The sequence below is a fragment of the Candidatus Paceibacterota bacterium genome, from assembly GCA_035530615.1.
In the GTDB taxonomy this organism is placed as follows: Bacteria; Actinomycetota; Actinomycetes; order Nanopelagicales; family Nanopelagicaceae; genus QYPT01.
In genome coordinates, this window is the sequence record DATKUL010000003.1 from 1 (window position 1) to 57,671 (window position 57,671).

The following is a 57,671-nucleotide window of genomic DNA, read 5'->3' on the forward strand; positions in this document are numbered from 1 at the left end:
CCGTTAATTAATAGGGGTTAATTCGGCGCCGTTAATTAATAGGGGTTAATTCGGCGCCGTTAATTAATAGGGGTTAATTCGGCGCCGTTAATTAATAGGGGTTAATTCGGCGCCGTTAATTAATAGGGGTTAATTCCTGAAAAAGGCGTAACTGATCGAAACTTTCAAATCTCTGGCGATTGCAGAGGTGTGCTCGACTGAAGCGACGACATGCAAAAACCCCTACCCATGATCTCGGGTAGGGGCACGAATTACATTGCCTGGCTGTCAAAGCGAAGATTACACCCAACCTGGGTTAGGAAAACATCCCACACGCCACTCTGTGATATCGCACGCTATCGTGCGATAGGAATAGTCACCTCCCTCACGAGGTTGGGCAACCCCCCGTCTAGGTAACACGGGGGGCCGTAAATACCGGACAGCGTGTTCCGGCCCAAGAAGGGTCTAAATGTCCGATTTTCATCGGGGATTGGTGGCGAAATGGTGCCCACTTTTGGCCTGAACCGGTGCGCCCGGAGGGACTCGAACCCCCAACCTTCTGATCCGAAGTCAGAAGCTCTATCCGTTGAGCTACGGACGCTTGTTTGCCAAGGATACCTTGATTAACAGGACTCGTTCGCCGTTTAAAAAGAAGGCGTCACGCAGGATTTCTCCCACGTAACGCCCTCTTTCTATAAATCTCTGCTGTCGTTCTCTTTACTTTGACGATCCCAATCCGTTGGGTGAACCTGCGGCCCATACATACTTGATGTGGTCGGGGTCCATCGCTTTATCGGAGATGACTTCATAGTTGCCCCATAGGGAGTAACCGCCATCAACCCAGTAGGAACTGTTTTCGCCGGCGGAACCCACCCAAATTATTTTGATGTGTTCGCTCCAGCCGCTTCCGTCTTTAACGTTGCCATTCCATTCATTGGTATCCCAAGCACCCGCACAGAAGGCAGGATCGTTGTAACCATTCGCATTGCAGGCATCCCACGCAGCATTCCACTTCATTACTAAGTGGTCATTTGCATAAGTTGGGTCGCCCCATACCTTTCCATTAAGAACCTTGTCCACGCCGTCAGCCGGGCCAGAGAAAATTCTGGCGCTGTAGTTATATCCATATTGATTGAAACCGCCAGCTGCTGATGCCTGTGGCAATACGCTACCGAGTAGAGCAGCGCCCGCGAGTGAAGCTATTGCCAGAGACTTAAATCCAATTTTGTTGCCTCTTACTTGCTTGAAACTGTCGTCACGATTCGACATTCGATCCTCCTTAGGGGGTATCTGTACCCTAGCGGCAGAGCCTGCAATTCGGTAGATATCTCCAATTAAAAGAATCAATTAAAAGAATCTAGGGCTATCCCGTCATGTCCTACTCGGAAGTTAGACTTCCTGACTATGTCGGTGAATTTGATTGAAGTACGTGGACTTACAAAAAAGTACGGTGATTTCGTCGCTGTTGACGGAATTGACTTCAGCGTACGGAAAAGTGAGTCTTTTGGGCTACTTGGTCCCAATGGAGCTGGTAAGTCGACGACCATGCGGATCATCGCCGCTACATCACAACGCACCTCAGGTGATGTTCTAGTTCTTGGCAAAGATCCCGAAAAGGAAGGACCGCAGATACGCGCTCACCTTGGAGTGGTGCCACAGCAAGATAATCTGGATATTCAATTGACTGTGACTGAAAACCTCTACATCTACGGTCGCTACTTTGGTCTTTCAAAGAAGTTCGTCAAATCAAAAATCAATGACCTTCTCGAATTCGCCCAACTTGAAGAGAAACGCGACACCAAGGTTGAAGCGCTCAGCGGCGGTATGAAGCGCCGACTTACGATTGCTCGTTCACTTGTCAGCGAGCCGGACATACTTATTTTAGATGAGCCCACAACTGGTCTCGATCCGCAAGCGCGGCACATTCTCTGGGATCGACTTTTCCGACTTAAAGAGGATGGAATAACTCTCCTCATCACGACCCACTACATGGACGAAGCCGAACAACTCTGCGACCGATTGATTGTGATGGATAAGGGCAAGATTATGGCGGAAGGCAGTCCCGCTGCATTGATCAAGAAGTACTCGACAAAAGAAGTACTTGAAGTTCGTTTCGGCTCCAACAGAAATGCCGAAATGGCAGCGGCAATGGAGCAACTCTGCGAGCGCATTGAAGTCTTACCTGATCGCATTCTTCTCTACACGGAGGATGCCGAAGAAGTGCTCGAAAATATTGTCGGGGCGGGACATCACCCAAATACATCGCTGGTGCGAAGGAGTTCCCTGGAGGATGTTTTCTTGCGTCTAACCGGCAGAAGTTTGATCGAATGATGAGCACACTAAAAGGAGAGCGCTCTATCCCACGATTTGGGGCGCTTTACGTCCTCGAAGCTCGAATGAAGTCAATGCTCAAGTTCTTCTGGGTTATCGCCTCAATAGCAATCCTCAACCCAGTTCTTTATCTCGTCTCCATTGGGCTCGGAGTTGGCACTCTTATCACCAACAACATTGGTCCCAACGGTATTGACGGCGTCTCTTACTTGACCTTCATCGCACCTGCTCTCCTAGCGACGAGTGCAATCCAAGGAGCAATGGATGAGGTAATTTTCCCTACCCTGGATGGATTTAAGTGGGCGAGGATTTTTTACGGCATCAATTCCACTCCCCAAACCGGATCTACCATCGCTACTGGTGTCTTTCTGACTGCGATGGTGCGCACGATTGGAAGCGTGCTGGCTTACTCTGGAATCTTGTATCTTTTTGGCGCCATGGATTCGCCCCACTCATATTTGGCAGTACCGATAGCTATTTTGGCAGGAGCAAGTTTCGGTGCTGTGATGCTGGCGCTCGCCTCGCACGTCACTAGCGAAGATATGTTCTTCACAATTGTTGGGCGCTTTGTCATTGGGCCAATGTTCCTCTTCTCTGGAACCTTCTATCCGCTCAATACTCTGCCCATCGGGCTCCAGTTCTTCGGTTGGATATCACCGCTCTGGCACGCAACTGAGCTAGGCAGATACGCGACCTACGCTCATCACATAAGTGCAACGATGGTGAGCGTCCATATTCTCTTCTTGCTCACAATGTTGGTACTTGGCCTGATTTTCGCTTTTAAGCAGTACACCCGACGGTTGGCGAAATAATGTTGTTGAGCGCCGCGATCGCTATCGCAGAACGGCGAGCTGGCAAACTTGGAGATCGGTATTACGCCGGACGGTCGCGCGCAGTCGTTGAACGAAGTTATATAGCCTTCAAGTCCTCCACATGGTTTGTCATTCTCTCTGGGTTTGTCGAGCCCGTTCTCTACCTCCTCTCGTTTGGGTACGGTGTTGGACAGTTCGTCGGCACTATCGATTCAGGCACCGGAAAAATGGTCTCTTACGCCGCGTTTATCGCTCCAGGATTACTAGCCACGAGCGCAATGAATGGAGCCGTCTACGATTCGACGTGGAACGTATTTTTCAAACTGCATGAGAGTCGTCTCTACCACGGCATGCTTGCAACTTCACTTGGTCCACTCGATGTTGCCCTCGGTGAAATGGCTTGGGCGCTTCTCCGTGGACTCGTCTATGCCATGGGATTCATGATTGTAGTTGCGCCCCTTGGTCTCATTCCAAGTTGGTGGGGAATTCTTGCGATTCCCGCAGCAGTCTTAATCGCCTTTGGCTTCGCAGCATTTGGTATGGCTGTTACTTCTTACTTCAAGACATTTCAACAGATGGGCCTGATCAATATTGCACTGCTCCCAATCTTTCTTTTCTCTGGAGCTTTTTACCCGCTCACGGTCTTTCCGGGATGGACCCAAGCCTTAATCAAAGCACTACCCCTCTGGCATGCAATCGAACTCATCCGAGGGCTCACTCTTGGGGCACTAAATATGGGGCTTCTCACGCACATTATCTACTTTCTCGTGATGATTGCTGGCGGTCTGTTCTTTACGACAAGGCGCCTCAACGCCCTCTTTATGCGCTAGCCAACAGAGTGAATTAAGTGTTGTTACGTTTGAAGCCAACAGCTCTCGGACCGACAGTGCCTGCAACGGGTCTTTCATACTTAGTTTGAATGCCGGGCAAAACGGGGTTAGCATCGTAAAAAAAAGACCCAATTTGACTCACCGCCGAGAAATAGCGAAGCGCCCACTGATAGCAGGAACCCGCCGCAATCACGTCAGAGCCATTGAGCGGGAAATTCTTTTCGCAAATTTTCTGGAGATCCAATAAGAATTCTCCATCGACCATATTCCTTGAATACCGAAGGTAGTCAATCACTTTGCCAGTCCGAGGGTTCTTGATCGTGAAACCGCTATATCCAGCATCATGCGCATTACATGCCGGACGAAAATCTACGGTCTTGTTGCCAAGAGTCCGCTTATCTAGAAGCGTCTTCTCCCACTCGTCAATCTTCTTGTAACCTGTCTGGCCTCCGCAGCCATTGGAGACAAGGAATATTGGAACCTCTATAGCAATCCAACTTGAGTGAGAACAGGGAGCCTTCGGCGACGTATTGCCCCTCGCATCCTTAAAGTATGCACACACCAGGAAGGGACCGAAGTTCTTCTTCCCCTTCACAACAGGTGGATCAAAGACCGCTAACTTGGGATAGCCATCTGCTTTCAATGAACTCACCTGACTATCTATAAGCACGCCGTCTGAGTATAAATTTAGGGTCGCTTGCACCTGTTGCGTTTTACCTTTATAAGACTCAAGCGCGTAATACTTCACTGCGACTAACTGCCCCAATGGAACATATGCCTTCTTGGCACCATTTACATAGACCCCAGGCAGAATTTCAATCTCCATAGTGGGTACCGTGGGTGAAGCGGCCGGTGCAGCTGTTAAGAAACCAAAGAAGAGGAGAAAACTAGTTGACAGAACTGCAAATCGAAGAAGCCACGAAATCTTCCGCCGTTTCATAATGAACTCTTTTCAAGGTGCGTACGTCGAACCCAACACCAATCACTTGAATTCTATGGCCGCACCATTCTTGAGTGAATAGTCCACGTCACTATTCCACTCTCCAGTCCTTATGGAAGTGGTACCACCCTATTTAAAGAACGATGAATATTGGCGATCCCTGAAGTTATTCCTCCTCAGCTGATGGATCAATCAGCCTTTGAGGACACAGCTCCCCAGGGGTTGTGAGGCCCTCAAAATGCCACCATTCATTTTCGTAGGCACGACAGAGCCCATATATATACCCATTGACTTCCAACCACTTGGTGGAAACTGGATCGTTTGGGTAATTAATATCCAGCGCTAACCCCCACGGATGGTGCGAGATATTGGCGGGTAGAACCCATTTTGAGGCTTCGGCCTCAGATCCATATCTCTTCACTGCATTTCTAAATAGTCTCTCCTGGAGTGCGTAACTTCTATACCCGGAGGTGATGTGCAAGGGGAATCCTGCCTTCTTCCCAACTGCTTGGGCTGCCAAGAAGCGGATCATCAATTGTGGATTGACATCTGAAGGTGGTTGCGTCGGACGAACGATCGGTGCTGCACCAAGGCTCTGCTCGCCATCTAAACAACCGGAATCAACGTCCGAACTCCGCAGAACTTTTGTGCTCTCATTGAAACAGAGAAGGTGAATAATTGTCGGTGTCGGTGTCGGTGTCGGAGAAGCCACGCTTACTACTGAGTTGTCATAGGAAAGATTTTGTATATAGAAGAAAGCGCCGCCACCAATAAGAACCCACAAAAGTATAAATACAGCGACTCTGATCTTCACATGAGCAATTCTACTTCCCTAACCAGGTTGCGCTCTAAGAAGGTTGTGTGGCGGTCAAGTTGAGGGGTTCATTGATTTCAACTTTCACATCTGCTTTACTCCTCAGATGCCACACCGACACTCCCTGCGCGTGGCGTTAGCGAGCATTATCATCGTCGGATTGATAAATGGCGTAGTACCTGAGGCCCAAGCAAAGACTCTCGTTGGCACGGCTTGTAGCAAATTGGGTGCAAAGACGGGTGATGGACCTAGCCGCACTGTGATTTGTGTAAAAAAGGGAAAGAAGAAAGTTTGGAAGGCTTTAATTCTCAAAAGAACAGATAAGCCTTCGAATGCACAACCCAGCTCAACAAAACCCTCGACCGAACCTTCAACGCAACCTTCTGAACAGCCGTCAAATAGTTCAGGATCGACTTGCCAGAAACTCCCCGAATTCACAGAGAACTTCATTGATCCTGCTTACGTCCGAGTTGTCACACCAATCGGTGAGCAAACCGGCTCAGGCGGGGTGATCGCGGTCCGCTCTTACATACATCCATCAAATACTTTCCTTGGAAAAGAATTACCAATTTACGCACCAGTGGACATGACCCTATCTATGGCGAGTTTCTACAAGCCACCCGGAGCTGCTGCGAATTACCAACCGGAATACTCGCTCTATTTCGAAGTCGGATGTGGCATCACCGTGAAGTTCTTCCACATCAAAGGCATCGTGGGCAAGGTTGCTACCGCTGTTCCATCGGAGCCCTCACCAAGTAGCGCCGGACAGGCGGTTGGTAAGACCCCCGTTAAAGCGGGTGAGCAAATCGGTTGGTACAAACTTGGAGAGGATAGCGTTGCCTTCGACTTCTGGGTCGACAACGAAACACACACCAACAATTTCATCGTCCCGTCCCATTTTGCGGAGAGCAATGCTCTTCATAGCGTCTGCCCTTATGGGTTTTACACCCCTGACAGGAAAGCTCTCTGGCTTGCAAAGTTAGGTGCACCTGGAAGTGACCCAATCTCAGGAACCGCATGTGGAGTTGTAACAGAAGGAGTTGAAGGTACTGCGGATGGCATGTGGTTCATTTCGCCGAACACTAAAACGGATCACCTCACGTATGACGGCGCCTACCAATCTCAAATAATGTTTTCCGTTGATCCGAGTGGGATCCTCCGCATCGGCGGCTTGAATACATCCGGAACATTGAGTCAGATGATGGTCTCACCACAATCCTCAACTTGGCTCAAACCATCCGATGTCAAAGTTGGTTCGAGTCATTGTTGGTCGACCGATCTACAGTCGGTCGCTGTTAAAGTAATGGACAACAAAACAATGTCGGTAGTTGTTGGTACTGAGTCATGCTCGACTCTTCCCGATCCATCAACTGGGAAGACTTATTACCGCTAACAAAGCGTCAGTTATATGTGTGCTTGGACACGTTGACCAGCAAAATATGCGATCTGCCTTGAATACATGGGGGCAAACTTCTACTCTTTCAAGGTGCCCCTCATTAGTCGTAAGAACTTCCTCGCCGTGGCCGCCGTATCATTCCTCCAGACTCGATTCTCGATCGCCAATGCGGCCTCTGGTCCAAGTCTCAAACCTACCCGCCTCGGTCAGACAATCATTTGGCGTGGCAAGAAATACACTGCCGTTAAATCTGGCAAGAGAATTGTTTGGAGCAAAGGGGCACCACTCACTTCTAAAAAGACCGAAGCACCGTTGCCGATTATTGCAAACATCGACCTGGCTGCATCAAGTGAAGTCTCGGATGGCATGACGCAAGTTTTTTATCCGAAGCATCGGAATGCCAGGGGGAAAGGATTTTTTGTTTCTCGAGAGAACGGCGTTTTAAACGCCTTCGGCACAATATGCACGCATGAAATGTGTCAGGTTCAAAACGGACTTCCACGATTGTTTTGTGCTTGTCATCATTCATTTTTCAATCGGATTACAGGATTCCCAGAAGAGGGACCCGCAAAGCGTCCTCTGCTAAATTATCCAGTCAAGGAAACATCCGGTCGCATTATCGTGACGGTGAATTTTTAATCAGGGTGGACACCGAGAATTCCGATGCCCACCCTTAACAGAAGTACTACTTCTTGTAGCCGCCCTTACCCATGGGCTTCACTAGGAGGAGCGTTACCAATCCGAATACAACGCCAGCAACAGCGGCGGCAGGCAACGATGCACCCACAAGTGGGAAAGGTTCCTTGATCGCGTAACTGACCGGATTGAGTAGATACAGGTAGGTTGCAACTCCCGCCGCCATCGCGAGGATCGCAGCAGGGTTGATCCCAAACCAATAGCTATATGGTGCATCGGGACCTGATGTGTAGAGACCACGAATACTGATCTTCTGGCGACGCAAGAAGAAGTAATCCACGATTTGAATTCCACACAAAGGTGCAAAGAACACGCCAATGTAAGCAACGAAGGTACCAAAGTTATCAAAGACCCAGTTCGGGAAAAATAGGCCAATAACTACTACTGGGACGATCGATACAAGCAACGCAGTATTCCACGACAACTTTGCTAGGCCTGGTACGGCCTTAATGCCAACGGTGGACGCATAAATTCCTGCAGTTGCCGTTCCTAAATTGGCGGTGATAACAAAGAGCAATGCAATCGCACCGTAAAGTGGACCGCCAACATCAGCCAGCCAGCCGGCGGGATCGGAAGTCTCGAGCACCAAAATTGCGGCAAGACCGACAAAACTCAAAACAGGCACAGGTAATCCCATACCAAGAATTGATGGAGCAGCAGCAATTGATGGAGTACGAGCTTCTCGAGTCATTGATCCGATGTATGGCCACCAAGACAACAAACTGACAAGACCAATCTCAATTCCGTATTGGAAATCAAGTTGTTTGTCACTTGCATACGCCGGAAGTGCGGTACTCAGAGCACTGCCTTCTTTCACAATTAACATGATGATCATCCACGCGCCGACTGCGACGATAGCGACAAACAGCCACATCGCTACCTTCTCAAGTCCATTTGCTCCGCGCTTGAGTGTGAAGAAGACAAAGAGACACGCTAGGACGGTGGTAACTGAGACAACCAGGTTCTGTTGGCCTTTATCGCCGATACCAAGCAAGATCATCAGAGCAGATACCGAACGCCCAAAGAAAATTATGAGCAGCGAATTCCAACCAATGATGGACAGGTATTGCAGAGGCACGGTTATTGCCCAGCCATTGTGACCAAATTGAGGCACGGCAGCTTTGATGCTGTCAACGCCAAAACGTGAAGAGGTTGGCACAACTGCAAGAGTTACTAGAAGCATGCCGATCATTGCGCCAGCAGTCATCGCCCAAAAACCAGGCCAAAGAGGCAAGTAGTAACCGACATATTCGCCAATGATGTAACACCATGTTGCTGATGCAGCAACCATTAAGACGATAAAAAGAGCCCGACTATTCCATCGTCGCTCGCTTGGCTTAAGTGGCCATGAGTCTTTGCCCAGGCTTGAATCTGCGGTTCTTAGGTCATCGCTCATGATGGCCACCCAAAGTTCCAGCCAATAAGAAGGGCAATCGCTGGAAACAAGATTCCCGAGCCGAGGACAACCATCCAGGCTGTTCTCGAAAACCCACCGGGATCATTAGCAGGATCTTCATATATCTTGATTCTTTCTTCCAACTCCGTCGGAAGTTGCAGGTCTACCATCTATTCCTCCCCATTCGTTGTTTTGGTCATCCTTCTTTGTTGGCGTTGTAACCTTCGGCATCTTTATAGGGGAACCACCAGAAATCCTGGATCTCTGCCTTGGGATCGATCATCACAAGTTTCGTTTGACGGAAACTCTCCAACCCTTCCTTGCCGAGTTGACGACCGGAACCAGACAACTTACGGCCGCCAAAAGGTCCGGCGTCATTGTCAAGTAGAGGCGCATTAACCCAGACCATTCCACTTTCTATCTCATTGACAGCTTGCATCGTCTCATCCAGGCGCGACGTATAAATATTTGCACCTAACCCGAATGATGAATCATTTGCTAACGCGATGGCTTCATCGAGACTCTTGACTTTGCAAATGGGTGCTACTGGTCCAAACGATTCACCATGAAGGATGTCCATATCAGGTGTCAAGTTAGTTAAGACGGTCGCCTCTTGGAAAAAGCCGGCCTCCATACCTGCGACTCGACCCCCACCACATTCGACAACAGCACCTTGTTCGATCGCTCGGGCAATAATTTTCTCGTAACGATCACGCTCGCGCTGATTAACCATCGGACCCATATCAACATTGTCTAGACCGTTGCCAATACGAACCTTCTTCGCCTCACGGACTAGTAGCGAAACAAACTCATCATGAATGTCCTCATGAACATAGAAGCGCTCAGCAGAAGTGCACACTTGCCCAGCATTGAGGAATGCAGCAAAAGAAGCAGCTTTCGCAGCAACTTCCAATGGGGCGGAAGGCATCACGATAAATGGGTCATTGCCAGACGTTTCAATCATGTGTGGTTTAAAGGTTTCGGCACAAGCGCGAACCACAGCTTGACCAGTTGGAACACTGCCAGTGAAGGCGATCATATTGGTCTTACTACTGGACACTAATTGCTGACCGACTGGACCGCCTCCTGTCACGCACTGAACAAGACCAGCTGGTAAAGACTTAAACGATTCCATGAACTTCAATGTGCACAGACTTGTATGTTCTGATGGCTTAACCACAACTGCGTTTCCTGCAATTAATGCAGCAGCGGCTTCCCAGACCATAAGCACATACGGATAGTTGAATGGCAAGATGATGCCAACGACACCGAGTGGCTCCTTGAGGGTAAAGTGCATCTGACCAGCAACTGCGGGTCCAATGACATCTCCCATGTCGTGTCGACCAACTTCTGCATAGTAATCCAGAGCGGTGACTGACCAATCAACTTCGTCGGCACTTTCCTTATAAGTCTTTCCCATCTCACGAGTGAGCATCTCTGCAAGTTGATGACGTGAGGCCCTGATATTACGCGCTACTTCGTGCAACGCCTCCGCACGGTGGAGTGCCGATTCTTTCCACCAAATCTTCTGAGCACGTCGTGCAGCATCAAGCACGTGATCTACTTCCTCTGGCAGACATTCAGCAACCGAGCCGAGGAGCACTCCTGTGGCTGGATCTTTTACTTCATAGGCTTTCTTACCTGCACTTGATTTGTGGACGCCGGACATGAAGTACGTGCCGCTGAGTCGTTCAAATTCCTTAATAGTTGACATATATTAACCCATTCTTTTTCATGAAAATAAAGGTATACCTTTGGGTTCTATGGCAACAGATTGCCACGCATGTAAACAAATGTAATAGCCTGTCGGTACGAGTGCAGGCACCATAAATGCCAAACAGCAATGTGCCCAAATACTAAGATAATTGGAGTATCCATTGGTCAATAAATGTAGAAATGAAAAGGTATAACCATGAGCGATTCGCGACTTCCAACAAAAGCTAGAGTTGTTATCGTCGGTGGAGGGGTTATCGGCACTGCCACGGCGTACCAACTGGCAAAACGCGGCTGGAATGACGTCGTCCTACTTGAGCGGAACACTCTGACTTCTGGTACAACATGGCATGCAGCTGGACTCATAACTCAAGCGCGACCAACTCATGGCACCAGAGCCATCGTGCAACGCGGACTCGGAATTTTCAAATCGCTTGAAGCAGATACTGGTTTCGCTACTGGCTACGTTGAAACAGGAACAATCCATCTAGCTATGAGCAGTGATCGCATGGACGAGCTCAAGCACATGGAGCTTTCTTCCATTTCAAGTGGTATCGAAGTGCGGCTACTCAACCCAGATCAAACGCTTGAGACTCACCCGCTCTTGAATCCGGAAGGGATCGTCGGAAGCCTCTTCTACCCGCGCGACGGGCGGGGAAGTGCCACAGATACGACAATGTCGTTGGCACGTGGGGCAACCCAACGCGGGGCGGCAATTGTTGAGAATGTATTGGCCACTGGAGTTAGAGCCGCCAACGGCCGGGTGACGGGAGTCGAAACAACTGAGGGGTACATCGAGGCCGAATATGTCGTCAATGCCACTGGCATGTGGGGTCGTGAATTCGGCGAACTAGCTGGGGTGCAAGTGCCGCTGCAAGCACTTGCCCACTATTACATCGTGACTGAGGGAATTCCGGAATTGCCACGGAACCTCCCAACAATCAAGAGCGCCGATGACTTCGCATACGTTAAAGACGAAGCTGGGGCTCTTCTAGTTGGCTTCTTTGAACCTGACAGTTATGCATGGGCATCATCGGGTATCCCAGTAACTAACGGCTTTATTCGACTACCGGAGGATTGGGATCACCTTGGTCCTTACTACGAGCGAATGATTTCACGTCTTCCAATCCTGGAAAATGCTGGAATCAAATTGCACTTTTCGGGTCCCGAGAGTTTCACTCCCGATGGCTTCTATCATTTGGGTCCCGCCCCGAGGTTGACCAACTATTTTGTGGCGGCCGGCTTCAACTCCACCGGTTTTCTCTCTGGACCGGGAGCAGGAGCTACCCTCGCGGATTGGATTATCGACGGCCGATCGCCGCTTGACCTTCCAGAACTCGAACCATCACGGGTTCAACGCCATGAAACGAATCGGCGGTTCCTAGAAAAACGCGTGCTAGAAACTTTAGATACAGCCTACGGTGTGCATTGGCCATTTGAGCAACGAGAAAGCGCTCGCCCACTGCGGCAGAGTCCACTTTATGCTGAAACCGCTAAGGCCGGCGCGGTATTCGGCGAATTGCGAGGTTGGGAACGCGCGAACTGGTATTCCCAAAGTGCCGAAGATCGTGAATACGTCTACTCATTTGGCCGACCGAATTGGTTTGAGGCATCTCGCCTTGAACATAACGCCGTGCGTTCAACGGTGGGGATGTTTGACACATCCTCATTCGGAAAATTATTGGTCCAAGGTCGAGATGCAGTAAAGGTGCTGCAAAAAGTATCAATTCGGAATGTAGATGTGCCCGTTGGCAAAGTTGTCTACACCCAATGGCTCAATAAACACGCCGGAATTGAAGCAGATGTCACGGTGACACGTCTTGCCGAAGATGAGTTTCTGGTTCTCTCAGGACCTGCCACGGTGCTTCGCGATCTGGCATATCTCAAGCGAAACATCACTTCGACGGATTTTTGCACAGTAGCCGACATCACTGGCTCCCTGGCGATGTTGGCTCTTATGGGACCAAATTCTCGCACCCTGCTCCAAACACTCACCGATTGCGATCTATCCAACGATGCTTTTGCCTTTGGAAGTTCACGTGAGATAGACCTTGGTATGGGGTACGTACGAGCAACTCGGCTCACCTACGTTGGCGAACTGGGTTGGGAGTTATTGATTCCAACAGATATAGCTCGGCATATCTATTCCACGATAACCAACGCTGGGTCCGAGCATGGTCTGGTACACGCTGGCTACTACGCGATGGGTTCACTCAGATTAGAGAAGGCATACCGCAGTTGGGGGCATGACATTTCAAGTGCGGACGATCCAATCAGTGCAGGACTTGCCTTCGGGGTGGCGTGGGAGAAGGAAGGTGGGTTCATTGGATTAGACGAACTAACCAAGATTCGTAAAAATGGAACCGATCGTAGATTGATGCAATTTTTGCTTAATGATCCTGAGCCACTCCTTTTTCACGACGAACCGATCTATCGAAACAGCATCCTGGTCGGACGCGTCGAATCCGCTCAGTATGGACACACTCTCGGCGGATCTGTGGCGCTCAGTTGGATTACCGCACCGGGTATAGAAAGTGACGATTGGTTCAACGAGGGTGCATACGAAATCCAAGTTCCTGGCAGACGAGTACCAGCCACAGCTTCGCTTCGTCCCCTCTATGATCCGAAATCAGAGCGGATCAAGGCTTAGACGCGAATAAGATGACTTGCTATAAACGAAATTCCTTACTTCCTCTACCGACCAACCCTGAACTTGAAGCACCTGACGCGCATAGTAGAGAACGGGATGGTTGGGCGAGTAACTACGGCCAGGAAGAAGTACTGCCGTTCGACCGTTGCCGCCTTGATAGAAAGTCACGCAAAGAGTGTATCGAAGCGTGGTATCGAGACTGGATTCATTGCGTGAATCTAATTAAAGAGAGCGAAGCCACTTAACCTGATTCAGCCAATGATGCCCTTGGCCACCCTCATGAGCATTAAACCGAAAGACTTCAATTTTGGCATCGCCAGCATATGTGTTTTTTGCGGCAAATACCGTTGAGGGCGGACAAGTAGTATCCATCAGCGCCACCGAGAAATAGGCAGGCGCACTCGAACGACGAACAAAATTGAGCACATCAAAGTAATCCAAAGTATCGAAGGTCTCTGCGTACTTATCCCTATGAATAGATAGGTACTTGGCAATTTCCAGATACGGCCCCTGAACAGTGATATCTGCAGCTCTACGGAAATACGAAAGAAAAGGTACCTCGGGCATCACAGCAAATAAATCTCCAACCAACCCGGAAACAGCGAGCGCCAAACCGCCACCTTGGCTGCCACCAGTCACCACAATCTTGTCTGGCTCCACAATATCGAGCGATCTCACGGTGTCGATGGCAAGTACCGCATCGGTAAAAAGGCGTCGATAGTAATAACTCTCTTTTGCTTCAATTCCTTTGGTCATAAACCCTGGATGGTGAGCATGACTTCCGTGGTTGTCATCTGTCTCTCCACCACTGCCCCACCCACTTCCTTGTCCTCGAGAGTCCATGACGAAGTAGGCGAATCCAGCTGCCGGCCACTGGAGGTGTTCGTGTGGAAAACCTCGACCACCTCCGTAACCCAAGTACTCAACCACTGCGAACGTGGGTTTTGTGTTAACAGGAAGGATGTACCAAGCTTTGATCTGCTCTCCTTGATAACCGGAGAAGGTCACATCAAAAACTTCGAAGGCGGTAATCCCGTAATCAACCTTCACTAATTTAGGTGGTTGCCACTTTGCGCGACTGGCCTCGAGCGTTTTCTCCCAAAATTCGTCAAAATCTTGAGGTAAGTGAATTTCAGGAAGAAATCCTTCGAGTTCGGCTAACGGTAAATCAGAAATTGGCATACACGACTGTAAACCGAAGGCATAGTTAGGGCAAATCATGTGCGATCGACTAGAACTCGAACTGATCAATAATCCCGACTATCCCTACACCCCAGCAACCGCGCACGCTCCGCCGACGTATGAAGGCACTATAGATCTCTGGAAGCCTGATAATCGGATTATTGGAGCATTTAAAGAAGACCAACTAGTGGGAGTTGTAGCCGCATCCAAGGGAGCGAAAGAAGTAAATATTGATTTTGGAAGCGTGCGAATAGATCATCGGGGAAAAGGAGTGGGTTCTGCAATCGCTTCCCTAGCGATTATTACTTTCGCAAACCTAGGTGAGCGATTCTTCTCAACTGGGGGCGCAGCGGTGAACGAAGCAAGCCAAGGAACGGTCAAAGCACTTGGGTTTACAGTGGACGAGCGTTGGTTGAGTTACTCGAGGCCAGATTGAGAACGGTGACCTTTAGAATTGAAATAATTCAGATCTAAGCATTTTTCGAAAGGAAAGAATCTCATGCCGGCAGAAGTCGAGAGAATTGACCGTCAATTGGCTTACAAAAATCGTTGGATGACGGTTTGGGAGGATCAGGTCCTTTTCCAAAATGGCTCTGAAGGAATCTACGGTGTCGTAGATAAGCCGGACTTTTCCCTTATTGTTCCTTGGGACGGTTTAGGTTTCTATCTTGTAGAGCAATTTCGTTATCCAGTTGGTGGAAGATACTGGGAATTTCCCCAAGGTTCCCTTGAGAGTTCACCTGACATCGATGTGCTCGAAGTGGCCGAGGTTGAACTCAAAGAAGAAACAGGTCTCAGCGCTGAATCCTTCGAGGTTCTTGGAAGGCTTTTTGAAGCCTACGGATTCTCAAATCAAGGATTTACAGTTTTCCTTGCCACAGACTTAGTGCAGAATGAATCGAACCTAGAAGGATCTGAAATCGGAATGGTCTGCCGTCGCTTCGAGTTAGAAGAGGTTTGGGATCTCATTGAACGCGGATTAATGAGGGATGCACCGTCAATTGCAGCGCTTGCGTTGGTGTCTCGTCACCTAGCACCAAAAACCAGCCATGTCCCTACTCGCCCAAGTCTAAGTATTCACGATAATTAACTATGGGCGATCTTCGAATCCGCGCGGCTCGTGTGAGCGATGCAGAAGGTATTGCGAAAGTTCACGTTTACACCTGGCAAAATGCTTACCTGGGGTTAATTCCCGATTCCTTTCTTCAAGGGTTAAGCGTGGAGCAGAGAACTGCTACTTGGATCAAGAATATTGAGAATCCGCTGCCTAAGAGCCAGACATTGGTCGCTGAAGTAAGTGGAGAAATCGTTGGTTTCATTGGTGTAGGCGCGGACCGAGAAGAGGATCTTCCAAATCAAGGCGAGGTTTACGCGCTCTATGTGTTGTCCAACATTCAAGGACGCGGTATAGGAACCGCGTTAATGCGAGAAGGCCTAACAGCTCTCAAGACTGAGGGTCTCACATGCGCTGTTCTCTGGGTACTTGAAGGAAATCTTCGAACTCGAACTTGGTACGAATCCCATGGATGGAAATCTACAGGGAGAAGCAAAATCGATCAGCGCGGAAGTTTTACGATGGAGGAAATTCAATATCGAATTGAATTCAAGCCCGATCATTAGTCACTACGTGCGCCCGAAGGGATAAACCTGGGAAAGGGACAATTTTTGAATTTCTTCATCACTGTAGGCGCCAAAAATGAAATCTAGATCAGTCAGCGGCTAATATATCCAGACTATTTCTTGTACTTATAAGTGGTTGATCGTTGTGCAGTCGGGACTTTGTATCCATTGCACTCAAATGGATAAGCAAGCACCCCTGGTTCAAACTTTGCTGTTGGGGAGAAGCACTTCCAATAGAAAAAAACATCCCCCTGGACCCAATGAAAATTAGGGTCCCCGTTTTTCACAACTGGACTAAATGAAACATCTCTAACTTTTATTTGGATAGGTGCCTGAGAATGGATACCCACACTTCCCGTGTATCCAATTAGTTGACCCCTGTTTAGCTTTCGTCCCAGCAGACCTTCGCAAGCTTTTGAGCCTTCAGTAGGTGGGGCCATACCGTCGCTATCTGCATAAAACAATCGTCCAGCGGCTCTTGGTGTACCTGGGTAGAGCGGCGCATTGCTGCATAGTTTGTTCTTGTTCATGCCTCGAAGAAGTGGGGTGTTCTTAAGGTGGTAAATGCAAATTATTAGCCTAGGCCAGTCGCTACTGGTTGACTCAAAACAAAGCCTCAAATCATCAAATGGAGAGTACTCGACATTAACTTCACCAGTCTTTGGATCCGGACCTGGGTTTATCTTTGTGTCGGCACTTTGATTTTCGAAGCCGATGAGTTTCATGTTGATTGGAGCAAGAAGTGGCGAACCGACGGGAATTTCGACATTCACCCCAAGCTTTCCCGAATAGATGGGGATATCTGGTGTAAGACCAAACTTTGGTCCAAGCGTTACGAATGCTGGGTCCATGCCACCAAAAAAGACATCGCTATGATCGTTGATCCCTGCCATATCTTTAGGTGGAGACGTTAGAACTGAAACGATCTTCTTGGCCGAGGAGGGAGTTGGGTTCGGCGACGGAGCCGAAATCGCTTCTTTCCAAAACAACTTGCCGTTTACCAGAGTGCAGATTTGCAATTTATAATACTGGTTTGTCAGTGCCCCTATTTTGGTGCAAAAAATGGAAGGCATTTGTGTAGGCATGTCTTTTGCGAGCGCAGGAGTAATCGCCAATTCAGAAATCAGTAGAGTCACAACCGTAAAAACTAAGGATCTCAGTTTCACATCTAGACTCTATCTATGTGATTACAGAATTACTACTAGTGCGCCCGAAGGGATTCGAACCCCTAACCTTCTGATCCGTAGTCAGATGCTCTATCCGTTGAGCTACGGGCGCTGGTGCTTGGTAAAGCGAGTGAAGCCTACCCGTTTTTTATAGCCCGCCCAAACGGAGCAATTCCTGCTTATCTACAGCCTTTACTCGTGGCTTTCCGAGGGGTTCGCCCTTCGCAATTTCGGCATCGTTGATTAATTCCCATCGGGATTGGGTCACAATCTCGTGGTTGATAAGTAGTTCGAGAACATCACCCTTGTTCTTTGGGGTAGATGGAAGCGCTTCAACAAGTAGCTTCATAACTTCGCTGGCATCGCTCTTATTCGTTCCGATTACACCGGATGGTCCGCGCTTCGCCCAACCGACAACATACATATTCGACCCATTGATGCGACCTTCATCGTTTACGACCTTGCCGTTAGCAAATGGAATGCCCTCAATCGAAGGAGCTTCATATCCAATAGCAGAAATTACCAGACCGCATTTTATAGTTTTGGTTTCGCCGGTTGGTACTACTTTGCCATCCACGATCTTGTTAATACCAAGAACTATTTCTTCAACCTTCTCTCCGCCGTGAATTTCAAGCGGAGCAAGGAAGAATTGAAATTCAAATGTACGTTCGCGGGATTTCGGCTCACTGTTTGCAATCAATTCCATCGCTGTCAGATTGCTCTTCACATCTTTCCCTGGATTTTCGCCAACTCTCGCGAGTGCGGCTGCAATCTCTACTTTGTCCATAATCACGTTGGTGTGCTCGAGTTTTGGAAGTTCCCGAAGTTCAGGAGCGGTGAATGCCGCGTGCTCGGGGCCGCGGCGAGCGCAGAGGATCACCTTGCGGATAGCGCTCTTGCGAAGAACGTCGATTGCGTGGTCCGCGGTATCGGTCGTATCCAACTCCGCTGGTTCGAGGGCGAGCATTCGCGCGACATCCATTGCAACGTTGCCTGCGCCGATAACGACTGCGGTATCGCAATCAACTGGAAATATGAGATCTTTAAAATCTGGATGGCCGTTATACCAAGGCACGAAGTCGGCCGCAGAGAGTGAGCCAAAGAGTCCTTCGCCAGGAATGCCAAGTTTGCGACCGAGTGAAGACCCAGTTGCAATTACAACTGCGTCGTACCTATCTACTAGTTCTTGCGTTGTGATATCGGTACCGAGTTCGACATTGCCAAAAAGCCGGAAATTGCCAGCGTTGGCGACCTTTTCGAAGACCTTGGAAACGGTCTTGATCTTTGGATGATCAGGTGCGACGCCACTTCGAACCAGGCCCCAAGGAGTTGGGAGGCGCTCAATCATGTCGATCGCGAAATCACGATCTTCGGTGGCTAGATTTTGTAGAGCTTGTGCTGCAAAGTACCCCGCAGGTCCTGCACCAACTATCGCTACCCGAAACGTTGTCATATAGCGCACGCCTTTCCCGTATTGCTACCAGAGTAAGCCTCTACCTTCAGGCCATTCGCGAATTCTATCGACTAGGAAAGTCCGTGATGATAGAGGTCTCGCTATGTTCTTCGTCTCTTGTGGCGAAAAGGAGACTTACCCTCTTCATGTCTCCCGCACCTTGCGTCCAGGGAGAGTCCGGGACAATTTCCAATTTCCTTTACGCTCGATTCCATGAATATTCTCTTTCAATCTTCGAAACCTGGACTTGATATTCCTCGTAAAAGTGCTCTCGTCCCAGTCTCTGTGCCTCTAGGTGCTCGTTTAATTGCTTCCAACGAGCAATCGCTTCCGCACTCTCAAAGTAAGAAATAGTCACACCTTTTCGGGACTCTGCATCACGGAAACCAATATGTCTTACATATCCGTCAATATCTTTAACCAACGCTTCCATTTTTTCTGACCACTCGGAATACAGGTCCTGTTCCTCAAGAGTGCGAATGGATGTAAATATGACTGCGTACATGATTATTGTCCTTAACCCAGTTGGCTTGTAATTACGACTCGTATGAAATATTACCCATGAGCGAGATTAACAAAACGAAAAGGTCTCTTGCTTGGTGTTTATTACTTGAGCAAGAACTAGGAAGGTTATATCTTCCTGAGCAGCAATGAATTACAGCCCCACGCTCAAACTGGCGGAGACGAGAGGATTTGAACCTCCGAGACCCTTTAACAGGTCTACCTCATTAGCAGTGAGGCGCACTCGACCGGGCTATGCGACGTCTCCGAGTACGAGGGGAGTTTACAGGTAAAAGGCGGTTGGATTTACTTCTATTGGAGGTTCTTCTCCAACGTTGCAAGTTGGTCGGAGAGTTCCGACGGCAGTTTCTCGCCGATCGTGCCAAACCACTCTCTTATGAGAGGTAATTCGTGACGCCATTCGTCCTGATCGATATTGAGTGCGGCATCAAGTTTCTCAGTAGTGAGCTCTAAGCCATCAATATCGAGACCTTCGGTAGTTGGTACCAGACCAATTGCCGTCGACCTAGAGGAAATCTTGCCCTCAACCTGCTCAATAGCCCACTTAATGATGCGAGAGTTCTCGCCATAACCAGGCCAGAGGAAACTACCGTCTTTGTCACGTCGGAACCAGTTGACGTAAAAAATCTTCGGCAATTTGGTGTTGTCGTGAATCTTTCCAAGATTGATCCAGTGCTTCAAGTAATCACCAACGTGATAACCAATAAATGGAAGCATCGCGAATGGATCGCGGCGTACAACTCCCACAGCACCAGTCGCGGCCGCAGTTGTTTCGGATGAAAGAGTCGCACCCATAAAGACTCCATGATTCCAATCGCGCGATTGCGTCACGAGAGGAATAGTGGTCTTACGTCGACCGCCCATTAAAATTACAGAAATTGGAACACCTTCGGGACTTTGCCACTCTGGCGCGATAATCGGACATTGATCGGCGGGAGTACAGAAACGCGCGTTTGGATGGGAAGACAATTCACCGTTGCCGGGTGTCCAGTCGCGGTGTTTCCAATCAATTAAATGTGCCGGTGGGGTCTCCGTCATTCCTTCCCACCAAATGTCGCCATCATCAGTGAGCGCGACGTTAGTGAAAATTGAATTTCCCTTATCAATCATTTTCATCGCATTGGAGTTGGTATTCCACCCAGTGCCTGGCGCCACGCCAAAAAATCCTGATTCTGGATTGGAGGCGTAGAGATGTCCATCATCTCCGAAGCGCATCCAAGCGATGTCATCGCCAATTGTTTCCACTTTCCATCCTCGAACTGTCGGTTCGAGCATTGCAAGGTTTGTCTTGCCGCAGGCTGACGGGAATGCAGCAGCAAGGTAGTGAACGTTCCGCTCCGGAGTTGTCACCTTGAGAATAAGCATGTGCTCTGCAAGCCATCCTTCTTCGCGACCGATGACAGAGGCAATACGAAGTGAGTAGCACTTCTTTCCAAGCAGAGCGTTTCCGCCATAACCAGATCCGTACGACCAGATCGCCAAATCATCTGGGAACTGAACAATGTACTTAGTTTCATTGCAGGGCCACGGCACATCGCTCTGACCTGGATTGAGCGGAGCACCGACAGAGTGGAGCGCTTCAACGAATATTCCGGTTGACCCGATCCGCTCCAGTGCGGCTGTTCCCATGCGGGTCATAATGCGCATTGATGCAACAACGTAGGCACTGTCGGTGATTTGAACGCCAAATTTTGAATGCGGTGAATTTAGGGGACCCATACAGAAAGGAATGACGTACATCGTGCGACCGCGCATTGAGCCGCGAAAGAGGTCGGTTAGAGTCTTCTTCATCTCAGTGGGCGCAACCCAGTTATTTGTTGGACCGGCATCGCTCTCGTTTTCCGAGCAGATGAACGTCCGATCCTCAACTCGGGCAACGTCACTTGGGTCGGAGAACGCCAAGAATGAATTCGGTTTCGCCTTCAACCGAACCATCGTGCCTTTGTCAACGAGCTCTTGAGTGATTTGGTTCCACTCATCCTCTGAACCCGTGCACCAATGAATTGAATCTGGCTGGGTGAGTTGAGCAACCTCGTCCACCCATGCGTTCAGCTTGGTATTGGTCGTTGACATTATTGTCATTAAAACCTCCGAAGTAGATTTATTTCCAACTGTAGTTAGGGCATTCGGTCCGTACCTAAGCCAGCGACATTACCTGAATTTTTGAGTACTGATTGGTAGAGCCTAGGCTGTATTTCAAGCGCGTATTACGTATGTCACACCAAAAGTTGTACCCTTAGCGAATGAATGAAAAGGCAACGACGCCCGCAGTAAACGAACGTAACTATGACGAACCCGTGCAAGATGCTTATGCGGAGTTCATGAAAACAGGTTGGGCCGAGTCCCACCTCAATGGCCTGGCAGCGGCGCCCGCCGTCCCTTGGTGTGTTCCGCGTCGAGAAGCGCTCTCAAAAACTTTCCCTGGGATCCGCCTAGTTATTCCGGCAGGTAATTTTAAAGTTCGCAGCAACGACAGTGATTACAACTACCGCCCGTACTCTGCATTCGCCTATTACACAGGTGTGCATGGGATTGAGGCGATAGCTGATTCGGTTCTTGTTATGGAGCCAACAGATTCTGGACATTTACCTCTTCTATTTATCCATCCTCGATCTACGCGCGATACGGATGCTTTCTTCCGTGATGCAAGGTATGGCGAACTTTGGGTGGGTCGACGGTTCACTCTCGATGAGGCGCAAGTTCGATATGAAATCGAAACTCGTCACCTCGACACTCTTGCAGCGCTACTTGAGGAGAAGAATGAAACCCTCCTTATCCGTGGGGAAGATTCCTCACTCGACTCGAAAATTGCCGCTCATGATCGCGACAAGGAATTCCTCACCTTCGTATCAGAGGCCCGAATCATTAAAGACAAGTATGAAATTGATGAACTACAAGAAGCGTGCGATTCGACGGCCCGCGGCTTCTCCGACTTGGTTCGCGCTATCCCAGCTGCAGTAAAAACTCGCAAAGGCGAGCGGGTGATTGAGGCCGCTTTCTTCGGACGAGCACGCATCGAAGGCAACGACACTGGTTACAACACGATCGCGGCTGCTGGTGCACATGCCTGTGTACTCCATTGGATCCGCAACGACGGGGATCTACGCCCAGGCGAACTCATTCTGGTTGATGCCGGTGTTGAACGAGAGTCGTACTACACCGCCGATGTGACCCGCACTCTTCCTATTAGTGGAAAATTCTCGCCAGCCCAACGTTCCCTTTACATGTTGGTCTATGAAGCACAGAAAGCAGGATTTGCCGCCGTTAAACCTGGTGCAGACTGGACATCCATAAATCTTGCAGCTCAGAAAGTATTGGCTCAAGGCTTGGTCGACATGGGAATCCTTACCATTAGCGCCGAAGAATCCTTAAGACCTGAAATGGGACTGCACCGCAGGTGGACATTGCACGGGGTTAGCCACATGTTGGGCTTGGATGTCCACGACTGCTCGCAAGCTCGGAAAGATCATTATTCAGAAGGCACACTCGAGGTGGGCATGGTTTTGACAGTAGAGCCCGGGCTCTACATCCAACCTGATGATGAACTCTTTGCGCCAGAATTCCGCGGCATCGGTATCCGTATTGAAGACGATGTTGTTGTCACAGAGGACGGTTGCAGAATCCTTAGCAATGGACTTCCGCGCCATCCGGATGAGATTGAGAAGTGGATGGGTACTTTATTAAGCTAGCTGTATTCCAATCCAAGCAGCGCCGATTCCGAACGTTAGAGATACAAACAGATTAAGCGCTGCACTTTTATATTGCTTCAGTTCAAAGGCTAGATAGAGATCCAGAATGAAAGTGGACCATGTGGTAAATGCGCCCGTAAAACCCAATCCAATAAATGCATGAAAATTTTCGCTAGAACCGATACTTAAACCAAGAATCAAAGACCCCAGGACATTTATAAGAGTAATGCCATACGGATACTTGAGAAATCTACGTAAGTAAAGATCGAGCGCGTAGCGGGCGGGGGCTCCAATTCCGGCACCAATAATTACGTATAAAGCTTTCATGCTCGCTCGGGTACTACTTTGCGAGAAAGAGGAATAACGACTGCAATCACCAACAAGCTAAGTAGAAGAGTTTGAATTATGTAACCAACTCCTCCGCTCGAAGGTTCGACGCTTTGATATGCAAATGCCGAGAAGGTCGTTAGCCCACCACAGAAACCGGGAAGAAGTAGATGTCGCAATGCGTCAGTCCCGTGTCGCTCCATAAGAACGAGAAAGAAAGCGGCCAGTGCTACACCGATGAGGTTGGCAACAAGAGTTCCCACACGAGTCTGATCAAATTCGACAGAAAGTGTCCAACGAACGAGTGAACCAGCGATACCACCCAATCCCACCCAAACGAAAGCGGACCAGCGGGTAGAAATTAAAATGACGTTCTCTTGGAATATAGGCCGCGAAGAAGAGCGCTGACAATGCTGATCATTAAGCTTGCGAAGAGCGCTGACCAGAAATCCTTGATATCTAGCGCAGTGCTCCAACGCGCCGTCAGTGCGAGCATCGCGGTATTGATGATGAAGATGAAGAGACCAAAGGTAAGGATCGTGATCGGAAAGGTCAGCACCTTCACGATAGAGCCGAAAACGGCGTTAATGAGGCCGAAGAGAAGCGCCACCCACAAATAGGTGCCGGCACCTCCATTAACGGTGATTCCAGGGACAACGGCGGTTGCCGCCCAAATTGCTAAAGCAAGTGCGGCCCAACGAAGTATCAAACGCATGTATTAAACAATACCCTCACGTTTGCGAATTTTGGAGCCTAACCACCGAATTGGATCGTACTTTACGTCCACTACACGCTCTTTCATCGGAATAATTGCGTTGTCGGTGATTCGGATGTGCTCTGGGCAGACTTCAGTACAGCACTTGGTGATGTTGCACATCCCAAGTCCATGTTCTTCCTGAGCATTCTGCTTTCGATTGCGCAAGATATCAAGTGGATGCATGTCGAGCTCAGCCAGGCGGATGAAGAAACGAGGACCAGCAAAGGATTTCTTGTTCTCCTCGTGATCTCGGATGACGTGACAGGTGTCTTGGCAGAGAAAACATTCAATGCATTTGCGGAATTCCTGGCTTCGCTCCACGTCCACCTGCTGCATCCGATATTCACCAGGCTTGAGATCTGCCGGGCCTTCAAAGGCCGGAACTTCCATCGCCTTCTTGAAGTTGAAGGAAACATCAGTAACAAGGTCGCGAATGACAGGGAAAGCACGAAGAGGTGTAACTGTGATGGTCTCGTCCTCTTCAAACATGTTCATGCGGGTCATGCATGCAAGACGTGGCTTGCCATTTATCTCCATAGAGCAAGATCCACATTTTCCAGCCTTGCAGTTCCAGCGGACTGCCAAGTCAGACATCTGCGTCGCCTGAACACGGTGGATAACATCGAGTATTACTTCGCCCTCATTGGCTTCCACTTCAACATCTTGAAGTCCGCCGTCTTTAGAGTCTCCGCGCCAGATTCGCAGTTTGACCATCTTCTTAATCGCGCTCACTTGGCACCACCTTTCAAGGAAATCATTTCCTCTTCCGTAAAATATTTCTCTAACTCGTGCGGGTCAAAGAGGTCAAGAAGACGTTGGGGCATGCTTGGCAATTTTTCCTTAGTGACACTGATTTTGGAGCCATCCCACGTACAAATCGAGTTGACTTGGCGCCACTTCGGATTCATCGTTGGAAAATCTTCGCGGGTATGTCCCCCTCGTGATTCCTCTCGCTGGAGAGCTGCACGTGCAATGCATTCAGAAACCATCAGCATCGTCTCAAGGTCTAATGTGAGATGGAAACCAGGATTGAAGGCGCGGCCACCCTCAGGTTTTACTGTGGCGGCGCGAGTTCGGAAATCCGCTAATTTAACTAGGGCATCTTCCAATTCCTTTTTAGTTCGGATGATTCCCACCAGATCATTGGTTACTTGCTGAAGCTCGGCATGAATCGTGTATGGATTTTCAGCTCCAGTGCGTGTGAATGGAGCGTTAAGTTTCTCGCTTGCACGCTTCACTGTCGCGTCAGAAACTGCATTGACCCTATTCTCCTTAACATAGGCAGATGCACCCAATCCTGCAAGACGGCCGAAAACCAAAATATCCGAGAGTGAATTGCCACCAAGACGATTGGATCCATGCATACCGCCAGCAGTCTCACCAGCAGCAAAAAGTCCAGGCACACCTATTGCTGCGGCCGTATCGGGATCCACATCAATACCACCCATCATGTAATGGCAGGTGGGTCCGACTTCCATCGCTGTCTCCGTAATATCGACATCGGCTAACTCTTTAAATTGATGCCACATACTCGGTAATTTCTTCTTAATAACATCAGCTGGCATACGTTTGGACACGTCAAGAAAAACGCCACCGTGGGGTGAGCCACGACCCGCTTTGACCTCAGAGTTGATCGCCCTGGCTACTTCGTCGCGCGGAAGGAGTTCAGGAGGGCGGCGATTATTGGCTTGATCGTTGTACCAACGATCAGCTTCTGCTTCGTTATCTGCATACATCTCTTTAAATACGCTTGGAATGTAATTGAACATGAAGCGTTTGCCTTCAGAGTTGGTAAGAACGCCACCATCACCGCGGACGGATTCTGTAACAAGCAAACCGCGTACAGACAGAGGCCAGACCATTCCTGTTGGATGGAACTGAACAAACTCCATGTCCTTCAACCGTCCGCCGACCTTAAGGGCTAGCACATGACCGTCCCCAGTGCCTTCCCAGGAATTGCTTGTGACTTTAAAGGACTTTCCGATTCCACCTGTTGCCAGAACTACAGCGGTAGCTTCGAATAGAACTTCGCTACCGGTTTCACGCCAATAGCCGTAAACTCCGGCAACTTTATCGTTCTCTTTCAGTATTTCAGTAACAGTTAATTCAGCAAATACTTTTATGAAACTTTCAGCATCGCCGTGGTCACGGGCATCTCTTTGCTGAAGTGCGACGATTCTCTGTTGCAATGTGCGAATAAGTTCTAGACCGGTGCGATCACCCACATGCGCAAGGCGTGGATACTCGTGGCCACCGAAGTTTCGTTGGCTGATTTTTCCTTCCGCAGTGCGGTCAAAGAGAGCGCCCCACGTTTCGAGTTCCCATACCCGATCTGGTGACTCTTTGGCGTGCAATTCGGCCATTCTCCAGTGGTTCATGAACTTTCCACCGCGCATGGTGTCGCGAAAATGAACCATCCAGTTATCGTCAGAGTTGACGTTTCCCATGGAAGCAGAGACGCCGCCCTCTGCCATAACAGTGTGAGCCTTCCCGAAGAGTGACTTACAAATAATGGCTACACGAAGTCCGGCTTCACGCGCTTCTACTGCGGCACGAAGTCCGGCGCCACCTGCGCCAATAACAACGACGTCGTATTTGTGCTTCTCAATAGTGCTCATCGATGGCTCCTCGAACTTGAATTAAATACTGCTAGATACATGATTGTGAATTAAAAGAAGTAGAAGTTGGTGATGGATCCAGATGCGACAAAGCGAACATAAAGATCGGCAAAGGCAACTCCGAACAATGAAACCCAGGCGAAATTCGCATGGCGATGGTTCAAGATTGAAACCCAGGTCCACAATTTGTAACGAACCGGATGCTTGGAGAAATGCTTCAATCGTCCACCGATTGTGTGGCGACATGTGTGACAAGAAGCCGAGTACAACCAGAGCAGTGTCGCGTTGGCAAGAAGCACAAGGGTGCCAACGCTCATGTGGCCCCATTGACCTTCACTATTTCTAAATGCTAAGAATGCATCAATCGTGAGAATCATGTTAAAGACAAGACCAGCTAGAAAAAACCACCGATGGCCATTCTGCAACACAAGTGGGGCTTTGGTCTCGCCGGTATATGTCGAGTGTGGTTCAGCAACAGCGCATGCAGGTGGTGACTGCCAGAAAGATCGGTAGTAAGCCTTGCGGTAGTAGTAGCAGGTCATCCTGAAGCCCAGCGGGAAAATCAAAATAAATAGCGCAGGCGATATGGCCATTCCAAAAAGAACAGCAGTCCCAAATGGATGCCCTAGCAGTGATCCATTTTCAGGACAGGCTGATGTAAGGCAAGGTGAATAAAAAGGAGAGATCAGCGGCTCAGCGAAATAGAACTTCGCCTCAAAAGCTCGAAATGTCGCATAGATAATGAAGGAGACAAGTACGGCTACCGTGATCGCCGGCTGTAGCCACCACCGATCGGTGCGCAAGGTTCGAGCCGAAATTTTGGCACGGGTAGCTGAAAAAACTCCAGACATACAACATCTCCTTTTGCCCGGCTTTAAACGCGGGCGCTAGGGAGAAGTTTCCTGCGAAAACGCAGATGTGGCTAGGCGTACTCGCACGTATTTGCCTATGAAATCAACCACACTGGCTATTTCTTGAAAAAATGGCGGAGGGCGAGGGATTTGAACCCTCGAAGGTTTCCCTTGCCGGTTTTCAAGACCGGTGCACTCGGCCGCTATGCGAGCCCTCCGCGGCGTAATCTACCTGAAATGAGGGCTAACCAGGAAGTTGGAGCAATTCCTCCAAGATAACCGCAACTCCATCGTCAGTATGTGGAGGAGCTATATTTTTTGCATGGTTTTTGGCATCTGGATGACCATCGGCCATCGCATATGAACGGCCAGCCCATCTCAACATTGAAAAATCATTGGGATTATCTCCAAATGCGACGCAGTCTTTTGCTTCAATCCCCAATCGGTCTGCCATCTTTGCCAATGTCTCTCCTTTTGAAACACCAATAGCTGATATTTCCAGAAGTGAGTCATGTGAATTGGAGTGCGTGACAGTGGCTATTCCATCTAATTCCTGAAGTGCGATGTGCAGCATCTCATCCGAGCTTAAATCTTGCCCGGAACAGCGAGCCAATAATTTGAGAGCGGGTTGCAACATAACCTCCTCAATGAGATCAACGCCTTCATTATCCAATCCAACATCCCAACGAGGGATGTACGCCTTCTCTCGGTGATAAAGGGTACTTGTCTCTACCGAAAAAGAAATAGTTGGAATCTTCGCGCGAAGCTTCTGAACGCAATCCATCTGCGCATCTACCGAAAGAAGCCATTCTTCCAGAACTTGATCTTCCATCAAGTCATAGAGCATTGCGCCATTGCCGCAAATTGCCGATCCAATTCCGAATGCATCTTTGATCTCGGGCATCCAACGCGGCGGCCTTCCCGTCACAAAAAATATTTCGATACCCATTTCGTGCGCCTGTCGAAATACATTGATCGTGCGTTGAGATATCTCTCCGTAGTGTGCAACTATTGTTCCATCAAGATCTGTCGCAATTAGTTTTGGGCGAGAAGTCACACCAACTCGAATCTCGTCATACCTAAAAACGGCTGGAGGGCTTTGGGAACATTGACGGTTCCATCGGCGTTTTGGTGGTTCTCTAAAATCGCCACAATCGTTCGTGGAACCGCCACGAGAGTGCCATTGAGAGTGGCGACGGGAGAAGTGTTCTGGCCGTCCTTCATCCGAATGTTCAATCTTCGCGCTTGGAATTCCGTGCAATTGGAAGTGCTCGTCACTTCTCGGTATGTGCCCTGGGTAGGTATCCAGGCTTCGCAATCAAACTTGCGAGTTGCACTTGATCCGAGATCGCCAGAGGCTACGTCGATAACCCGATATGGGATCTCCATTGCATTAAGGAAATCCTTCTCCCATTGAAGCAGTCGCTGGTGTTCGGCAACTGCATTTTCTGGCTTACAGAAAGAGAACATCTCCACTTTGTCGAACTGGTGGACACGGATGATTCCACGAGTGTCTTTGCCATATGTTCCAGCCTCACGCCGAAAACAGGTTGAATAACCCGCGTAGCGAAGCGGCAACTTCTCTGCATCCAAAATCTCATCCATATGAAAGGCAGCAAGTGGAACTTCGCTGGTGCCTACCAAGTACACATCATCCTCTTCTAGATGATAAACATTTTCCGCTGCTTGGCCAAGAAATCCTGTTCCTTGCATGGCGGGAGGATTGACGAGAACGGGTGGGATTACCGGAATGAAGCCAGCTTTAACCGCACTTGAGATCGCGTAGTTAACCAGCGCGAATTCAAGAAGCGCGCCCACTCCAGTTAAGTAATAGGAGCGGGATCCAGCAACTTTTGCTCCCCGCTCTGTATCAATGGCGCCAAGAAGTTTCCCCAACTCAACGTGATCTCGCGGTTCGAATCCGTCTTTCGAGAAGTCGCGAGGAGTGCCGACGTGTTCGAGTACGATGAAATCTTCCTCACCACCAATGGGCGCCGCCGGATCTAATAGATTGGAGAGAAGCAGCGCTAGATCTTCTGACTTCTTCTCTGCTTCCGCCCGACATGTATCTGCAGCTTTCACTCGTGCTGAAAGTGCTTTACCCTCCTCCAGAAGAGCAGCCCTCTCATCGCCCTTTGCCGCTCCAACAGATTTTGAGAAGACATTCTGTTGCGCGCGAAGTGCTTCGAATTCGACAATCGCATCACGTCGAAGCGCATCCGCGGCAAGCACTTGATCCACAATTGAGGGATCTTCGCCCCGGCCCTTCTGTGACGCACGCACTACATCAGGATTCTCGCGAAGGAACTTGATATCGATCATGTTGCTTGCCCCTCCCGTGGGTACGAACCTAAGAAGCGGATGTCTTCGCATATTTCACGAAGTCCGGCCAATGCCTTGTTTACCGCTGGGTCATTTATGTGACCCTCGGCATCAATAATGAAATGGTAGTGACCTAGTTCGAGCCCCGTTGGCCTGCTCTGAATGAAAGTCAGGTTCACATTCTGCTTGGCGAACTCAGTCAGCACTTCTAAGAGTGCGCCAGCATGATCCAGACCGATAAAGATCGCCAGCGAGGTCCGGTCATGGCCAGTCGGAGCAGGGAGATGCCCAGGTTTTGTGACAAGCACGAAGCGCGTGACCGCCCCATCGTTATCGCCAATATTATCGGAAATTATTTCGAGACCGTAGTGAGCCGCGGCCGCAGGGGCAGCGATGGCCGCATCAAACTCCCCGCGGGCGATTGACTCTGCCGCGCCCGCCGTCGAGGCAGTTGCAATCATTTCTGCGTGTGGGTAATTGCGTGCAATAAAAGATCGACACTGCGATTCGGCGTGCGGGTGTGTCGCAATCCGATTGATCACAGTTGTACCTGGCTTGACCATGAGTGCAAAGGCGACAGGGAGCGTCACCTCTCCAGCGATTATCAGCGGCTCTCCCGTTGCAAGTTCGTCCAGAGTCCGTGCAACCACTCCTTCAACGGAGTTTTCTATTGGCACCAAGGCATACTCGGCCTCACCATTGCGGACCGCGTTAAGTGTTGCAGTGACATTCGCATAGGGAACCAGTTCATCGGTCGAAGTGGTGATCTTCTTAAGCGCTGCCTCCGTGAAGGTGCCAACTGGCCCGAGGTAGGCATAAGTGCTCATTGCTTAAGGATAGCCGAGCACCATGCGAGCCTGCGCCGGCTTATTTGTGATCACAACATCGATATCACTGAAAGCACAGAATTCAACGTCTTTTGGATCATCAACTGTCCAAACAAAGAGGCGTTTGCCTCTCCTTTTAGCTCCGGTGATTATTTGCGGCCTCGCCTTTATCGTTTCAATGCTGGGGCCGAGAGTTTTAGCAGAGGAGAGATTCTCAAGTAATAGTCCTTTGATGCCATCAACCAACATCACGGTATTTGTCCCAATATGCTTCGAGGCGTATTGCACCGCAGTCCACGAAAAGGACATGATAGAAACTTCAATTCCCGAATCATCTATCTTGGATTTATATGTATCCAATTCTTTCTTAATAACTTTTTCAATCTCATGCCCTGTTGGTACTGGGTGTTTAGTCTCAATGGCAATGTCTTTCTTATGAGCGATTGCGAGTTCAAGGTATTCCGTGAGGAGCATTACCTGCGGATAACGATCACGGATTTGCATATAGCTCAGGGCAGCAATATCTCCTTTGCTTCCAGCGGTGCGATCCATCGTGGAGTCGTGCCAGAGAATCGGGACTAGATCCTTGGTTAAGCGGACATCGCACTCAAAACCATCGGCTCCTTGCTCGATCGCAGCTTGATAGGCCGCTAAAGTGTGCTCCGGAAAATCACTAGAAGCCCCCCGGTGAGCATAAACCTTCGGCCTGTTGCTGGAAGCGCTCGCCATCATCTACTTTGCCATCTCTCTCACAGTGGACACTATTGTAAGGTGAAGTATGAAAACTAAGATTTTACTGGTTGGAATCGATGGTTTGATCCTCAACAAAGCCCTCGATTCAGGTAAGGCGCCCACACTTTCTTCCCTTAGAGAGACCGGTCATTTCACCGAACTCACGATGAGTGTGCCGACTCTCTCCGGCCCGGGTTGGTCAACTCTTTTAACAGGATCGACACACGCCGAGCATGCGGTCCGCGACAACTGGTTTTCTGGGCACAATCTTCTTTCCCGACCCGATCTGCTCAGTCGTGCGTTCTATCAAGACCAATCGACTACTACTTTCGCAGCTGCGGGTTGGCCACCACTTGTAGATCCATCGGGTGTGGGACCTGTCATCCATGAAAGACGGGAGCAAGCCCGCGCGGGTCAGCACCGAGTGATTTCGCGCGACGGAGAAACCTACGGTTACCAGAAAGTCGATTCCGAAATAGCGAACATTGCCGTCCTTGCGATGGAAAAGTTCGGCCCTGATGTGAGTTTCATCTACTTCTGCGACGCAGACGAGGCCGGGCACGCTTATGGGGTTCTTGGCAACGAGTACCTCGATGCGATCGCGCGAGTCGATGAACACCTCACTCGACTTCACCAGGCACTCAATACACGAGCAGAGAACCTGAATGAAGAATGGCTACTTGTTCTCACAACAGATCATGGGCATGTAGATCAGGGCGGTCATGGAGGAGACAGCCCTCAAGAATTGGCATCATTTGTTATTGGAGTGGGAATCGGGCGAGAGAATCCACAATGGCCAACAGACTTTGCTCCTCACGAACTTATTTCCCTGCTCCTTGACGCCCGCGCTTAACCAGCGAACCATGTCCCCAGACCCATGTATTTAGAGGTACTGCGATCGGAGGGCAATTTACGTGCTCGCATTATTTAAGCCAAGTGGCGCACCAGGGCTCGAATTAACCGAACGACCCGAACCTGAAGCGGGAGATCACGAAGTAAAGATCCGCGTTCTTCGCACTGGAATTTGTGGCACGGATTTACATATTGAGTCATGGGATCCATGGGCAGCGGCCAATATAAAAGCGCCAATGATTCCCGGTCATGAATTTTATGGCGAGGTTGTAGCTGTAGGGTCACAGGTTCGAGATGTAAAAGTTGGCGCGCGTGTATCGGGTGAAGGCCACATCGTCTGCGGAACCTGTCGTAACTGCCGGGCAGGACGACGTCACATGTGCATTCGTACTTCCGGCGTCGGGGTCAATCGCGATGGTGCCTTTGCTCAATTTATTGTCATCCCAGAATCAAATGTCTGGGTACATGGAGAAGGTGTGGATCCAGATCTTGGCGCGATATTTGATCCCTTCGGAAACGCAACCCACACCGCCCTCAGTTTTCCCCTCGTGGGCGAGGATGTTCTCATCACTGGTGCCGGTCCAATTGGCCTAATGGCGGCGGCGATTGCCAGACATATTGGCGCGCGCTTCATTGTCGTGACCGATGTTTCAGCCCCAAGACTGGCGTTGGCGCAACGGATGGGTGCAGATCTCACTATAAATGTTGCACAGACGCGAATAAAGGATGCCCAAAAAATCCTCGGGATGCATGAGGGATTCGACGTTGGATTTGAAATGTCAGGGCATTCAAGCGCGCTTCCCGAGATGATCAACAACCTCAATCACGGCGGTCGGGTTGCGATGCTGGGGCTGCCCACTGAGTCAATTGATGTCGATTGGGCAAAGATCGTGACGCACATGATCACAATCAAAGGCATTTATGGACGAGAGATGTATGAAAGTTGGGTTGCGATGAGTGCAATGCTGCAATCGAGCACGTGGCTTCGCGAAGCGCTCTCTTCTGTGATTACCGATCGCTTCCCAGCCAAAGAATGGCAAAAGGGATTTGATGCCGCACGTGCTGGGACTGGCGGAAAAGTCGTGTTGAACTGGGAGGATCTCCATGTATGAAAAAATGAAGTCACAACTGGAGAACACGCTTCGTGAGATTAAGGATGCAGGCCTCCTTAAAGGAGAGCGGCCATTTTCTTCATCACAATCATCGCACATTGAAGTCAATGGAAAAGATGTATTGAATTTCTGCGCTAATAATTATCTTGGACTAGCTAATCATCCAGAGATTATTGCAGCCGCTAAGAATGCGTTGGACGAGTGGGGATTTGGACTTGCCAGCGTGCGATTTATTTGTGGAACGCAAGACTTGCACCTCAAACTCGAAGCGAAGGTCTCCCAATTTTTGGGAATGGAGGACACTATTTTGTTCTCCTCTTGCTTTGATGCAAATGGTGGAGTCTTCGAAGCACTATTTGGAAGTGAAGATGCGATCATCTCCGACGAACTCAATCACGCATCGATTATCGACGGCATCCGGCTCTCTAAGGCAGCGCGCTACCGTTACGCCAACCGGAATATGGGCGATCTTGAAGCCCAACTCATTGCAGCCAAAGATGCTCGGCAGCGTTTAATTGTCACAGACGGCGTTTTCTCCATGGATGGGTACTTGGCTCCTCTTCAAGAAATTTGCGATCTGGCAGATAGATACGGTTCACTCGTGATGGTTGATGATTCACATGCGGTTGGCTTTATGGGAGAGCATGGGCGTGGCACCCCCGAATTCGCAGGGGTCGAGGGTCGCATTGATTTTGTTACCGGAACTTTTGGCAAAGCGCTCGGCGGGGCGGCCGGTGGTTACGTTAGTGGTCGCGCTGAAATCATCGCCCTACTTAGACAAAGGGCAAGACCGTACTTATTCTCTAATTCGCTGCCCCCTGTAGTCGTCGCGGGTACTCTGGCAGCAATTGAGCTCGCCGCCAATAGTGCAGATTTAAGAGCGCGTGTCTTTGAAAACGCAGCGTTATTCCGCGCAAGAATGCAGAAGGAGGGTTTCGACCTACTGCCTGGTGAACACCCGATCATTCCCGTTATGTTCGGTGACGCCTCCCTTGCTACCCGGATAGCTAACCGAATGTTGGAAGAGGGCGTCTATGTCACTGCCTTTAGCTACCCAGTTGTTCCAAATGGAAAAGCCAGAATTAGAGTCCAACTCTCTGCCATACATACAGAACAGGACATCGAATCCTGCGTCCGTGCTTTTGTTACGGCGCGCGCAAATACATAGTCACCTATAAGGTACAAAGAATACGAGATCCGTCCGGGGAGTTGAAATGAAGAAAGTAACACTTGGCAAAGAGAAACTTGAGGTCTCCCGAATCGGTCTGGGATGCATGGGCATGTCTGCCTTCTACACAGGTAGCGGGCAGGACGATGAGGGAGCAATCAAGACTATTCATCGTGCCTTAGAACTTGGGATTACTTTTTTTGACACTGCCGAAATTTATGGCCCCTACACAAACGAAGAACTTCTTGGGCGCGCACTCGCAAAGCGACGTCAAGATGTAGTGATTGCCACCAAGTTCGGCACTCTGCTACACCGTAGTGACCACAGCCGTGGACTTGATGGCAGTCCGGAAAATGTTCGCCTCTCGATTGAAGGGTCTTTGAAACGGCTAAAGACCGACTACATCGACCTTTACTACCAACACCGGATGGATCCGAAGGTCCCGATAGAAGAAACTATTGGCGCGCTAAGCGAATTGGTGCAAGCAGGAATGATTCGACATATTGGCCTCTCGGAGGCGGCGCCTGAAACCATTCATCGCGCCAATTCCGTCCACCCGATAACCGCACTTCAAACAGAGTATTCGCTCTGGTCGCGAGAACCTGAAGCGGAAATCCTTCCATTGATACGCGAACTCGGCATCGGATTCGTTGCCTACTCTCCCTTGGGAAGAGGCTTCCTAACCGGAACAATCCGTTCACTTGATCACTTTGATGCAGTAGATACTCGCAGGACTAGCCCGCGGTTTAAGGCTGAGAACCTGGAGGCCAACATCCGTATCGTGGAGGAAGTTGAAGTGGTAGCCGCCCAACTTGGAGTTAAACCAGGTCAAGTTGCCTTAGCGTGGCTACTCACGCGCGGAGATGATGTCGTCCCTATCCCAGGAACAAAGCGGATCAACTATCTTGCGGAAAATATTGCAGCCGAGTCTATTGAACTGACGCAGAACCAACTCGATACCCTCGATGCCCTGACTACTCCCATTGGGGATCGGTACGCAGATATGTCCACGGTGAATAGATAGGAATTCTTCATACCAGGCTACGCCGAGTTTAAAAGGTAATAACCATCAGTGCGCGAGAGGGGATTTGAACCCCCACACCCTTGCGAGTACACGGACCTGAACCGTGCGCGTCTGCCGTTCCGCCACTCACGCCTTCTATGACCGAGATTATCACCATTAGGCTTAACTCCTAGGTTGCAAATGGGATGTATCGAGCAAGCGGAGAGGAGCACCGTGAGCGAGAAAATTGCCGCTGGTTTTGTAACTGCCGAGCGCTCTGTTGTGGGTCTGGTTCGATCCGGCAATGAAGATTCAGCATTAATTCATCCTTACCTCCTCGCTGTCGCCGATGGAATGGGAGGCCATGCAGGTGGGGAAGTGGCTTCTTCTCTGGCAGTAAAAACACTTGCCAAGTTGGCTCCTATCTTGGAGAAAGGAGGAATCGATAACGATTCAATCGAAGATCTGCTTTTAAGCACTTTGGAAGAGATCGATTCAGAGATCGGACGAGTCGCTGATCGCAACGATGATCTAACGGGCATGGGTACGACATTGAGTGCGCTCATGATGTACGGGAGAAAATCAGATAGGAAGGTAGCCCTACTCCATGTTGGTGATTCGCGATGTTATCGACTCCGCGGAAATACTCTGATACAGATAAGTCACGATCACACAGTTCTGCAAGAACTTCTTGATCAAGGGTCGATCTCTTCAGAAGAGGCCCATGAGCACCCGCAAAAATCCTTTTTGACACAAGCCTTAATGGGTGATGGGCCTCTCTCTCCCGTTCTCATGATTTACCAAACTAATCCTAAGGATCGCTTCTTACTCTGCAGTGACGGCTTATCTGGCGTTCTAAGTGAGAAGGAAATCAAGAGTGGTTTAAAGATCCGTAATCGCGAGGATGCGCTCACTTTCTTGATGGATGCTGCTTATTCGGCTGGTGCACCCGATAATGTCACCGTGATACTTGCAGATATCGATCGCGAAAATGGTGAGCCCTCCTCAGCTCCGCTTCCAACTACATTTCCCGTGACATTCCTGGGTGCGGCCCTTGATAAAGAGGCAGAACGATGAGCGCGCTTCTAGGAGGCAGGTACAAACTTGGAGAGATGATCGGCTCCGGTGGAATGGCCGATGTCTACATCGCTAATGACCAGAGACTCTCTCGGAAAGTTGCCATCAAAATTCTACGCAGCGACCTAGCACGCGACCCTTCCTTTGTTGCACGGTTTCGTAAGGAAGCACTCGCGGCAGCCGGATTGAACCATCCTGGAATTGTTGCAGTGTACGACTCAGGGGAAGAACCCGCTCCCTACATTGTTATGGAACTAGTTTCCGGCCACACGCTTCGGGAATTGATCCATCAAGGCGAGCGACTGCCTGTTGATCGGGCACTCGAAATCGGTGAAGGTATTTTGGCTGCTCTTGAATACTCGCACAACTGCGGAATTGTTCACCGCGACATAAAGCCAGCCAACGTGATGATCACCGATCAAGGCGTCGTCAAAGTAATGGATTTTGGTATTGCACGCGCCCTCGATGACATCGGAGCCACGCTCACTAGTACATGGAATGTTGTTGGTACAGCTCAATACCTTTCACCAGAACAGGCGATGGGTGAGGTGTCCGACTACCGAAGTGATATCTACTCGGTGGGTTGTTTACTTTACGAAGTGCTGGTAGGCAGGCCTCCTTATACGGGGGACACTCCAGTTTCGATCGCCTTTCAGCACGTTTCCGGGGAATTGATAAAGCCAAGCACTCTCAATGCGGAATTGCCTGCTGGTTTGAATATCTTGCTAACTGTTGCACTGGCAAAAAACCCCGCCGACCGATATCAGAGCGCATCACAGATGTTGGATGACATCAAGAACCTACGCGCCGGTCGAGTCATCACTACCAAGATTCCTCGCAAGAAAATGAGTAGGCGCAAATTAATATCTGCTGGCATTGGCGTGCTTCTCGTCGGGCTGCTGGTCAATTTTGGAGTCGGTGCCCTCAATAAATCGCAGGGCGAGAAAATGATTTCTCTACCTAATGTGGTTGGCCTGACTCCAGAGGCTGCGCAAGCTCAACTCCTAGGTTTCGTCATCACCATACAACATGCTCATAGTCCGACTATTCCTGTGGGTAGAGTGATTGACCAGGTACCTCTTGCGACAACTAAAGTTAAAGAGGGTACCGCAGTTGTATTAACAATCTCTGACGGAGTCGGCGACGCCACCGTACCCACTGATCTCATAGGGATGTCACTGTCGGATGCTCGTGCAAGTTTGGCGGCTGCTGGTCTTGTTATTTCGCAAACCCAAGCAGTTCCATCGGATAAACCACAGGGAACTGTCTTGAAAGTCTCTCCTGATGGTGGATCCATACTTCCTTCGGGTAGTGGAGTCACTTTGCAGATCGCAAGTGGCGATGTTGAAGTGCCGTTTTTAATTGGATTACAAGAAATTCCCGCTCGAACTGTTCTGGCGCAAGCTGGTTTCCTCGTGCGAACACTGGATGGAACCGATCTGTCGCAGCCAGCCGGCGTCGTTCTCGCACAGGCACCTGAAGCCGGAACTACTCAAACGATTGGATCTACAGTCACCATCACGATTAATCGCACTGAACTTGCCAGCCCAACCCCGATCGACACAACTATTCCTACTAATTAAGAATTTCTAGTTCTTAACAACTACTGGAGAAAGTCCTACTGATTTCTTCCTCGCGTTTTCATCTCCGCATTCGGTGAGCCAGTTAGCCATCATATGATGACCGAATTCAGTAAGTACTGACTCTGGGTGAAACTGAACGCCCTCGATCGGCAAAGTCTTATGACGTACCGACATGACAACACCTGACTCCGTCTCACTAGTGACTTGAAGTTCTTCCGGCAAGGTCGCTCGCTCGACAGCAAGTGAGTGATAGCGAGTAGCTGTAAAAGGAGATGGGACATCGGTAAGCACGCCCACGCCGGTGTGGCTCACACGTGAAGTTTTACCGTGAAGTAATTCAGGGGCCTGTGAAACGGTCGCGCCAAAGGCGGTACAAATAGCCTGATGTCCTAGGCACACTCCAAAAAGTGGGATCTTGTGTTCGGCACAATAACTCACCATCGCCATACTGACGCCGGCGCGCTCTGGTGTTCCTGGGCCGGGTGAAATAAGAACTCCGTCGTATGAGCTAGCCATATTTACATCGATCTCGTCATTGCGAACAACTGTGCACTCGGCTCCGAGTTGTGCGAGATATTGAACGAGATTGAATACAAAGGAGTCGTAGTTATCGATGACGAGAATCTTCCGGGCGGACATGGGAGCAATTCTCTCGCATCTTGACCACCTCGCGCTTGGGAGGCCAGATATTAAGAATCTATCTCCCCGTGTTACCCTCTGATATGCCAAAATCGAAACTCCGTAAGAAAGATAAGAAGACCATCCCTGCAGAGTTGCTCCATCCGGTAGCCCTGCCCACAGAGAGCCCCCGTTGGCTCGCCCCGGTGATGGTTGCAGCTTTTCTCGCGGGCCTTATCTGGATTGTGATCTTCTATGTCACCTCCACGAACTATCCCATCCCAGGGATCGGCGCATGGAACATGGTGGTGGGCTTTGGCTTTATTGGGGTGGGCTTCACCCTGGCTACCAAGTGGCGTTAAAGAGGTAAATTACACGCTTGTAATTCTCCACATAGGGGATAACTCCTGTGGATAACTCAGTTCTTGACGCGAAGAATCACATTGGTGGCGATCAGCCCACCGATCAGCCCACCTAGGTGAGCGTGCCAGTCAATTCCGGGCAGAAGAAAAGCCATCGCAAAGTTAATTCCAATGATGACCAGAATGCTTTTTACATCAGCCCCGATCCTCTTTGCCACTAAAGCAAAGGCGCCGAAGAGCCCAAAGAGTGCCCCTGAAACGCCTACCGAGAGCTGATAGGCGGGGTTGAGATAGAGCGAAGTCAGTGAGCCGGCAACCAGTGAAATGAAAAAAATGGCGAGGAATCGAGTCCTACCAAATAATTGCTCAAGTGGGTTGCCGAGAACTAGGAGTGCGTACATATTGAAGCCGAGATGCATGAAGCCCCCATGAATAAGGGCAACCGTGATTACTCGGTACCACTCGCCAGCAGCTACACCATGCCCGTCGATTGGTCCTTTGAATAGCCCTAAATCAATCTCAAGAGTAGGTACAAATAACTGAAGCAGGTAGAACCCACAGATTATGGTTATGAGCCCGGTGGTGGCGTTTCGCTTCACGCTACCTTCACCCAACCATTAAGAGATGGTGACGGAGTTAATCGTTATAGGTGTAGCTGGACGATCTTGTCCGTCAGTCTTTGCTTGCGCAATTTTGTCCACAACGGCCTGGCTCGCGGCATCTTTTACTTCACCGAAGATAGTGTGTTTACGGTTCAGCCACGTTGTTGGTGCCACTGTAATGAAGAACTGTGAACCGTTGGTTCCAGGACCGGAGTTGGCCATTGCCAAAATGTACGGGCGATCAAAAACTAATTCGCCGTGGAATTCATCCGCGAATTTGTAGCCTGGGCCGCCAGTACCGCGACCTAGTGGATCTCCACCTTGAATCATGAACCCCTTGATGACGCGGTGAAATACCGTGTTGTCGTAAAGGTTGGCGGTCGTCTTTTCGCCATTACGCGGATCGGTCCACTCGCGGGCACCGGTTGCAAGTTCAATGAAGTTCGCCACCGTCTTAGGGGCGTGATTGGGGAATAGTTCGATGACGATGTCACCCAATGAGGTGTGCAGGGTTGCTGAAGTATTTGTCATGTGGAGACTAGGGGAATCGAACCCCTAACCCCCGCCTTGCAAAGGCGGTGCTCTACCAATTGAGCTAAGTCCCCGTGGTCAACGGGAGTGGGCCTTGGAGGACTTGAACCTCCGACCTCTTCCTTATCAGGGAAGCGCTCTAACCAGGCTGAGCTAAAGGCCCCAAAACCTGCGTAAGGCTACAGGTAATTAGAGGTAGACCCCAAACCGCGTTTTTACTCTGATTCCACCTCCGCGCTCTTGGTGACAGAGAGTACCTGAACCCCATCATCCAAATTGACCAATCTCACGCCCATTGAATCCCGGCCAGTTTGGCGAACTTCTGAGGCGGGGGTCCGCATGACGGTTCCTGCGGATGTAATAGCCAGTACCTCGTCCTCTTCTCGAAGGACCAGGGCGCTAACCAGAACCCCGCGCGAATCCTCATCAATCTTGGCCGCCTTGATTCCAATGCCGCCTCGTCCTTGCACCCGGTACTCGTCCAGCGGTGTCTTCTTTCCGTAACCGCCATCGGTTGCGGTGAAGACGAGAAGGTTTGAATCCTGGGTATTGATTCTTGCCATAGTGAGAAGTTCGTCGCCCTCGCGGAATTTCATTCCGATCACACCGCTAGTTGATCGACCCATCGGGCGAAGAGCGTCGTCATCTGCCAGGAAGCGCAATGCCATGCCTTTTTTGGAGACCAGAAGTAATTCATCTTTCCCATTGACGAGGGCAGCGCTGACAACTTCATCGCCTGTTCGCAGGGAGATCGCAATCAATCCACCTGCACGAGGTGAATCATATTCACTCAATGCGGTTTTTTTGATGAGACCATTTTTAGTTGCGAGAACGAGATATGGCTGAACTCCGTAATCTTTAATGGAAAGAACTTGTGCGATCTGCTCATCCGGCTTGAAAGCCATGAGGTTGGCGACATGCTGTCCGCGCGCATCACGACCAGCGTCTGGCAATTCATGAACTTTTGATCGATAAATACGGCCCTGGTTGGTGAAAAATAGGAGCCAGTCATGCGTCGAGGCAACAAAAAAATGATCGACCACATCATCTTGCTTTAAAGAAGCGCCTCTGACTCCCTTACCGCCACGTTTCTGCGAACGATAGAGCTCGGCACGTGTTCTTTTTGCATACCCAGTGTGAGTAATAGTGACGACGGCATCTTGATCTGGGATCAAATCTTCAGCCGAAAAATCACCTTCGCTAGCAACGATTTGAGTGCGCCGTTCATCTCCGTATTTTGTGACCAAATCTGAAAGCTCTGTTTTGATAATTTCACGTTGCTTCTCATCGCTAGCCAGAATTGCTGTGAGCTCAACTATGTCAGCCATAAGACCGTCGTATTCGTCATTGATCTTCTGACGTTCGAGGGCCGCAATCCGGCGAAGTTGCATATCCAAAATGGCATTGGCTTGAATCTCATCAACTTCTAACAATCTCATCAATCCGGTTCGTGCTTCTTCTGGCGTTGAGCTAGCGCGGATCAGCGCGATAACGGCGTCGAGTGCGTCGAGGGCTTTGAGATACCCGCGAAGGATGTGGGCTCGTCGCTCTTTCTCAGCCAAGCGGTATTTTGTCCGTCGGACAATTACTTCGACTTGGTGCTCGATGTAATAACGAACGAATTCATCCAGACGTAAAGTGCGAGGAACCCCATCGACAAGCGCCAACATGTTTGCACCAAAGGTGTCCTGCAATTGGGTCTGCTTGTAAAGGTTATTGAGTACAACTTTTGGAATTGCGTCATTTCGGAGCACGACAACGAGCCGTTGTCCTAATCGCTCGTTTCCTTCATCGCGAACATCTGCGATGCCTTTAATTTTCCCATCTTTAACCAGTTCGGCGATCTTGAGCGCTAAGTTGTCTGGGTTTACTTGGTACGGCAACTCAGTGACCACTAAACATGTGCGTTTGTTAATCTCTTCTACATTGACCACCGCCCGCATGGTGATTGAGCCGCGACCTGTACGGTAGGCAGTTTCTATTCCAGTACGACCGACAATTAGCGCGCGCGTTGGAAAGTCTGGACCTTTTACAATCTTTAATAGTTGTGTGAGGAGTTCGTCGGATTTCGCCTCCGGATGCGCAAGAGCCCAAGCAACACCTTCGGCGATTTCTCGCAGGTTGTGGGGTGGGATATTTGTAGCCATTCCAACTGCGATTCCGGCACTGCCATTAACCAGCAGGTTTGGAAAACGACTGGGTAGGACATCTGGTTCTTGTGATCTGCCATCGTAGTTTGGGGAAAAATTGACCGTGTCTTCATCGATATCCCGCATCATCTCCATGGCGATGGGAGAAAGACGAGCTTCTGTATAACGCATTGCCGCGGCTGGATCATTTCCAGGAGAGCCAAAGTTGCCATTGCCATCAACGAGTGGATAACGAAGTGACCAGGGTTGAGCGAGTCGGACAACAGTGTCATAGATAGCACCGTCACCATGCGGGTGGTAATTACCCATGACATCTCCGACGATACGAGATGACTTGTAGTAACCCTTGTCAGGACGGTATCCGCCGTCATACATAGCATAAAGAACTCGGCGGTGAACTGGCTTTAGACCGTCGCGAACATCGGGAAGAGCTCTACCAACAATGACACTCATCGCATAATCGAGATAAGAGCGTGCCATCTCCACTTGGAGGTCGACAACTTCTATCCGGTCAAAATCTTTGCTGAGCTCGTCCATTGTTTTCCTTTGACTTGAATCTCTGTTAGATATCTAGGAAGCGAACGTCTTTGGCGTTTCGCTGGATAAAGTTGCGGCGCTGTTCGACGTCTTCTCCCATAAGCACAGAGAATAGGTCGTCGGCAGCGGCGGCATCCTCAAGACCGACTTTAATCAAAACGCGGTGATGTGGATCCATGGTTGTATCCCAGAGTTCTTTTGCTGGCATCTCACCCAGACCTTTAAAGCGTTGGATTCCGTCTTCCTTAGGGAGACGTTTTCCGGTGTCTACTCCAAGTTTGATAAATCCATCGCGCTCGCGATCTGAGAAGGCGTACTGCACTGGTTCTTTACCGCCCCATTTCAATTTATACAGAGGTGGCTGAGCAAGGTAGACAAATCCTTGTTCGATAAGGGGGCGCATAAATCTAAAGAGTAAAGTAAGTAAGAGTGTGCGAATGTGCTGTCCATCAACGTCAGCATCGGCCATCAAAATAATCTTGTGGTAGCGCAATTTAGCGATATCGAAATCATCATGAACACCCGTACCTAATGCAGTAATGAGTGACTGGACTTCATTATTTTGCAAAACCCGATCGATGCGCGACTTCTCAACGTTAAGAATTTTCCCTCGGATGGGGAGAACTGCCTGATATCTAGAATCGCGCCCACCTTTAGTCGATCCACCAGCTGAATCACCCTCGACAATATAAAGTTCGCACTTTTCAGGCTCTGTCCACTGACAATCTGCCAATTTTCCCGGCATACCACGACCCTCGAGCAAGCCTTTTCGATTACGTGAAAGGTCGCGGGCCTTTCTTGCTGCAACGCGTGCTGCCGCTGCATCAATACTTTTTCGTAGGATGTCTTTTCCTTCACTTGGGTTCTGTTCGAACCATGCCGTGAGTTCTTCGTTGATCGCCTTCTGCGTGAAAGATTTTACGTTTGTATTTCCGAGTTTAGTTTTTGTCTGGCCTTCAAATTGAGGATCTGTAAGTTTGATGGAAACAATTGCGGTCAATCCCTCGCGGACATCTTCGCCAGTGAGGCGATCTTCTCGTTTGCGGATGAAGCCCCATTCTTCGCCAAATTTATTCACTATTGAAGTGAGAGCAGTTCTAAAGCCTTCTTCGTGTGTTCCACCCTCTTGTGTATTGATGGTGTTGGCGAAGGTGTAGACAGATTCAGAGAAACCGGCATTCCACTGCATTGAGATTTCCAGTGACATCTTGCTGGTTTTGTCTTCAGCAGTAAAAGCAATGATGGATTTGTGAATCTGGCCACGGGTCGAATTTAAATGCCGTACGAAATCCGTGATTCCATTTTCGTAGTGATAGCGAACAAAGAGTGGGTCGCCTTTTTCGTCGACATGGCCAGGCCGCTCATCGGCAAGGGTTATGGTTAAACCGCTATTTAAAAAGGCCATCTCGCGGAGGCGAGCGGAGAGAATTTCGAAGGAGAAGTCTGTGGTCTCAAAAATATCCTCTGACGGCCAGAAGCGAACCGTGGTACCAGTCTTGGAGGTTTCTTCGCCTTTTGAAACAGGAGCGGTTGGGACACCTAGTTTGTAATCTTGACTCCATATAAAACCGTCGCGATATACCCGGACGGAAAGATCGGTACTGAGTGCGTTAACGACAGAGATTCCAACTCCGTGCAATCCACCAGAAACAGAATACCCACCATCGCCGAATTTCCCGCCAGCGTGGAGCACAGTCATAACAACTTCGAGGGCAGGTTTCTTTTCGACCGGGTGGATGTCGACCGGAATACCTCGTCCGTTATCAACGACCTGCAGACTTCCATCGCTCATAAGGGTGACGTTGACGTCGGTGCAGAAGCCGGCCAAGGCCTCATCTACTGAGTTATCTACGACCTCATAAACCAGGTGGTGCAGACCACGCTCGCCGGTGGAGCCGATATACATGCCGGGGCGCTTGCGGACGGCCTCGAGCCCCTCGAGAACTGTGATGGAACTAGCGTTGTAACTGCCTGTCTTAGCCGGCACGAGACTCCCTTGTTGACTCTGTTAGCCTAAACTTGCCTTGCGCTAACCCAGCCTCAATTGAGGAAAAGGGCTCCAGCGACCTTCTAGGGAGATTATCCCTGGAAGTACCTGCTCATCCTAGCCTGAAAATGGAATCTGTGTAGCGCAAACAAGCCGTAGAGGCGGTATTGGGGACGAGAAATCACCAGGTGTGAAGGGTTCCTCTTAGAAGTTGCTTTTTCGGGCTTTTAACCGTAGGTGTCCCTGGGTCCACGAGCACCGCGGATTGTCCGAATTCCTTTTTTCCAGGAAGGCCCGTGGGGGCCAATCACGGTTATGGATTCCACAAGAGCGCCGGGGGCGCTGCGCTGAATTCTCTCTAAGAGGTCGGGTCCAATAAGGCGAAGTTGAGTAGCCCAGGCTGTCGAAGCGGATTGGATTGTTAAAACCCCATCTAAAAGAGAGATTGGATTGGCGTGGAGTGAAATCTCATTTCCGACAATCTCTTCCCATGTGGAGAAGAGAGTGCCCTCCGCAATCCCTGTATCCCAATTCCGTTCTTTAATGAGGTTACTTAAAAGGTCTTTTAATAATTGTGGGTCGGTTGTTGTGCCTGTGCTCTCTCGTATTTCTTTTTTACGTATTTTTTTATTTGTTTGGCCGGTTTTAAAAGACTTGAAAAGATCTAAGGCAAGATCGCGTTTTGCCATTAAGTCCTCACATCCATCACTTGACCAAGTTGGACATAGAGCCGTTCTGTCTCAAGTCCCACAGGAAGATCACTTTCAACGGCGGTGGTGATAATCGTCTGCTCTGCAACTTGTGTTGCCTGCATAAGTTGCGCCCTTCGGAAGGTGTCTAATTCAGAGAACACGTCGTCGAGAATAAGTATCGGCTCCGCTCCCTCGTTTCGCAAGAGGTTGAATGCACCAAGGCGTAACGAGATCGCTATCGACCAAGACTCTCCATGGCTGGCGTATCCTTTGGCGGGAAATTCTCCAAGTTGTAAGTGTAGGTCATCTCTATGCGGACCGATTAATGTAACCCCCCGCTCCACTTCTTGGTACTGGACCTCTTCTAACCGTAAGGCGAGAATCTCTCTGTTCTGCTTGAGATTATTAGAGAGTTCATTGGTTGATGACTTGTATGAGATAACTAAAGGGCGAACTTCATTAAGGTTTGCATAATTTTCCGAAGTTAGTGGGTTAAGTAATTCACAGAGATTTATCCGTTCGGTCGTTAAGACAGAGCCAACCGAAATAAGTTGCTCATCCCATGGGATAAGTGCACTTCTTGGAGCTCGCGTTTTTAGTAATGCATTACGTTGTTTAACAATTCTTTCGTAATCGCTGATAACACCCGCTAGACGCGGAGACCTTGTTATAAGAAGGCGATCAAGAAAATCTCTACGGTTAGATGGATCGCCACGGATTAAATCTAGGTCTTCTGGTGAAAAGTAAACACTTTGACAGGCACCTAGAATTTCTCTCTGGCTACGTACCGGGTTCTGGTTGAGCCGGGCACGATTTGCTTTCTGCACATTTATTTCAAGATCTACTTGGAGTTTCCGTTCTTCTCGCTCGATTTCTGCTCGGATGATTGCTTGATTAGAGCCCAGGCGAATAAGTGGTTGATTGTGCGAGACACGGGGGGAGGTAAGAAAAGACAGGTAAATAATAGCCTCGGCAATATTGGTTTTACCGGATCCATTATCCCCAATAAATGTCGTTGCCCCAGGATTAAGATTTAAGTCTAGTTGCGAGTAAGACCTAAAATCTTTGAGAGATAGATGATTTATACGCATTCATTTATGAGGCGTAGCGCATCGGCATAAGTAGATAGCGGTAGTTTTCAATCGGCTCGCTATCTTTGCCAGCCTTACCTGTGAGGATTGCCGGCTTATTAGAGCCCGTGAAAGAAATCTGCACAAATGGTGTACCTACAGCTTGTAGTCCATCGGCTAAGAAAACTGGGTTGAAAGCAATACTAATAGGTTCGCCCGTGAGTGAAATTTCGAGTGCTTCTGTCGCTTGCGCTTCTTCACCAGCTCCAGCTTCTAACTCCAAGGTTGACCCTGCAAAAGAAAGGCGGAGTGGAACCGTCTTGTCAGTCACGAGGGCAACCCTTCGGACAGAATCTAAAAATTGTGCGACCTCTACCACTGCCGTTGTTGTGATGTTCTGCGGCAGTAGGTGGCGATATGGAGGGAAGATTCCATCCAACATCCTAGAAGTCATGGATTTGCCGTCACTTACAAAACCAGCCAACCTGTCGTGTGAAGTCGGAGAGGTGAGAGATATAAAAACATTTTTTGCACCAGTGAGAGACTTCGTCGCATCGGCCAATGTTCGTGCACGTAGTAGTGCCACTAATTCTAAGTTTGGTTGGGTGGCTTGCCATTGGACTTCACGCACTGCCAGGCGATACCGGTCAGTGGCAGCCAATGTCATAGTGTCTTGAGTTATTTCGACATGGATTCCTGTGAGTGTAGGAAGTGAGTCGTCACGCCCCGCAGCGATCGCCACTTGAGCAACTGCTGTTGCGAAAAGATCGCCGGCGATAATTCCGGTTGTTTCAGGAATTTCTGGAAGGTTTGGGTAATCGTTTAAAGAAAGTGTAGGTAGTGTGAATTTTGCTGTTCCGGATGTAACAAGCACCCGTGATCCTTCCAATTGAACCGTGACTGGTTTGTTGGGAAGAGAGCGGGAAATTTCCGCTAGTAGTTTGCCTGGAACGAGAACTTTTCCGCTTTGGTTTACGTCCGCGTTGAAATTTGCCTTACTAGATGTTTCAAGGTCTGAGCCTGAGAGAAAGACTTGACCGTTGTCAGCTTCTATAACAATGCCTAAAAGGGCGGTCATAATCGGCCGAGTGGAAAGACTCCGAGACACCCAGTTCACGCCGTCTGCTAAAGCATGTTGCTCGACGGTAAATTTCACGCCGCACCTCTCGTCTCACTTAGTAGCTCGCCAACCTCAATCCGAGGAGCGTGTCCTTTAAAGTCTTTCATAAAGTTCTCCACCTTCAACCTTTAAATAGATATAGATAGTCGTAGTAACCAGAGCCTTTTCTTGTGGATAAAAGGAAAAACCCTGGTAAAGCCAGGATTTCTAACTTTAAACCTGTTGAAAACCCCTTCCATCCTCTGGACAAATAAGTGCCTTATTCCATACAACTGCGGTTAAATGAGTGGTTTTGGGAAGTTAGGAGTAAATAACCCACAAAAAGAGAGGGTTTATCCACGGTTATCCACAACTTTTACACAACCTGGGGGTAAATACCTCTAAACAGGACATCTCCACCAAATCACCCACTTAAAGAAGCCTTTAAAAGCCATTTTAACCATTTTTAGTCTGTTGTTTAATCCGGTTGGTGAGTTCAGTGACCTGGTTATAAATCGACCGCCGCTCCGCCATAAGTTGGCGAATTTTCCGGTCAGCATGCATCACGGTTGTGTGGTCACGACCGCCGAAAAGTTGCCCTATTTTAGGAAGAGAGAGTTCGGTCAGCTCGCGGCAGAGGTACATCGCAATTTGGCGGGCGTTGACCAAGACTCGGGAACGGGAGGTTCCACAAAGGTCGTCTAATGTCAGGCTGAAGTAGGCGGCTGTCTGAGCCATGATGGTTGCACTTGTGATTTCAAGCGATGATTCGTTAGGGATTAAATCCTTCAACACAATTTCAGCAAGTGATAAATCAACACTCTGCCTATTTAAACTAGCGAAGGCAGTTACTCGGATCAGCGCACCTTCCAGCTCGCGGATATTTGTAGAGATTTTACTCGCTATATATTCCAGAACGTCATCTGGAGCATTCAACTTATCTTGCGCAGCCTTCTTGCGAAGAATAGCAATACGCGTTTCTAGCTCTGGGGGTTGAATATCAGTAATTAAACCCCATTCAAAACGACTACGTAACCGATCTTCTAAGGTTGTTAGTTGTTTCGGTGGCCTATCACTTGAAATAACTATTTGTTTATTTGCGTTATATAACGTGTTAAATGTATGAAAAAACTCTTCTTGGGTACGTTCTTTATTCTCTAGAAATTGAATATCATCCACAAGAAGCACATCTAGATCCCGATAACGCCTCTGAAAAGCAGAGGCTTTATCGTCACGGATGGAGTTAATGAAATCATTGGTAAACTCTTCACTAGAGACATAGCGAACTCGGACGCTGCCATACAGTTCTTTTGCATAAGCACCAATTGCGTGGAGCAGGTGCGTTTTTCCTAGCCCAGACTCCCCGTAAATAAAAAGTGGGTTGTAGGCCTTTGCGGGGGCTTCTGCCACTGCCACTGCGGCCGCGTGTGCAAAACGGTTAGAAGCGCCTATAACGAAAGTTTCAAAAACATACCGGGGGTTCAATTGAGAGACTTCATTACTCGATTGCGGGGCTCGATCGTCACGACCAGTTCCAACCTTCGGTGCAATAAACTCAATCTCAATGTCAGGTTGTGGTGGATTAGGGAGTTCTAAAGCCTCATCGACCGTGACTGCGATATTAGTTTTCTCCCCCAGTTCTCGAGAGAGGACCTCGCCCACAATGGCCCGTAGACGGGTCTCAAGTACGTCTTTCGCGAAAGCATTCGGGGCGGCGACTAAAAGGTTGGTGATCCCATTGCCCTTGATAAGGCCCAGTGGTTTGGTGAGAGAGAGGAAAGCCCGATGTTGGGGGGTATCAATCTCAACATCTGTAATAACCCGGGACCAGAGAGCGGTTAGGTCGTTTTCTACCAGGGTCATCTGCCAGCCTCTCGAGAACTATCCACAATGTTATCCACAAGCTGTGGTCTAAACCCAAGGTTGAGCCTCAGACGGCCTGTGGAGAGGTTGAAAAATAGAGGGGAACTGGAAGAAAAGCAAGTAGTTATCCACAACTCTGACCGTTCAATAAGAGCCTCCACTGTATAAGAGCCCGAAAAGTCTCAGTTTGACCCTGTTATCCCCAGACCTCTACCGTTACCTCCTCATTCTCATTAATTGATTAACAGACGAATTTTCAAGGAGTTCTCATGACTAAGCGCACCTTCCAGCCGAACGTACGTCGGCGAGCGAAGAAACACGGCTTCCGCGCCCGTATGGCCACCCGAGCCGGACGAGCTGTACTTGCCGCCCGCCGCGCCAAAGGTCGCGTCCGAATCTCCGCGTAACTAATTCTTGTGCTACCCCGTAGTGCACGGCTAACTTCGCCAAATGATTTTGCGCGAGCAACCAAAAGTGGTTCTCGCGCATCAAGTAAGTTTCTTGTCGTATACCTTTATCTGGCGGCGACAGAAACTTCAGTTAAGTGCGGCTTAATTATTAACAAAAGCGTGGGAGGTTCGGTGGTGCGCCATAAAGTTGCCCGCCAAATTCGACACAGACTTCAAGCGCACCTTCCCCAACTTCCACCTGGGTCGCTACTTGTAGTCAGAGCCCTACCAGGAGTGGTGAAGGTAGATATTGGTGGCGAACTTTCTCGTCTTATTCCAAAAGTAATTGAGAAAGCCTTAAATACCAAAATGGTCTTCAAATGAGAAAGTTGGCAGTGGGCCTTATTGGCCTTTACCAAAAATGGATCTCTCCTATGTTTCCGCCGCGCTGTAAATACTACCCGTCTTGCTCATCTTATGCGGCGAGTGCGATTTCAATATACGGATTGAAAGGGCTAGCGATGGCCGTTTGGCGGTTGGTGCGTTGTAATCCATGGTCCCACGGTGGGGTTGATTATGTTCCAACCAAAAAAGTGAAAACAGACGTTTCGCAATCACATAATAATTTACATATTAGCGGGGGCGCCACTCGATGAGTTCTATCTTAAATCCCTTATATATCGCTGTTTCTTGGGTCATTGTATCGATCCATAAATTGGTCTCCCCAATCTTCTCTCCCGACAGCGGGGTATCTTGGGCGTTATCAATTATCGGTCTGGTTATTTTGATCCGAATAATGCTGATCCCACTTTTCGTTAAACAAATTAAGAGTCAGAGAGCATTAACCGCACTCCAACCTCATCTCAAAGCGATTCAGACCAAACACAAGGATGATCGCCAGAAACAATCCGAAGAGATGATGAAGCTTTACAAAGAGCATAAAACAAATCCATTAGCATCATGTTTTCCAATTCTGGCTCAAGCGCCGATCTTCTTTGCGCTTTTTACTGTTCTTAATGGAATCGGAAAGAATCCGCCACAAGCTCATGGAGTGCTGACTCAAGCTGACGTAGTGAACGCCGCGCACGCAACAATTTTTGGTGCTCCAATATCTGCAACGTTTTTAGGGTCTTCAAACGGAACCGTCAAACTCGTAACCGTGGTTTTGATTATCTTTATGTCGGTAACAACTTTCACCACTCAGCGCCAGTTGATGATGAAAGGTATGCCGAAGATGGATTCAAGCAACAATATGATGTTGCAACAGCAAAAAATTATGTTATACGCGTTCCCATTAATTTTTGCAGTCTCTGGGGTAAATTTTCCCATCGGTGTTTTAATTTATTGGTCCACCACCAACCTATGGACATGGGGCCAGCAGTTCTATGTGATTAAAAGAAATCCAACTCCCGGATCTCCTGCCTATCTAGAACTTGAAGCAAAGAAGGCGCGAAAGAGTGGAATACCCCTCTCTGAGACCGGTTCAGCAGATTCAACGCAAGTGATTGAGAGCCCTGAGGTTAAAGGTCAACGCCAGCAACCAAACCGAAAAAAGCCAAAGAAAAAGAAATAGTAAATCCGACAAATAGGTTTAAACCACAACAAATCCGACAAATAGGTTTAAGAAGTAAATAAGGAGTGAAAATGAGCGAGGCAGTTGAAGAGAAGGCATCTGAAGTTACAGAGGAAAGCATTAATGAGCCGGGGGAAGTCTCCCTGGTGGCCAAACTTGAGGAAGAGGGCGATATAGCTGCCGATTACCTAGAGGCCTTGCTCGATATCGTCGATCTAGATGGAGATATTGATATTGATGTTGAAAACGATCGGGCAGCCCTCGCGATCGTCGGAGGAAAGCTCAATCACCTGGTGGGAAACCAAGGTGAAGTACTTGACGCACTCCAAGAACTCACTCGGTTGGCGGTTCAAACATCTACCGGTGACCGTAGCCGCCTCATGTTGGATATTGATGGGTATCGTGCTGGCCGCAAGGCTGAACTTCGAAAACTGGCTCAGGAGAGCGCGGATGAAGTCACCTCCACCAAGAACTCACTTAAATTGGCGCCAATGAACGCATTTGAGCGAAAGATTATCCACGACACCATTCAGAGCTTGGGTCTCACTAGTGAATCTGAGGGTGAAGATCCAGATCGCTGCGTCATCATCTTTCCTAACTAACTCTCTTATAGGTTGAGCACTACTAGGAATTGGCGAAGAGCACGTGGTTGAGAACGAGGAAGAGCCGATTGTTTCACGTGAAACTTTGATTGCTCGGTACTTTCCTGGGCGAGAGGAAGAAATCTCCCACTACGCGACATTCCTCCGCACAGAGGGAATCGAGCGTGGGCTTATTGGTCCACAGGAGGGTGAGCGGATATGGGAGCGCCACATCTTCAACTCCCTGCCGGTCTCTACCCTTATCCCCGCCGGGGCTACAGTTATTGATATTGGGTCAGGAGCGGGTCTGCCTGGTATTCCCCTTGCTCTCTCACGCCCAGATATCTATATGACCTTGATTGAGCCCCTCCAACGGAGAGTTGATTTTCTCAATGAGGCAGTGGCTGGTTTAAATATCATAGTTTTACGAGGACGAGCTCAAGACTTCTCAATAACCGCCGATGTCGTAACAGCGCGCGCGGTGGCTCCGCTGGAGAAATTGGCAAAAATAACCCGTCCCTTAATCAAAAAAGGGGGTCTGCTATTGGCTATTAAAGGGGAGAGCGCGGCAGATGAGGCCCTTACAGTGAGAGGCGCCGAACTCCATGAAATTAAGCTCGCTGGTATGCCTCTCGGGCGGGTTATTTCCCTCCGAAAGCCTGGTTAACTAGCCCCTGTGACGGATTCACGTGAAACAGATACCTTAACTCGTTCAGTTATTGGGGTTCGTCGACTCAAAGAGGCTTTTGCACAACCTTCCGCCCTGCGGATCTTCTCTGTCTCCAACCAGAAGGGCGGAGTTGGAAAGACGACGACGACCGTCAATATCGCCGCCGCCCTAGCCATGGGGGGTCTGCGCACCCTGGTGATTGATCTTGACCCACAAGGAAATGCCAGCACAGCCTTGGGGGTTGAACATCAAGCAAATGAGGGTATTTACGAAGTGCTTATGGGCGTCACCTCCATTACGTCTGTTGTGCAGAAGGTGGCCGGTTTTCCGCACTTGGAATGTGTTTCCTCCAATACCGCACTGGCACAAGCGGAAATCAATCTTGTTTCCATGGTTGCGCGTGAACTTCGCTTAAAGGAGGCGATTACAGAACTCGTTGCAGCGCGCGCGAGTGCCGGGATTCCTTACGACTATATCTTTATTGATTGTCCACCAAGCCTGGGCCTTCTTACAGTCAATGCTCTTGCCGCAGCGCAGGAGTTGCTCATTCCAATCCAGTGTGAGTACTACGCCTTGGAGGGGTTAACCCAACTATTGGAGACGTACGCAATTGTTCGCAAGCGCCTCAACTCTGAATTGAAATTATCAACGATCGTGCTCACTATGTTTGATGGACGAACCCGTCTGGCAAATGACGTGGCAGCAAGTGTGCGCTCGCACTTCCCGCAAGAGCTTATTGATATTCCAATTCCGCGAGCCGTACGAATTTCTGAAGCGCCCTCATACGGGCAAACCGTTATGACATATGACCCGGTTTCTCCAGGCGCAATTGCTTATATGCAGATTGCCAAAGAAATTTCCGAACGCGGTAAAGGTTTTGATTCAAATGTGGTCAGCGTCAATTATTCAAAAGGAGAGAGCGCATGAGTGTTAAGCGCGGTGGACTAGGTACAAACCTCGATGCATTAATTCCGACTTCTTTAACGATTGCTGGCGCGGAAGTTGCGCAACAGAATGAAGTGCCGATTGATTCCATTTCGCCAAATCCTAAGCAGCCACGAAGAGTTTTTGATGAAGACACTTTACGAGAGCTAACCGCCTCTATTCAAGAAGTGGGATTACTTCAACCACCTGTTGTACGCGAAATTTCATACGGTCGCTACGAACTGATTATGGGTGAGAGGAGATTCCGCGCTGCCAAAGCAGCTGGTCTTAAATCTATTCCCGTCATCATTCGTCAAACCTCTGACGATGAACTTCTCCGCGAAGCGCTCATCGAGAATATTCACCGCAGTCAACTAAATGCGTTAGAGGAAGGCGCGGCATACTCACAACTTTTGGATGATTTTGATTGCACACACGAAGAATTAGCGCGACGTTTGGGAAAATCACGACCTCACTTAACAAACACAATGCGTCTATTAAATCTTCCACCTACCGTGCAGAGAAAAGTAGCGGCAGGCGTGCTTTCCGCTGGCCATGCACGTGCACTTTTAGGCTTAACTGATGAAAAAGAAATTGAAAATCTTGCCAACCGAATTGTTTCTGAGGGTTTAAGTGTGAGAGCGACTGAGGAGATCATTGCAACTGGACTTGCGCAAACAAAAGTAAAGAGAAGAGCAAGTAGTAGTAACAATTTGCATATGACCGATGTTGAGGAAGACCTCTCTGACTATTTTGATACGAGGGTTGGAGTGCAATCGGGTAAATCCAAAGGGAAAATCGTGATCGAATTTTCTGGCACTTCAGATCTCAACCGAATTGTTTCTCTCATTAAGAAAAAATAGACTACTTATTGATTTCAAAAGCACTGCTTCGCCGGGAGATTTCTTCCTTAACGACGTTACTCAATGCCTTCACTCCTTCACGGATTCGCTCAGGCGTTGGATGGCAGTAGGACAGCCGCATTGCCCAACTCCCGAACCCATCAGCATAAAAGGCGGTTCCCGGCACGTAAGCAACTTTCGCAACAATCGCCTTTGGCATCATTAGCTTCGTATCAATTTCCGGAGGTAAGTTAACCCAGACATAGAATCCACCTCCAGGCTTGGTCCACGTTGCAGAGGCAGGGAAGTACTCCTCAAGAGATTCCAGCATTGCGTCCCGACGAACTTTGTAGAGTTGGCAGAAAGAAGCGATCTGATCCCGCCAAGGTTGATCGGCCAAATAATTTGAAATCGTAAGTTGTGTGAAATTTGAAGGGCAGAGAATGGAAGACTCGCTTGCGATAACTAGTTTCTCCTTGAGTGATGGAGGAACCAAAGCCCAACCAACCCGCAGGCCGGCGGCAATCGTCTTCGAGAACGACCCAAGGTAAATGACATTCTCGGTGTCTTCAGCCCTCATCGCATTTGGCGAAGGTCGGTCAAAACCAAGCAGACCGTACGGATTATCCTCAACTACAAAGATTTCCTCTGCGCGACAGATTTCGAGTATCTCAGTCCGTCGATCCGCTGGAAGAAGTACACCGGTCGGGTTTTGGTAATTAGGAATTAGATAAAGAAATTTGATCGTGCGGCCACTGGCTCGCACCGAACTTATTGCTTGACGGAGGGCTTCTGGGACTAAACCTTGACCATCGAGTTCGACATGCACAACTTGTGCCTCATATTGATGAAAGGTGCCGAGAGCTCCAACATATGAAGGAGCTTCTACAAGGACGACATCGCCTGGATCGATAAAAATACGTGAAATGAGGTCGAGCGCCTGCTGCGATCCGGTAGTGACAATGACATCGTCAGGGTTGGCTCGAATTCCTTCGAGAGCCATCACTTCACATATTTGTTCCCGTAATTTTGGATGACCCTGTCCGCTTCCGTACTGCAGAGCTTCAGCACCATTTGTGAGAATCAATTTACTGACGACTGATGCCATCATCTCCATGGGCAATGCAGATAAGTTCGGCATGCCGCCGGCCAACGAGACAATTTCTGGCCTGGATGCAACAGCGAAGAGTGAACGAATTTCACTTGGTTGCATTCCCGCAGCGCGAGAGGCAAAACGCTTCTCTAGATACTGAGGGTCTCCAGATTGATAACGAGCCGTCGGGTTGGACATTCCGCAAGTCTCCCATACTTAAATGGAGGCGCGACGACCTAAAGAGTTACTTGCGAAGCCCCGCCTTCTGAAGATCGGAAATTCTCAACGTTCCTGTCTTAGCATCATCTTCGGATGCTAGGTAAAGACGTTGAATCGCAATCACTATTGCCTCAGCCAGGACATCTCGAAAATCAGAACGCTCTAGTCGCGAGGCATCTCCGCGGTTGGTGAGATACCCAAGATCAATACGCACAGTTGGGGATTTGGTAAGCCGCAATAAATCCCACGTTTTGGGATGCGTGCGGCAGTTGAGGAGATCGGTACGGGCGCATATTTCTCGTTGAACCAATGAGGCAAATCGTTCACCAACAACCGAGTGGACACCGTGCGTCTCGCTGCCGTAGTAATACGTTGCGACTCCATGTGCATTTTCGTTTTTGTAGGAATCTGCATGGAAAGAGAGAATGAGATCTGCCCCAGCCTGATTTGCAAAAGCAATTCGCTCGGACTCACTTGGCTCATTCTGTGCCCCCCGTGTGAGAAAGACACTCACTCCTAGAGCTAGAAGTCGACCTTCTAGTCTTTGGGCGACGTCGTACACTGTTGTGGATTCATTAATACCATGGGCACTGACGCCGCGATTCTTTCCTCCACCGCTGGGATCTAAAACAATTACTTTATTAGCAAGGGAAGGACCTCGGTCATGCTGCATCGCGCTCTCACGCAAGATAGAGGGGGTACCTCCCGAGACGGTTCTTGTGAGGCGGATGAGCGCTGTGATTGTGGCGGGCCCACATTTTCCATCAGTTGTGACGCCAACTGACTTTTGAAATTCACGTACCGCATTCTCTGTCTTTACTCCATATACGCCATCAACTCGACCGCAATCAAATCCCATGTCGGTAAGGCGGGCTTGTAGGGTCGCAATGTCGTCGCCACGAAGAAATGGAGGTTGTTGGAGATAAAGCGAACGGTCGCCAAGTTTCCACTGCGCCTCTTCAAGAGCCCGCATCGTTACAGAGTTCACGACGCCCGTGATATCGAGGCCGCGATTTTGTTGGAAGGTGCGAATTGCATTGACGGCGCTTTCATCTATTGACGGCGGGTGCACGACCAATAAACCCAACCGATTGAGAATGTTTATAACATGGGTCACATCGTCAGCAGTGGAATCTTTGCCGATCAAACGATCATCCATCCTGAGGACCCTAACTATTTAAGCAAACCACAGAGCATTTCATTTAACGTAAGAGCGAACTCTCAGACCAATTCTAAAGAAAATTTGCGAGATCTTTGAGAAGTGCCGGCTTGGGCTTAGCTCCGATAATTGACTTAACAATCTCCCCATTAACAAAAACCGCAAGAGTTGGAAGCGAGGTGATCCCATATTTGACGGCGATCCGAGATTCTTCATCGGTATTCAATTTCACTACCTTCAATTTACCGACGTACTCTTTGGCAATCTCTTCCAGAATAGGAGCAACTGCGCG

Annotated in this window: 58 protein-coding genes, 7 tRNA genes and 1 pseudogene (1 of these 66 running past the window's edge); 25 read left to right on the forward strand and 41 right to left on the reverse strand. The window is 49.3% G+C overall.

The annotated features are described in order from the left end of the window. Positions 1-507: 507 nt before the first annotated feature. Together VMW30_08475 and VMW30_08480 are read right to left on the reverse strand one after the other, a co-directional pair. A tRNA-Arg gene (locus tag VMW30_08475) sits at positions 508-580 on the reverse strand. 116 nt (positions 581-696) lie between these two features. Then, positions 697-1,248: a hypothetical protein gene (locus tag VMW30_08480; protein ID HUW88392.1), complete on the reverse strand. Its 552-nt coding sequence runs from the start codon at positions 1,246-1,248 to the stop codon at positions 697-699. Positions 1,249-1,383: 135 nt separating this feature from the next. Between VMW30_08480 and VMW30_08485 the strand changes: the two genes are divergently transcribed. The 3 genes from VMW30_08485 to VMW30_08495 are packed head-to-tail and all read left to right on the forward strand — an operon-like array spanning position 1,384 to position 3,952. Further along, complete coding sequence (locus tag VMW30_08485) at positions 1,384-2,310, forward strand: ABC transporter ATP-binding protein (protein ID HUW88393.1); 927 nt, start codon at positions 1,384-1,386, stop codon at positions 2,308-2,310. Beyond that, positions 2,307-3,122 (forward strand): ABC transporter permease, encoded by an 816-nt coding sequence (locus VMW30_08490; protein HUW88394.1) that lies wholly within the window; start codon positions 2,307-2,309, stop codon positions 3,120-3,122. Before VMW30_08485 ends, VMW30_08490 begins: the two co-directional genes overlap by 4 nt. After that, positions 3,122-3,952, forward strand: coding sequence for an ABC transporter permease (locus VMW30_08495; GenBank protein HUW88395.1), 831 nt, complete (start codon positions 3,122-3,124; stop codon positions 3,950-3,952). The genes VMW30_08490 and VMW30_08495 overlap by 1 nt, the downstream gene beginning before the upstream one ends. 13 nt (positions 3,953-3,965) lie before the next feature. Here the strand turns inward: VMW30_08495 and VMW30_08500 are convergent, their stop codons facing one another. Continuing rightward, positions 3,966-4,892 (reverse strand): hypothetical protein, encoded by a 927-nt coding sequence (locus VMW30_08500; GenBank protein ID HUW88396.1) that lies wholly within the window; start codon positions 4,890-4,892, stop codon positions 3,966-3,968. A gap of 166 nt (positions 4,893-5,058) precedes the next feature. Beyond that, the gene (locus VMW30_08505) at positions 5,059-5,706 is read right to left on the reverse strand and encodes a D-alanyl-D-alanine carboxypeptidase family protein (protein ID HUW88397.1); all 648 of its coding nucleotides are present in this window, start codon (positions 5,704-5,706) and stop codon (positions 5,059-5,061) included. 106 nt (positions 5,707-5,812) lie between these two features. On the opposite strand from VMW30_08505, the gene VMW30_08510 reads away from it, so the two are divergent. Then, positions 5,813-7,099, forward strand: a complete 1,287-nt coding sequence (locus VMW30_08510; protein ID HUW88398.1) for a hypothetical protein — start codon at positions 5,813-5,815, stop codon at positions 7,097-7,099. Between the two features lie 93 nt (positions 7,100-7,192). Next, positions 7,193-7,741 carry a Rieske (2Fe-2S) protein gene (locus VMW30_08515; protein ID HUW88399.1) on the forward strand — a complete coding sequence of 183 codons (549 nt, stop codon included), beginning with the start codon at positions 7,193-7,195 and terminating at the stop codon, positions 7,739-7,741. A gap of 46 nt (positions 7,742-7,787) precedes the next feature. Here the strand turns inward: VMW30_08515 and VMW30_08520 are convergent, their stop codons facing one another. From VMW30_08520 to VMW30_08530, 3 genes are read right to left on the reverse strand one after another with little or no spacing between them, the layout of a single operon-like run. Next, a complete protein-coding gene (locus tag VMW30_08520; protein HUW88400.1) occupies positions 7,788-9,194 on the reverse strand; it encodes a cytosine permease in 1,407 nt (468 codons plus the stop codon). Beyond that, a complete protein-coding gene (locus VMW30_08525; GenBank protein ID HUW88401.1) occupies positions 9,191-9,364 on the reverse strand; it encodes a hypothetical protein in 174 nt (57 codons plus the stop codon). Before VMW30_08525 ends, VMW30_08520 begins: the two co-directional genes overlap by 4 nt. 26 nt (positions 9,365-9,390) lie before the next feature. Then, positions 9,391-10,908: an aldehyde dehydrogenase family protein gene (locus VMW30_08530; GenBank protein HUW88402.1), complete on the reverse strand. Its 1,518-nt coding sequence runs from the start codon at positions 10,906-10,908 to the stop codon at positions 9,391-9,393. 198 nt (positions 10,909-11,106) lie between these two features. Between VMW30_08530 and VMW30_08535 the strand changes: the two genes are divergently transcribed. Continuing rightward, positions 11,107-13,557, forward strand: a complete 2,451-nt coding sequence (locus VMW30_08535; protein ID HUW88403.1) for an FAD-dependent oxidoreductase — start codon at positions 11,107-11,109, stop codon at positions 13,555-13,557. Here VMW30_08535 and VMW30_08540 read toward each other — a convergent pair. Together VMW30_08540 and VMW30_08545 are read right to left on the reverse strand one after the other, a co-directional pair. Next, the gene (locus tag VMW30_08540; protein ID HUW88404.1) at positions 13,537-13,725 is read right to left on the reverse strand and encodes a hypothetical protein; all 189 of its coding nucleotides are present in this window, start codon (positions 13,723-13,725) and stop codon (positions 13,537-13,539) included. The genes VMW30_08535 and VMW30_08540 overlap by 21 nt on opposite strands. Before the next feature lie 54 nt (positions 13,726-13,779). Beyond that, positions 13,780-14,739, reverse strand: a complete 960-nt coding sequence (locus VMW30_08545) for an acetylxylan esterase (protein HUW88405.1) — start codon at positions 14,737-14,739, stop codon at positions 13,780-13,782. 37 nt (positions 14,740-14,776) lie between these two features. Between VMW30_08545 and VMW30_08550 the strand changes: the two genes are divergently transcribed. From VMW30_08550 to VMW30_08560, 3 genes are all read left to right on the forward strand, one after another. Then, complete coding sequence (locus VMW30_08550) at positions 14,777-15,175, forward strand: GNAT family N-acetyltransferase (GenBank protein ID HUW88406.1); 399 nt, start codon at positions 14,777-14,779, stop codon at positions 15,173-15,175. Positions 15,176-15,238: 63 nt separating this feature from the next. Continuing rightward, positions 15,239-15,829, forward strand: coding sequence for an NUDIX hydrolase (locus VMW30_08555; protein ID HUW88407.1), 591 nt, complete (start codon positions 15,239-15,241; stop codon positions 15,827-15,829). Positions 15,830-15,831: 2 nt separating this feature from the next. Next, entirely contained in the window at positions 15,832-16,359 is a 528-nt protein-coding gene (locus tag VMW30_08560; GenBank protein ID HUW88408.1) for a GNAT family N-acetyltransferase, read from the forward strand. Positions 16,360-16,472: 113 nt separating this feature from the next. On the opposite strand, the gene VMW30_08565 is transcribed toward VMW30_08560, so the two are convergent. The 6 genes and pseudogenes from VMW30_08565 to VMW30_08590 all read right to left on the reverse strand — a co-directional run bounded on the left by VMW30_08565 (position 16,473) and on the right by VMW30_08590 (position 21,588). After that, on the reverse strand, positions 16,473-17,525 hold the full coding sequence (locus VMW30_08565; GenBank protein HUW88409.1) for a hypothetical protein: 1,053 nt from the start codon (positions 17,523-17,525) through the stop codon (positions 16,473-16,475). A 39-nt stretch (positions 17,526-17,564) separates the two neighbouring features. After that, positions 17,565-17,637: transfer RNA gene (locus VMW30_08570), tRNA-Arg, on the reverse strand. 36 nt (positions 17,638-17,673) lie between these two features. Then, on the reverse strand, positions 17,674-18,978 hold the full coding sequence (locus VMW30_08575) for an FAD-dependent oxidoreductase (protein HUW88410.1): 1,305 nt from the start codon (positions 18,976-18,978) through the stop codon (positions 17,674-17,676). Positions 18,979-19,177: 199 nt separating this feature from the next. Further along, a complete protein-coding gene (locus tag VMW30_08580; GenBank protein ID HUW88411.1) occupies positions 19,178-19,483 on the reverse strand; it encodes an antibiotic biosynthesis monooxygenase in 306 nt (101 codons plus the stop codon). Between the two features lie 170 nt (positions 19,484-19,653). Next, positions 19,654-19,747 (reverse strand) — tRNA-Ser (locus VMW30_08585). 44 nt (positions 19,748-19,791) lie between these two features. After that, a pseudogene (locus VMW30_08590) lies at positions 19,792-21,588 on the reverse strand (phosphoenolpyruvate carboxykinase (GTP)). A gap of 155 nt (positions 21,589-21,743) precedes the next feature. On the opposite strand from VMW30_08590, the gene VMW30_08595 reads away from it, so the two are divergent. After that, positions 21,744-23,189, forward strand: coding sequence for an aminopeptidase P family protein (locus tag VMW30_08595; protein ID HUW88412.1), 1,446 nt, complete (start codon positions 21,744-21,746; stop codon positions 23,187-23,189). Here VMW30_08595 and VMW30_08600 read toward each other — a convergent pair. From VMW30_08600 to VMW30_08650, 11 genes are all read right to left on the reverse strand, one after another. Further along, entirely contained in the window at positions 23,181-23,516 is a 336-nt protein-coding gene (locus VMW30_08600; GenBank protein HUW88413.1) for a CrcB family protein, read from the reverse strand. The genes VMW30_08595 and VMW30_08600 overlap by 9 nt on opposite strands. Then, the gene (locus VMW30_08605; protein ID HUW88414.1) at positions 23,513-23,848 is read right to left on the reverse strand and encodes a CrcB family protein; all 336 of its coding nucleotides are present in this window, start codon (positions 23,846-23,848) and stop codon (positions 23,513-23,515) included. Before VMW30_08605 ends, VMW30_08600 begins: the two co-directional genes overlap by 4 nt. Positions 23,849-23,877: 29 nt before the next feature. After that, positions 23,878-24,231 (reverse strand): phage holin family protein, encoded by a 354-nt coding sequence (locus VMW30_08610; protein HUW88415.1) that lies wholly within the window; start codon positions 24,229-24,231, stop codon positions 23,878-23,880. A 3-nt stretch (positions 24,232-24,234) separates the two neighbouring features. Further along, a complete protein-coding gene (locus VMW30_08615; protein ID HUW88416.1) occupies positions 24,235-24,996 on the reverse strand; it encodes a succinate dehydrogenase/fumarate reductase iron-sulfur subunit in 762 nt (253 codons plus the stop codon). Between the two features lie 5 nt (positions 24,997-25,001). Next, on the reverse strand, positions 25,002-26,891 hold the full coding sequence (locus VMW30_08620; protein HUW88417.1) for a fumarate reductase/succinate dehydrogenase flavoprotein subunit: 1,890 nt from the start codon (positions 26,889-26,891) through the stop codon (positions 25,002-25,004). Between the two features lie 50 nt (positions 26,892-26,941). Continuing rightward, complete coding sequence (locus VMW30_08625) at positions 26,942-27,742, reverse strand: hypothetical protein (protein HUW88418.1); 801 nt, start codon at positions 27,740-27,742, stop codon at positions 26,942-26,944. 132 nt (positions 27,743-27,874) lie between these two features. Next, positions 27,875-27,960, reverse strand: a tRNA-Ser gene (locus VMW30_08630). A 26-nt stretch (positions 27,961-27,986) separates the two neighbouring features. Then, positions 27,987-28,799, reverse strand: a complete 813-nt coding sequence (locus tag VMW30_08635) for an HAD family hydrolase (protein ID HUW88419.1) — start codon at positions 28,797-28,799, stop codon at positions 27,987-27,989. Beyond that, the gene (gene serS / locus VMW30_08640; protein ID HUW88420.1) at positions 28,796-30,064 is read right to left on the reverse strand and encodes a serine--tRNA ligase; all 1,269 of its coding nucleotides are present in this window, start codon (positions 30,062-30,064) and stop codon (positions 28,796-28,798) included. The genes VMW30_08635 and serS overlap by 4 nt, the downstream gene beginning before the upstream one ends. After that, complete coding sequence (gene pheA / locus VMW30_08645; protein ID HUW88421.1) at positions 30,061-30,891, reverse strand: prephenate dehydratase; 831 nt, start codon at positions 30,889-30,891, stop codon at positions 30,061-30,063. The genes serS and pheA overlap by 4 nt, the downstream gene beginning before the upstream one ends. Before the next feature lie 3 nt (positions 30,892-30,894). After that, positions 30,895-31,623, reverse strand: coding sequence for a glycerophosphodiester phosphodiesterase family protein (locus VMW30_08650; GenBank protein HUW88422.1), 729 nt, complete (start codon positions 31,621-31,623; stop codon positions 30,895-30,897). Positions 31,624-31,669: 46 nt separating this feature from the next. Here VMW30_08650 and VMW30_08655 point away from each other — a divergent pair, with 46 nt between their 5' ends. The 4 genes from VMW30_08655 to VMW30_08670 all read left to right on the forward strand — a co-directional run bounded on the left by VMW30_08655 (position 31,670) and on the right by VMW30_08670 (position 35,779). After that, a complete protein-coding gene (locus tag VMW30_08655; protein ID HUW88423.1) occupies positions 31,670-32,476 on the forward strand; it encodes an alkaline phosphatase family protein in 807 nt (268 codons plus the stop codon). A gap of 61 nt (positions 32,477-32,537) precedes the next feature. Then, the gene (tdh, locus tag VMW30_08660) at positions 32,538-33,587 is read left to right on the forward strand and encodes an L-threonine 3-dehydrogenase (GenBank protein ID HUW88424.1); all 1,050 of its coding nucleotides are present in this window, start codon (positions 32,538-32,540) and stop codon (positions 33,585-33,587) included. Then, entirely contained in the window at positions 33,580-34,755 is a 1,176-nt protein-coding gene (locus VMW30_08665) for a glycine C-acetyltransferase (GenBank protein ID HUW88425.1), read from the forward strand. Before tdh ends, VMW30_08665 begins: the two co-directional genes overlap by 8 nt. 46 nt (positions 34,756-34,801) lie before the next feature. Next, positions 34,802-35,779, forward strand: coding sequence for an aldo/keto reductase (locus VMW30_08670; GenBank protein HUW88426.1), 978 nt, complete (start codon positions 34,802-34,804; stop codon positions 35,777-35,779). 49 nt (positions 35,780-35,828) lie between these two features. Here VMW30_08670 and VMW30_08675 read toward each other — a convergent pair. Continuing rightward, positions 35,829-35,911: transfer RNA gene (locus VMW30_08675), tRNA-Leu, on the reverse strand. Between the two features lie 81 nt (positions 35,912-35,992). On the opposite strand from VMW30_08675, the gene VMW30_08680 reads away from it, so the two are divergent. Together VMW30_08680 and VMW30_08685 are read left to right on the forward strand one after the other, a co-directional pair. Beyond that, positions 35,993-36,835, forward strand: a complete 843-nt coding sequence (locus tag VMW30_08680) for a protein phosphatase 2C domain-containing protein (GenBank protein ID HUW88427.1) — start codon at positions 35,993-35,995, stop codon at positions 36,833-36,835. After that, the gene (locus VMW30_08685; GenBank protein HUW88428.1) at positions 36,832-38,418 is read left to right on the forward strand and encodes a PASTA domain-containing protein; all 1,587 of its coding nucleotides are present in this window, start codon (positions 36,832-36,834) and stop codon (positions 38,416-38,418) included. Before VMW30_08680 ends, VMW30_08685 begins: the two co-directional genes overlap by 4 nt. Positions 38,419-38,424: 6 nt before the next feature. On the opposite strand, the gene VMW30_08690 is transcribed toward VMW30_08685, so the two are convergent. Beyond that, positions 38,425-39,057, reverse strand: a complete 633-nt coding sequence (locus VMW30_08690; GenBank protein HUW88429.1) for an aminodeoxychorismate/anthranilate synthase component II — start codon at positions 39,055-39,057, stop codon at positions 38,425-38,427. An 83-nt stretch (positions 39,058-39,140) separates the two neighbouring features. Between VMW30_08690 and VMW30_08695 the strand changes: the two genes are divergently transcribed. Then, positions 39,141-39,398: a cell division protein CrgA gene (locus VMW30_08695; protein HUW88430.1), complete on the forward strand. Its 258-nt coding sequence runs from the start codon at positions 39,141-39,143 to the stop codon at positions 39,396-39,398. A 56-nt stretch (positions 39,399-39,454) separates the two neighbouring features. Here the strand turns inward: VMW30_08695 and VMW30_08700 are convergent, their stop codons facing one another. The 10 genes from VMW30_08700 to dnaA all read right to left on the reverse strand — a co-directional run bounded on the left by VMW30_08700 (position 39,455) and on the right by dnaA (position 49,929). Continuing rightward, entirely contained in the window at positions 39,455-39,997 is a 543-nt protein-coding gene (locus tag VMW30_08700) for a rhomboid family intramembrane serine protease (GenBank protein ID HUW88431.1), read from the reverse strand. Between the two features lie 18 nt (positions 39,998-40,015). Beyond that, positions 40,016-40,531 (reverse strand): peptidylprolyl isomerase, encoded by a 516-nt coding sequence (locus tag VMW30_08705; protein ID HUW88432.1) that lies wholly within the window; start codon positions 40,529-40,531, stop codon positions 40,016-40,018. Position 40,532: 1 nt separating this feature from the next. Beyond that, positions 40,533-40,605: transfer RNA gene (locus VMW30_08710), tRNA-Ala, on the reverse strand. Between the two features lie 14 nt (positions 40,606-40,619). Continuing rightward, positions 40,620-40,694, reverse strand: a tRNA-Ile gene (locus VMW30_08715). A gap of 52 nt (positions 40,695-40,746) precedes the next feature. Beyond that, positions 40,747-43,218, reverse strand: a complete 2,472-nt coding sequence (gyrA, locus tag VMW30_08720) for a DNA gyrase subunit A (protein ID HUW88433.1) — start codon at positions 43,216-43,218, stop codon at positions 40,747-40,749. Positions 43,219-43,243: 25 nt separating this feature from the next. Further along, positions 43,244-45,205: a DNA topoisomerase (ATP-hydrolyzing) subunit B gene (gene gyrB, locus VMW30_08725; protein HUW88434.1), complete on the reverse strand. Its 1,962-nt coding sequence runs from the start codon at positions 45,203-45,205 to the stop codon at positions 43,244-43,246. Between the two features lie 227 nt (positions 45,206-45,432). Next, the gene (locus VMW30_08730) at positions 45,433-45,894 is read right to left on the reverse strand and encodes a DciA family protein (GenBank protein ID HUW88435.1); all 462 of its coding nucleotides are present in this window, start codon (positions 45,892-45,894) and stop codon (positions 45,433-45,435) included. After that, complete coding sequence (gene recF / locus VMW30_08735; protein ID HUW88436.1) at positions 45,894-46,988, reverse strand: DNA replication/repair protein RecF; 1,095 nt, start codon at positions 46,986-46,988, stop codon at positions 45,894-45,896. The genes VMW30_08730 and recF overlap by 1 nt, the downstream gene beginning before the upstream one ends. A 4-nt stretch (positions 46,989-46,992) precedes the next feature. Beyond that, a complete protein-coding gene (gene dnaN, locus VMW30_08740) occupies positions 46,993-48,123 on the reverse strand; it encodes a DNA polymerase III subunit beta (protein HUW88437.1) in 1,131 nt (376 codons plus the stop codon). Between the two features lie 399 nt (positions 48,124-48,522). Then, positions 48,523-49,929 (reverse strand): chromosomal replication initiator protein DnaA, encoded by a 1,407-nt coding sequence (dnaA, locus tag VMW30_08745; GenBank protein HUW88438.1) that lies wholly within the window; start codon positions 49,927-49,929, stop codon positions 48,523-48,525. 269 nt (positions 49,930-50,198) lie between these two features. Between dnaA and rpmH the strand changes: the two genes are divergently transcribed. The 8 genes from rpmH to VMW30_08785 all read left to right on the forward strand — a co-directional run bounded on the left by rpmH (position 50,199) and on the right by VMW30_08785 (position 54,929). Further along, positions 50,199-50,336: a 50S ribosomal protein L34 gene (gene rpmH / locus VMW30_08750; protein ID HUW88439.1), complete on the forward strand. Its 138-nt coding sequence runs from the start codon at positions 50,199-50,201 to the stop codon at positions 50,334-50,336. Between the two features lie 9 nt (positions 50,337-50,345). Then, positions 50,346-50,702, forward strand: coding sequence for a ribonuclease P protein component (gene rnpA / locus VMW30_08755; protein ID HUW88440.1), 357 nt, complete (start codon positions 50,346-50,348; stop codon positions 50,700-50,702). Then, positions 50,699-50,974, forward strand: coding sequence for a membrane protein insertion efficiency factor YidD (gene yidD, locus VMW30_08760; GenBank protein ID HUW88441.1), 276 nt, complete (start codon positions 50,699-50,701; stop codon positions 50,972-50,974). Before rnpA ends, yidD begins: the two co-directional genes overlap by 4 nt. Beyond that, on the forward strand, positions 50,971-51,891 hold the full coding sequence (gene yidC / locus VMW30_08765; GenBank protein ID HUW88442.1) for a membrane protein insertase YidC: 921 nt from the start codon (positions 50,971-50,973) through the stop codon (positions 51,889-51,891). Before yidD ends, yidC begins: the two co-directional genes overlap by 4 nt. Before the next feature lie 71 nt (positions 51,892-51,962). After that, positions 51,963-52,493 carry a R3H domain-containing nucleic acid-binding protein gene (locus VMW30_08770; GenBank protein ID HUW88443.1) on the forward strand — a complete coding sequence of 177 codons (531 nt, stop codon included), beginning with the start codon at positions 51,963-51,965 and terminating at the stop codon, positions 52,491-52,493. Between the two features lie 43 nt (positions 52,494-52,536). Then, positions 52,537-53,139 carry a 16S rRNA (guanine(527)-N(7))-methyltransferase RsmG gene (rsmG, locus tag VMW30_08775; GenBank protein ID HUW88444.1) on the forward strand — a complete coding sequence of 201 codons (603 nt, stop codon included), beginning with the start codon at positions 52,537-52,539 and terminating at the stop codon, positions 53,137-53,139. A gap of 9 nt (positions 53,140-53,148) precedes the next feature. Beyond that, positions 53,149-54,069 carry a ParA family protein gene (locus VMW30_08780; GenBank protein ID HUW88445.1) on the forward strand — a complete coding sequence of 307 codons (921 nt, stop codon included), beginning with the start codon at positions 53,149-53,151 and terminating at the stop codon, positions 54,067-54,069. Further along, positions 54,066-54,929, forward strand: coding sequence for a ParB/RepB/Spo0J family partition protein (locus VMW30_08785; protein ID HUW88446.1), 864 nt, complete (start codon positions 54,066-54,068; stop codon positions 54,927-54,929). Before VMW30_08780 ends, VMW30_08785 begins: the two co-directional genes overlap by 4 nt. A 1-nt stretch (position 54,930) precedes the next feature. Here the strand turns inward: VMW30_08785 and VMW30_08790 are convergent, their stop codons facing one another. The 3 genes from VMW30_08790 to trxA all read right to left on the reverse strand — a co-directional run. Continuing rightward, complete coding sequence (locus tag VMW30_08790; protein HUW88447.1) at positions 54,931-56,199, reverse strand: PLP-dependent aminotransferase family protein; 1,269 nt, start codon at positions 56,197-56,199, stop codon at positions 54,931-54,933. A 46-nt stretch (positions 56,200-56,245) separates the two neighbouring features. Beyond that, on the reverse strand, positions 56,246-57,379 hold the full coding sequence (locus VMW30_08795; GenBank protein ID HUW88448.1) for an N-acetylmuramoyl-L-alanine amidase: 1,134 nt from the start codon (positions 57,377-57,379) through the stop codon (positions 56,246-56,248). Positions 57,380-57,452: 73 nt separating this feature from the next. Further along, on the reverse strand, positions 57,453-57,671 hold the 3' portion of the coding sequence (trxA, locus tag VMW30_08800; GenBank protein HUW88449.1) for a thioredoxin. 99 nt of this gene lie beyond the right edge of the window; the window shows 219 of its 318 coding nt (coding positions 100-318); its start codon lies off the right edge, out of view — the gene reads right to left on this strand; it ends in the stop codon at positions 57,453-57,455.

Excerpts from the sequence above, each read along its gene's own strand:
- VMW30_08530 (HUW88402.1), bottom strand. The coding sequence starts at position 10,908 with ATGTCAACTATTAAGGAATTTGAACGACTCAGCGGCACGTACTTCATG.
- VMW30_08535 (HUW88403.1), top strand. The coding sequence starts at position 11,107 with ATGAGCGATTCGCGACTTCCAACAAAAGCTAGAGTTGTTATCGTCGGT.
- VMW30_08500 (HUW88396.1), bottom strand. The coding sequence starts at position 4,892 with ATGAAACGGCGGAAGATTTCGTGGCTTCTTCGATTTGCAGTTCTGTCA.
- VMW30_08510 (HUW88398.1), top strand. The coding sequence starts at position 5,813 with ATGCCACACCGACACTCCCTGCGCGTGGCGTTAGCGAGCATTATCATC.
- VMW30_08595 (HUW88412.1), top strand. The coding sequence starts at position 21,744 with ATGAATGAAAAGGCAACGACGCCCGCAGTAAACGAACGTAACTATGAC.
- VMW30_08490 (HUW88394.1), top strand. The coding sequence starts at position 2,307 with ATGATGAGCACACTAAAAGGAGAGCGCTCTATCCCACGATTTGGGGCG.
- VMW30_08690 (HUW88429.1), bottom strand. The coding sequence starts at position 39,057 with ATGTCCGCCCGGAAGATTCTCGTCATCGATAACTACGACTCCTTTGTA.
- VMW30_08625 (HUW88418.1), bottom strand. The coding sequence starts at position 27,742 with ATGTCTGGAGTTTTTTCAGCTACCCGTGCCAAAATTTCGGCTCGAACC.
- VMW30_08575 (HUW88410.1), bottom strand. The coding sequence starts at position 18,978 with ATGACAACGTTTCGGGTAGCGATAGTTGGTGCAGGACCTGCGGGGTAC.
- VMW30_08525 (HUW88401.1), bottom strand. The coding sequence starts at position 9,364 with ATGGTAGACCTGCAACTTCCGACGGAGTTGGAAGAAAGAATCAAGATA.
- VMW30_08495 (HUW88395.1), top strand. The coding sequence starts at position 3,122 with ATGTTGTTGAGCGCCGCGATCGCTATCGCAGAACGGCGAGCTGGCAAA.
- VMW30_08770 (HUW88443.1), top strand. The coding sequence starts at position 51,963 with ATGAGCGAGGCAGTTGAAGAGAAGGCATCTGAAGTTACAGAGGAAAGC.
- pheA (HUW88421.1), bottom strand. The coding sequence starts at position 30,891 with ATGAGCACTTATGCCTACCTCGGGCCAGTTGGCACCTTCACGGAGGCA.
- VMW30_08550 (HUW88406.1), top strand. The coding sequence starts at position 14,777 with ATGTGCGATCGACTAGAACTCGAACTGATCAATAATCCCGACTATCCC.
- VMW30_08545 (HUW88405.1), bottom strand. The coding sequence starts at position 14,739 with ATGCCAATTTCTGATTTACCGTTAGCCGAACTCGAAGGATTTCTTCCT.
- VMW30_08485 (HUW88393.1), top strand. The coding sequence starts at position 1,384 with ATGTCGGTGAATTTGATTGAAGTACGTGGACTTACAAAAAAGTACGGT.
- VMW30_08705 (HUW88432.1), bottom strand. The coding sequence starts at position 40,531 with ATGACAAATACTTCAGCAACCCTGCACACCTCATTGGGTGACATCGTC.
- dnaA (HUW88438.1), bottom strand. The coding sequence starts at position 49,929 with ATGACCCTGGTAGAAAACGACCTAACCGCTCTCTGGTCCCGGGTTATT.
- VMW30_08520 (HUW88400.1), bottom strand. The coding sequence starts at position 9,194 with ATGAGCGATGACCTAAGAACCGCAGATTCAAGCCTGGGCAAAGACTCA.
- yidC (HUW88442.1), top strand. The coding sequence starts at position 50,971 with ATGAGTTCTATCTTAAATCCCTTATATATCGCTGTTTCTTGGGTCATT.
- VMW30_08560 (HUW88408.1), top strand. The coding sequence starts at position 15,832 with ATGGGCGATCTTCGAATCCGCGCGGCTCGTGTGAGCGATGCAGAAGGT.
- VMW30_08665 (HUW88425.1), top strand. The coding sequence starts at position 33,580 with ATGTATGAAAAAATGAAGTCACAACTGGAGAACACGCTTCGTGAGATT.
- VMW30_08650 (HUW88422.1), bottom strand. The coding sequence starts at position 31,623 with ATGATGGCGAGCGCTTCCAGCAACAGGCCGAAGGTTTATGCTCACCGG.
- VMW30_08695 (HUW88430.1), top strand. The coding sequence starts at position 39,141 with ATGCCAAAATCGAAACTCCGTAAGAAAGATAAGAAGACCATCCCTGCA.
- VMW30_08610 (HUW88415.1), bottom strand. The coding sequence starts at position 24,231 with ATGCGTTTGATACTTCGTTGGGCCGCACTTGCTTTAGCAATTTGGGCG.
- VMW30_08655 (HUW88423.1), top strand. The coding sequence starts at position 31,670 with ATGAAAACTAAGATTTTACTGGTTGGAATCGATGGTTTGATCCTCAAC.
- VMW30_08795 (HUW88448.1), bottom strand. The coding sequence starts at position 57,379 with ATGGATGATCGTTTGATCGGCAAAGATTCCACTGCTGACGATGTGACC.
- yidD (HUW88441.1), top strand. The coding sequence starts at position 50,699 with ATGAGAAAGTTGGCAGTGGGCCTTATTGGCCTTTACCAAAAATGGATC.
- VMW30_08600 (HUW88413.1), bottom strand. The coding sequence starts at position 23,516 with ATGAAAGCTTTATACGTAATTATTGGTGCCGGAATTGGAGCCCCCGCC.
- VMW30_08555 (HUW88407.1), top strand. The coding sequence starts at position 15,239 with ATGCCGGCAGAAGTCGAGAGAATTGACCGTCAATTGGCTTACAAAAAT.
- VMW30_08790 (HUW88447.1), bottom strand. The coding sequence starts at position 56,199 with ATGTCCAACCCGACGGCTCGTTATCAATCTGGAGACCCTCAGTATCTA.
- VMW30_08620 (HUW88417.1), bottom strand. The coding sequence starts at position 26,891 with ATGAGCACTATTGAGAAGCACAAATACGACGTCGTTGTTATTGGCGCA.
- VMW30_08670 (HUW88426.1), top strand. The coding sequence starts at position 34,802 with ATGAAGAAAGTAACACTTGGCAAAGAGAAACTTGAGGTCTCCCGAATC.
- VMW30_08730 (HUW88435.1), bottom strand. The coding sequence starts at position 45,894 with ATGGCAAAACGCGATCTTGCCTTAGATCTTTTCAAGTCTTTTAAAACC.
- serS (HUW88420.1), bottom strand. The coding sequence starts at position 30,064 with ATGATCGATATCAAGTTCCTTCGCGAGAATCCTGATGTAGTGCGTGCG.
- VMW30_08480 (HUW88392.1), bottom strand. The coding sequence starts at position 1,248 with ATGTCGAATCGTGACGACAGTTTCAAGCAAGTAAGAGGCAACAAAATT.
- rpmH (HUW88439.1), top strand. The coding sequence starts at position 50,199 with ATGACTAAGCGCACCTTCCAGCCGAACGTACGTCGGCGAGCGAAGAAA.
- gyrA (HUW88433.1), bottom strand. The coding sequence starts at position 43,218 with ATGGACGAGCTCAGCAAAGATTTTGACCGGATAGAAGTTGTCGACCTC.
- VMW30_08580 (HUW88411.1), bottom strand. The coding sequence starts at position 19,483 with ATGTACGCAGTCATATTTACATCCATTCGCACTCTTGAGGAACAGGAC.
- recF (HUW88436.1), bottom strand. The coding sequence starts at position 46,988 with ATGCGTATAAATCATCTATCTCTCAAAGATTTTAGGTCTTACTCGCAA.
- VMW30_08785 (HUW88446.1), top strand. The coding sequence starts at position 54,066 with ATGAGTGTTAAGCGCGGTGGACTAGGTACAAACCTCGATGCATTAATT.
- VMW30_08685 (HUW88428.1), top strand. The coding sequence starts at position 36,832 with ATGAGCGCGCTTCTAGGAGGCAGGTACAAACTTGGAGAGATGATCGGC.